This is a genomic window from Paenibacillus urinalis (genome assembly GCF_028747985.1).
Lineage (GTDB): Bacteria > Bacillota > Bacilli > Paenibacillales > Paenibacillaceae > Paenibacillus > Paenibacillus urinalis.
Genome location: NZ_CP118108.1, coordinates 4,983,014 through 5,040,684, shown reverse-complemented (window position 1 = coordinate 5,040,684; position 57,671 = coordinate 4,983,014). Strand labels below are relative to the sequence as shown.

The following is a 57,671-nucleotide window of genomic DNA, read 5'->3' as shown; positions in this document are numbered from 1 at the left end:
GGGCGGCAATGACGTCGGGCCGCTGGCGTTCAAGCCGCTTAAGCTGATCGGGCAGCGGATCGAGCAGGTCGTAAAATGCGAACGACAGCCGCCTGCCGCGCACCGATTCGTACAGATTGCTGTTCGCCCTCAGGAAGAAGGCGATCGAACAGCGGGAGAGGAGGGAGCCGGGCAGCATTTTGCCAAGCACCGCGCCCGCCCAGCCGGCCCGCTCCCGTCTGTCGACGAGAAACAGTCCGCGATTGCCGGACGTGCCGGAAGACAGGCCGATCGTCACGTTCCCGATGGCGGGCTTGAAGTCGCGCGACGCTTCGGCCGCCTCGGCCACCGCGAAGGCTTGCGCTTTTGCGATGCCTGCCGTATTGAGGCTGTCGAAGTGGGCCATCATCACCGACTTGTCGATCGTCGGGAAGGAGCGCCACTGCTCCGACGGGATAGAGCCCCACCATTCCCGGTAAAAGGCAGAACGCTCGCGGACTTGCGAGACGTGCCGGACGACGAGCCGTTCCAGTTTCTTTTCGAACGCTTGGCGATTCGTAGTTCCGCCTCGTTTTCTTCCGCTTCTGTAGTGCTTGATAAAAGCAAGGGCGTCCCGAATCATAAGCGTCTTACCTCCCGGCTGTCGATATCGTAGAACTCCCTGCAATGGCTCGGCACGACGATCAGATCAGGATCGGACGCTTGCCAGCTTCGCAGCCTGCGGAACGAGTCGCGGTACGCCGCGCGGTCGTGCATGACCAGCCCTGCCGCCGGATGGGGCGGTCGGTTGTCGCGAAGCGCCTGGCTCGACCACGAGGCGTCGGCGCAGAGCAGCACGCGCGAGCGGGATGTGGACAGCAGCAGGCCGATCTGGCCAGCCGCGTGTCCCGGCATGGCGATCGCGATCAGGCTGCCGTCGCCGAGCAGATCGTAGCCTCCGTCGAACGGAATGCTGTCCGGCAGGGAGACTCGCTTGGCCAGCGTTTCGATCGGCTGCGCGGTTTCGGCGAAGCGATCGGGCAGCAGTCCGGCGACGAAGCCCGCACGGGTGGCCCGGAAAGGGCCGAGGCGTCGAACGGCGTCGTAGGCTGCCTGCGGGTACAGGAAGCGCGAGGACGGGAAGTCCCGCGCGCCTCCGATATGGTCGGCGTGGAAGTGCGAGAGAATGACACTGCGGACGTCCTCCGCGGCAATGCCGAGCCGGGCGAGCTGCCGGACGGCGGTGTTATCCTCATGCAAAATGACGGGCGTGAGTCGGCGGTACAGCGAATAGGGAAAAGAACCGGTCAGCTCGCGAAATCGCGGAGAGTAGCCGGTATCGAACAAAATCCAGCCCTGCGAAGGGTGGCGAATGCAGGCGAAGCCGGCCGGATAGGCGGCCGAACGCAGCGAGCCGCCCCGCAGCGTCACGAATTCGGGATGCAGGCAATAACCGGCGGACAGGAGCAAAAGCTCGACCTGGACGGGATGCTCTCGGTTCATGACGGGTTGCTCCTCCACCAGTCCGCGAATCGGCGCAAGCCCTCGTCGAGCGGGATTCGCGGTTCGTAGTTCAGCGCTTGGCGCGCTTGGGCCAGATCGAGCGTCTGGCTGTAGGCCAGCAGGCCGACCGTATACCGAGTAAAAGGCGGCTCCGCGCCAATCGCCGGGAACGCTCTGTACAGCCACTCCATTGCGCGTCCCGCGGCAAGCGCGGCAGGCCGGGAGACGCGCCGGGTGCGCAGCGGCAGCTCCAGCAGGGCGAACAGCCGCCGCAGCAGGTCGATCAGCTTGACGGGCTCACCGTTCGACAGATTGTAGATCGCGCCCGCGGCGCTTTCCGGCGCGTTGCATGCCTGAACGAGCCCGTCGACCGCGTTGTCGACATAGGTCAGATCGAGCAGCGCCTCGCCTCCGCCGATAAGCGGAATGCCGCGCGAATCGTTCACCCGCAGCAGCCGAGGGAACAACGACGTATCTCCAGGGCCGAATACGGCTCTTGGCCGCACGATGATCGAAGACAATCCGTTGCCGGCCGCATCCGCGACGACCCGTTCCGCCATCAGTTTGGTGGCGGCGTAGGCGTTCACAGGCTTGCGAGGCAGCTCCTCTTGCTCGGAAACGAGCAGCCGATCTCTGTAATTGAAGTAAACGCTTGGCGTGGACACATGGACCAGTCTGCGCGCTCCGTGACGAAAGCAGCCGGAGACGACATGCTCCGTGCCGCCGACGTTGGTCTCATAGAAGTCTCGGTAGGCTCCCCACGGAGAAGACAGCGCCGCGCAGTGAATGACGTAGTCGCGTCCGGCGCAGGCGTCTTCAATCTGCTGCCGGTTGCGCAAATCCGCCTGAAGGAAGGGGATACCCTGAGCGGCCAGCTGGCGGCCGATTTTCTCGTCGCGTCCTAGCCCCGTCACGTCCCATCCCAGATCGCGCAAGCGAACGGCCGTCGCTCGGCCCAGAAATCCCGTTGCTCCCGTTACCAATACTTTTGTCATCGTTCACCATTCCATTCGATATCCGAGGTAGACGCTTCTTGAAGCGTCAGGCGTTGCCGGGCGGCCGTTCGGCGCGTCCAGGCGAGCAGCCGAAACTGTTCCGCAAAAGGCTTCGGGTCTTCCCGGCGATACACGACGTCACGGCTGCCTCGCCAAGCGCGCAGCCATTCGCCGAGCGTTCGTTCGCGGACGGCCTGGACGAGCCCGTAGCTCAGCATCGCGGCCGAGAGCATCGCGCCTTGTCTTGATTGTGCGGCAGGAGAGGCGATTCGCCCGGCCGCCAGAAGAGCGGCAGGACACAGCAGCGCCTCCGCCAGCCGGCCGTCCGATCCGAACAGATGCACTCCGCTCGTCGCCCTCGGATTGCATTCCATCGGCAGGACGGCGCCTTCCGGCGAGATCATGAAATCGAAGGCGATCTGCCCGGTAAAGCCGATTCCCGCGACGAAGCGCCGGACCCAATCGAACAGCTGCGGCTGGCTGGCCGGCTCGTAATGGATGCTGGCGCCCCGGCCGGCGCGAAAACGGCTGCGGTATGCGGCGTGAGCCGCGATCCGGCCCTCGTGCGCTACGCTGTAGGTGCACCATTCTTCGCCGCGCAGCAGCTCCTGGACGATCCAGGGCCGACGGTCAGACACGCCGGCCTCGGCCAGCTTGCGCGCGATTTCCTTACGGCGGGAGTCCGGCAAGGGAGTGCGGCGCAAATCGAGCAGCAGCGTGCGCGAAGCGAATCGCGAATAGGCCGGCTTGAGCGCGATGCCTTCGGCGAAGCGGGGGCTGTCCAGCAGCAGCAGCTGCCAGCCGTCCGGCGTGTCCAGCGTCACCGTGTCCGGGACGGGAAGTCCGAGGCGCGCCGCGGTTTCTATAAATTTGCCTTTGTGGTGGAGAGAGTCCAGTTCCGCCAGAGGCGCCGCCAGTACGCGGCAAACGCCCTCGAATCGGTCGAGCTCCTTGGAAATGTGGAAAATCTCCTCGCAAGTTGGAATCAGCGCGTCGATGCGGTGTTGTTCGGCAATCGCGCACAGTGCCGCGGCGTATTTCTCCGAATTTTCGGAGGGCGGGGGGACATGGAAGCTTCGTTCGACGGAACGGGATACCCGGCACAGGTGATAGGGCGCGGATTCGGCCGCGTAAACCCGATGGCCGGCGGCGCGGAACAGGCGGGCCAGCTCCAACGCTGCCGGAGAGCGGCCTCCTGTAAGGAGAACGCGCTGCGGCTCCGTTTCCGGCTCAATAGTCAAGGATCAGCCCTCCCAGCGTCAGTCCCGCCGCCGTTCCGATCAGCAGCACGCGGTCCCCCCGCTCGATCCGTCCCGTCCGGATCGCTTCATGAAGGCCCATCGGGAGGGAGGCGGCGATCGTATTGCCGTGGTTCGGCGTAATATAGACAAGCTGGCGCTCGGCTATGCCCAGCTTCTTGCGCATGAGGCGAACGGCCATCGCGCTGCCTTGGTGGGGGATGACCGCTTTAAGGTCCGACATGACCGTTCCCGCCGATTGCAGCAGCTCCTCTGTGAAGTCGGGCAGCAGGCGAGAAGCCATCTTGTAGATGGCCGGACCGTCCATCGAGAACAGATAGTCGTCCGCGGCGGCGGGACGATAGCCGTTCGGGTGACGCCTGGTGCCGCCCGCGCGAATCTCGGAGAAGGCGGCTCCGGCGCTGTAGGTGCGCATGGAGGCGCCGACGATGGCGGACGGCTCGCCGTCCTCCGCCGGACCGAGGACAACGGCGGCTGCTCCGTCCCCGAACAGCGCGGCGCTTTCCTTGTGCCGCCAATCGAGGCCGACGGAAGCGATCTCGGACGTGACGATCAGCACGTAGCGGTATCTTCCGGCCGCGATCATGCAGGACATGGCGTCAAGCGCCGCCAGGAAGCTGAGACAGGTGGAATCAATATCAAAGGCGGGGACGCCGGACTGCTCCATCCCCAACTCGCGTTGAATGAATACGGCGGAGCAGGGGAGAGCTTGCTCCTTGGTGCCGCTTGCGCCGACGAGGCAATCCATGTCGGTGAACTTCAGGTTGGCGGCTTGAAGGGCGGCTTGGGCGGCTTTCGCGCCCATGGCGGATGCGGTGTCGTCTTCTCCGGCGTAGTGCCGGGAGACGATGTCCGTCACCCTGCGCGTCCAGCCCCGGGAAACGCCGAGGCGATCGTCCATCTCCAGATCGGAGATCGGGCGGCCGGGCAAGTATTTGCCCGTTCCGTATATTTTGACTTTGCGAATGTTCATAGAGAGATCTCCTTCCCGCGCATCGTTCCCGCAAGTTCATTGTGCCGGAAAGAGGACGGACCGAATAGTACCAATTTCGCCTGGTACCTCCGTTATTCGACTGCAAACATACATGTTCGACAGAAGTCGCGCAGGTTCCTGTCGCCGGATCGGGACACGCCAAATAACCCGAACCGATTGCGGTCCGGGCTAGGCACGCCCTAATGGATGCGACCTTATTGCTCCGCTTTGACGATGCTTTTGCCGAACAGATACAGAACGCCGACCCCTCCGAACATAAGAGCAAGCAGGAAATAGAAGTAAAACACGCGCGCCACCTCCCGGAATTGGATTAGGAAATCGAACACCCCAACTGTAAGCCAGACTGGAGGAGCTGTGACCACCCAATTGCGAGAAAATGCGGCCAGCCAAAAAGCTTGGTAACGACTGGCGTTGGGGAACAGGGAAAGAGACAGAGGCAGGGCGGCGTAATGACAGGGGCACAGGCGAGCCTTGTGCGACGGGTCAGGAGGGCGGATGATAAGCTCGCGTGGCGGTACTGTTGGGGGAGGCGGGTCAGGCGGTCGGACAATAAGCTCGCGTGGCGGTACTGTTGGGGGAGGCGGGTCAGGCGGGCGGATGATAAGCTCGCGAGGCGGTACTGTGGAGGGCGACGGGACAGGCGGTCGGACAATAAGCTCGCGTGGCGGTACTGTTGGGGGAGGCGGGTCAGGCGGGCGGATGATAAGCACGCGTGGCGGTACTGTTGGGGGCGGCAGGTCAGGCAGTCAGACGATAAGCTCGCGTGGAGGTACTGTTGGGGGCGGCGGTTTGTGTTGTGCAGGATGCTCCGTGTGGAGCATCCTGCAGTGGAGTTGGAGCCATTAGTTGAGTGTCGGGAACGATCCGACGTTGCCGTCCAATGGGTTTCGGGGAGCGAATCAGCCGCGGACGAACCGTTCGAAGAGGGAGCCGGCGGCCAGCACTAGTTCGTCGTCGCCGCGACGCCCTGTGAGCTGCAGGCCGATCGGCAGTCCTTCCGAGGAGAGGCCGGCAGGCAGCGACAGCGCCGGGAGCCCCCACAGGTTGGCAAGCGGAGTGAACTCGCCGTTGGCGGGTCCGCCCGGCTTGCCTGCCGGGATCGGGCCGGCGGTGACCGGACAGGTGGGGGAGACGAGTACGTCGATCTCTTCGAACAAACTGTCAACCAACGAGCGATGGGAATCCCTCCAGCTCAGGCAGACGTCATAGTCGCTCGTCGTAATGGCGCGTCCCGCCTCCAAGCTGTTCCGCATCCGTTCGCTGTAACCTTTCGCCCAATCCGTCAGCTTTTCTGTATGTGTCCGATATGCCTCGTAATGCAAAATCGTCCACGTTTTTTCCTTCACCTCGGAGATTGGAAGCTCTGTGTTCAACCGCTTGACGCGGAAGCCGGCCTTCTCCATCGTCTGGACTACGCCAAGGATCGCATCGCGAATTTCGGGCTCTGCCTCCGCATCCAAATAGTCGGTCGCTACGCCGATTGTCAGCGGCTTCTCAGTCGCGCGAGCCCTGATGCCGGGTTGCTCCACTTCCACGTTCAGTCGCATCCGATTCTCCGCAGATTCCTCCATAAGACGCGTTCCTTTTTCATCCGAACGCTCCGCAAGAACGTTAAACAGCAAGGAGACGTCTTCGCAAGTGCGTGCCAACACGCCTGCATGATCCAGCGACGGCGCCAGCGGCGTAATGCCGTCCAGGCTGAGGCGCCCCGCGGACGGCTTGAATCCGGCGACACCGCAGAAGCTGGCCGGCACCCGGACGGAGCCGGCTGAGTCGGTGCCGATCGAGCCGAGGGCGAAACCGGCGGCGATCCCCGCGGCGGAGCCGGAGCTGGAGCCGCCGGGCAGTCGGCCGGGCCGCAGCGGATTAAGCGTCCAGCCGAAGGCCGGGTGAGGCCGGCCGTAAGCGAACTCGTACAAATGCGCCTTGCCGATGATGACTGAGCCGGCCTCCAACAGCTTGGCGACGACGCGTGCATGCGCTTCTGGAACCGGCACGGGAGATCGGCCCGAGCCGTTCGTCAGCGGCACTCCCGCATAAGCGATCATATCTTTGACGGATACCGGGATGCCGTGCAGCGGTCCGCGGTCGCGGCCGTCCCGCAGCTCGCGCTCGGCCTGCGCGGCCTGTGCCCGAGCTTCGTCCTCCATCAGATGAAGGAAGGAGCGATACCGGTCGTCTTCGTTTCGTATTCGCTGCAGAAGCGATTCCAGCAGTTGGACGGGAGAGAGCTCTCCGCTGCGGAAGGCCCGTCCTGCCGCCGCGATCGTCCATTGGTCGTTTCGGGGCATGTCTCATTCCTCCATGTGTTAAGCATATACGAAATCAGAGTTGCGAGGTTGGGATAAAATTGGAGCAGATTGCGAAAACGGCGTGTGCATTGGCGACGACTGACCGAAAGGGATGACGACCAACGGCATTGACAGCGGCCGACATACGGAAGGGCGACAGACCAAGGTGTTCGAGGCGGCGGACGTAAGCAACTGCCGGCGATTGCGGTGAAAAAGATAACGGCTTGCGAAGGTATATAACGAGATTGCGACGAACGTTTATCCGACTTTACAACTTGGATAACTCATACTATGATAGCGTCAAGCGCCGGTTAGGTGCAAGGTTATCGCGTCTTCGCGCTTAGTCTTGAACAAGAGGAGCGAGACTTCAGAATCCCGATATAACAAAATGAAGCGCAATTCAATACAAATCCCGATTCGGAGGCGGTCATATGGCGGCACACGGAACTGCAAACGAATTTATCGCCCGGCTGTACGAAGCGAAGCTGGCCCGGGCTGCGAAGCTCCCCGACCCGGCGGCGGATGGGGAGGAGCTGCTGCGCAGAAGGGAGCGGTTGGCCAGTCTGCTTCGCATCCCCCTTGCACAGGAAAATGCCGTCCCGCCGGATGCTGAGCTGCTGGAACGTACGGACCAAGGGGCTTACATTCGCGAACGGGTGGAGATCGGCACGAGGGACGGCCTGCGCATGCCGATGTACGTGCTGCTCCCCAAGACGGCGTCCGCCAGCAGCCCCGCACCTGCCGTACTGGCGCTGCACGGCCACGGCTACGGCAGCCGCGAGCTGGTCGGACTGACGCCGGACGGACGCGACGAGCCGGAGGGAACGGGCATTCACAAGCATTTCGCGCTGTCTCTCGTCAAGCGCGGTCTGGCCGTCATTGTACCCGAACTGCTCGGCTTCGGCGAGCGCCGGCTGGAGGAGGATAGCCGGCTGGACGAAAATCCGGCGGATATGCGCAACTCCTCCTGCTACAAACTGTCCTCCTTTTTGACTCATCTGGGAGAGACGCTGGCGGGCATTCGCGCGCAGGAGGTGCGAATCGCCGCGGACTACGCGCTGTCCCGTCCCGAGATCGTGAAGGCGGGAGTCGGCGCGATGGGACTGTCTGGCGGAGCGTTCGTCGCGTATTTGGCGGCAGCGCTGGATGAACGCTTCCGTGCCGTCGTATTAAGCGGGTATACGAATACTTATGAGGACAGTTACTTTTTCTCCCGGCAGCACTGTCTGTGCGACTATATTCCCGGAATCGTCGAGTTGGGCGACATGCCCGATCTCGTCGGATTGATCGCTCCCCGTTCCCTGTACTTGGAGGTCGGGAAGAGCGACCATCTGTTTCCGGTGGAAGGGGCGGTCAGAGCAGCTGAGCGGATCGGAATGTATTACGAGCGCTTGGGCGCGGCGGACCGGCTTGTGTTGGATATTTTTGACGGGGGACACGAAATCGGGGGAATCGGCTCGTTCGATTGGTTGAGGAAGGAGCTGGATGCGCTATGAGCCGAACGATCAATCCGGTTCCGCAGCTGGTCGAGCGCAGCTTCCTGTTCTTCCACCGCCTCGAAACCCGGGAAGGCCATCTGGAAATCGTCAACGCCCACCAAGGCATCGAAATCGTGCTCGTGAGGGAAGGACGCGGTCAGCTGATTCTCGACCGGACGGTGCACCCGATCGGGCCGGGAACGTTTGTCGTAATCCAGCCGTACCAGCTGCATCATTTTAAGATGGAGCCTCCTTACGTGCGCACGCCGCTCGTATTCGATCCTTATTTGTTCGACCGCTATGCCGCGTTGTTTCCGGCGCTGCAAGCCTTTTTTCATCGGCTGTGGAAAGGAAAGCACGGAGGGCGGCTGTTCGCGCTCAGCGAGGAGGAGTTGGAGCGGTTGGACGGGTTGGCCGGACAGTTCGAGCGCAGGCTCGGCGAGGTGCCGGAATACGGGAGACAGGAGGAATTGTTGCTGTTTCTGCTCGACTGGATGCGGGAGCTGCGCGTAATCTGCGAGCGGGACGACCGGCGCGAGCCGGATGCGGCCGGCAAGCGGGAAGGCAGACATATCGAGCAGATGATGAGCTGGATCGAGGAGCATTACCACGAAAGCTTCTCATTGGAAAAGCTGGCCGAAGCGCTTCATCTGTCGCCGTTCTACGCCTCGCATCTGTTCAGCGAAGAGACCGGCTGCACGCTCAGTCAGTACATTATAGCCCGCAGATTGCGCGAGTCGTGTCTGCTGCTGACGATGACCGACCGGCCCGTAGCGCAGATCGGCAAGCAGATCGGTTTTAACAGCAGCGCCTACTTCTGCAAGACGTTCAAGAAAAAGATGGGCTTATCGCCGCAAGCTTTCCGCAAGCGCTCCGGACAGGCGTAACGACGGGAGAAGGCGAACCAGCCGGAGCGCAGGAGGAGAACCGCCCCGCGCCGGTTGATTCGTCATGCCCGAAAACGGCCGTACGTCGCGTCCTGGAGGGGCGCTGTGCCATCCGGCAAACGGATCAGACGCCGGGCTATCGGTCAGACGGAATGAACGACAGGAGGCTGCGCGATCCGGAGGAAAAGTCCGAAACGGCGGCAAGTCAGGCCTCATACCCGCTCTACAAGGAGGAATAAGTCAGATGAAATACGCGTTCAATACGGCATCGGCCCCGACGCTGACGCTGCCGGAGCTGCTGGAAGCGGCTCGTCGCTACGGCTACGGTGGTCTGGAAGTACGAGCCGGAGTCGGACATCGTCACGGCATCGAAATCGACGCCGGCACGGAAGCGCGCCAAAGCTTGAGACGGCTGGCGGAGAAGGCAAAAGTCGCCCTGACGGCGCTCGGCGTATCCAGCCGGTTCTCGGCGGCGGAGGAGGAGGGCGAGGCGCAGATAGACGCTGCCGAGAAAGCCATTGAGTTGGCGGCGGATATGGGGATTCCGTATGTTCGGCTGTTTTGCGGCCGGATTGCGGCGGGAGACAGCCGGGACAAAGCGCGGGAACGCATCGTGGAGGCGCTGCGCCGACTCGCGCCAAGCGGGACGGAGCATGGAGTCGTTCTGCTGCTGGAGACGCACGACGACTGGTCTGCCCCTGGCGAGCTGGCAGAGGTGCTGCGGCGGGTTGGTCATCCAAGCGTTGCGGCTCTCTGGGACGTGCTTCATACGCAGCACGAAGGAGAGGCATCGCCCGCGGAAACCGTCGCCGCGCTGGGGCCGTGGATCCGCCACGTCCATGTGCACGACGGCGTCCGCAAACCGCCCGGGAGCACCGGGCATCCGCATTACCGCGCCATCGGCAGCGGCGATGTCGATCATGCCGAGGTCATCCGGGCGCTGAACGGCATCGGCTATACGGGCTGGCTGAGCGGGGAGTGGTACGAATGGGAGCCGCGCGAGACGCATCTGCCGCGCGAGCTGGAGGCGCTGCGGCGGGCCGAGCAAGCGGCCGGGAAAGGAGCGTCCGAAGATGGCCTTTAAAATATGCGTGATCGGATGCGGCGGCATCGCCTGGAGAGGGCATGGTCCGGCGTACCGGCGTTACCGGGAGGAACGGCCGGATACGGAGCTGGCTGCCTGCGTGGACGCCGATCCGGACAGGGCGGCCAAATTCGCCGAGGAGTTCGGCTTTCGCCGGGCGTACACGAGGGTGGAGGAAGCGCTGGAGACGGAGCGTCCAGACGCCGTCTGCCTGCTCGTGCCCGCTCCGTACATCGCGGAGCTGGCCGCATCGATTCTAGGCCAAGGCTACCCGCTGCTGCTGGAGAAACCTCCCGGCACGACGCGGGAAGAAGCGCTGCGCATCGCAGCAGCCGCGATTCGGCCGAACGGCGGCGAGATTCCGACACGGGTGGCGTTCAACCGCCGATATATGCCGCTGATCGGGCAGGCGGTCGACGCGCTGAAGGAGTGGCGTGAAGCCGGACGGCTGCATCATATCGCTTACGACATCAGCCGGGTTGGCCGAACCGACGACGAGGACGCGTCCGTCACCGCGATTCACGGCATCGACGCGCTAAGAACGCTGGCAGGTTCGGATTACCGCGACATTCGCCTGAGCTATCGCCCGCTCCCGCATCTGGGTTCGCGCGTGACGAATGTCTCGCTGGAAGGCGAGTTTCAGTCCGGGGCGACGTTCCGGCTGAATTATTTTCCGGCGGCGGGGGCGGTATACGAGAGGGCGGCGATCAACTGTGAAGACGCCACGCTGCTGCTTCGGCTTCCGTTCTGGACGTCGAACGATTCGCCCGGAGGCGTTCTGCTGCAAGGCAACCGCGAGCTGAAGCATTGGGCGTCGGAAGCCGAGCCGTTCGTAACCAACGGCTTCTACGAGGAGAATGCCGGCTTCTTCGACGCCGTCCGCGCGGGCATGCAGCCGACTGGAGGAATCCGCACGGCGATTCAGTCGGTAGAGGTGGCGGAGGCGGTGCTGCGGAGAGAGACGCGTTATGCGTCGGACAACAGATAAGGAGGACAACGATGAACAGCAAATCAGCGAGCTACGACGTCGTGGTCGCCGGAGGCGGACTGGCCGGCTTCAGCGCGGCGGTGGCAGCGGCCCGGGAAGGCGCGCGCACCGCGCTCGTGCAGGATCGACCCGTGCTGGGCGGCAACAGCTCGTCGGAAATTCGCGTGACGCCGCACGGCGCCGGACGGTTTCATGCCTACGCCAGAGAGACGGGAATCATTACCGAGGTGACGTGCGAGGATCGGGCGAACAACCATGAGCAGTTTCACAACAACGGCTGGACGAACAGCGTGTGGGATATGACGTTGTACGATCTGGCGATGAGAACGCCGAACTTGACGGTGTACCTGAACACCTCCGTGCAGCAGGTCGAAAAGGATGGAGACCGGCGCATCGCCGCCGTTACCGCGAGAGTCGCGGGGGCGGAGACGGAGCTGCGGCTGCAAGGCCGCGTCTTCATCGATTGCACCGGGGACGGCACGGTCGCGGCGCTGGCGGGCAACGAGTGGCGGATGGGCAGCGAGAGCCGCGACGAATTCGGCGAGCCCCACGCTCCGGAGCGCGCAAGCGGCGACACGATGGGCAGCTCGATCCATTTCCGCGCCCGCGATACGGGGCGGCCGGCTCCGTTTCGCGCCCCCGAATGGGCCGTCGCGTATGACGATCCCGCCTTTTTCTACGCGCACAATCGCAGACCGTACGACATTCGCGCCGGTTACTGGTGGTTCGAGCTGGGTTCGCCTTGGGATACGATACACGACGCGGAGACGATCCGCCATGAGCTGACGCGCCATGTGCTGGGCGTATGGGACTGGATCAAGAACAAGGACCCGCTGACCCGGGACAAGGCGGTGAATTACGCGCTCGACTGGATCGGCCAGGTGCCGGGCAAAAGGGAAAGTCGGCGCATAATGGGCCGTTATCTGCTGACCGAGCATGACGTGCTGGAAGGCAGAAAGTTTGCCGACGAGGTCGCCTATGGCGGGTGGTATTTGGACCTGCACATCCCCGGAGGGCTGCTCGCGCCGACAAGCGAGCTGCCGGGAGCGGCCGAGCTGGTCAGCCCCTACGGCATTCCGCTGCGCATTCTGATCGCCAAGGATATCGACAACCTGCTGATGGCGGGGCGCAACGTCAGCGTCACGCACGCGGCGCTCGGCACCGTCCGCGTCATGTCGACGACTGCCATTATGGGCCAGGCGGCAGGAACCGCCGCTGCCGTCGCGCTTAGGCGCGGCATTCCCGTCCCGGACGTGCCGGGGACGGACGCCATTGCGGAGGTGCAGCAGACGCTGCTGCGGGCCGGCTGTTTCCTGCCGGGCGCAGCGAACGTCGATCCGCTCGACCTCGCCCGGCAGGCGGAGGTGACGGCCAGCAGCGAGGCGGAGCTTGCCGAGACGGAGCCGGGAGACGAGGGAGAGGCGCTGGACATCCGTCGCAGCCAGTGGGTGGCCGTCGCGGCGGGCGAACTGGAGCATCTGGACGTCTGGGTGGCGAATCGCGGCGACCATCCGCTCTCGTTCGAAGCCGAATTGCATCGCACCGGGCATATTTGGGATTACGACGTGCGGCAGCAAAACCGGCTGGCCGCAGCCATACTGGAAGTTCCGCCGGCCTGCGAAGGCTGGATTCGATGGCTGCCGCGGCTGGACGCGCGAAGCGGCCTTCCGGAAGAAGGCTATGTCCGGCTCGATCTGCTGAACGGCCGCGGGCTGATCTGGCGCCGCGCCAATGCCGTGCACCCCGGGCTTCCGTCGGCCAGCGAACTGGAGCCCGGCCGCCTGCGCAGCCACGACGACGGACGGACGATGAGCTTCCGCGTCAGTCCGCCCCAGCCGATCTATTCGGCCGCGCAGACGGTCAGCGGCGTCACCCGGCCGCATCGGACCGTCAACCTGTGGCGTTCGGCGCCAGGCCTGCCGCTTCCGCAGACGCTGGAGCTGCGATGGCGCGAGACGCGGGAGATCGGGACGGTCGAGCTGACTTTTCCGGGACATCTGCTTCAGGATCACAACCGTTATCCCGCCTACTATCGCGAACCCGACTGTCCGCGCGACTACAGAATTGAGGCTTGGACCGCCGGGGGCTGGGAGAGCGTCCACGAGACGTTCGGCAATTATCAGCGCCGCGTGTCTCATCGACTCTCCCGACCGGTACGGACGGAGCGCATCCGCATCGTCTTCCTGGCATCCAACGGAGGCGCGGAAGCGGCGGTCTACGAGATTCGCTGCTACGGGATATAACGGGATTGCCTTTTCATAACACAAGCTTGGCATTCTCCAATAACCTACTTTACACCTCGGAAAACACTGTATTATGATGAGGCCATGCGAGAGGCCGCGCACAACGCAAGTCGAATCCATATTCAAGGAGGGGTACCGCCAACATTTTAACGATAATATACGCTAAGCCTTCGGATGTACCTGGCTTAGCGTTTTTTCTTACTCTAAGCCCAATAGTCCGGGCTACACCGCCCGGACTACCGATCACTCACCTTCCTGTTGTTTCAGCGGTCGTAATGAGTTAGCGGACATCAAGTGTATGCTTTGAAAACACCAAATGACCGCTAATCTTAATTAGCGGTCATTTAATATTAGGAGATCATTCCTTCATGATGGTTCGTAGAGACGATTTGCGCAACCGAGGAAACACTCGTGCAGCAAATGAATCGGCAACGAATCGCGCTATAGGAATCGTTTCTGCGCGATACTTCACGAAGCATATTTTTTATTTTAATATCAATTCGATGATGTTGCTTGTTTTGCCACCGGATGACGAACTTTTTTGACGCATTGTCATCCTCCCTGCACCTGCCATTTCCACGAGAATTTGCCCGATGGCGTTTGTGGTATCAATCACCATGTTTTTGATTGCTTTAGGTTCCAGCGTCACCCCGTTGTCGATGGCTGTGCCATCGATCACACTTGGCAATACATTGCCGTTTGCACTGTCTTTGACGACCATGTTAATATTTTTTTCTTCGTCGCTGCCATTGTTGATCGCCACCGAAAGTGTGGTTTCTCCGTTTTTGCGAGACATCGTGAACGTGGTTTTTGAACTGTTTTCAAGCATGGGTAAACGCCTCCTTAAGCGATTGAATTATTTTGGTTTAACATATCAAAAATGCGCTGTTGTTTATTTTTTTCATCATCGAGCAGTTTGGAAATAATCCCTTCCAAATTCGTCGTCCCCGACGTGCCGCAGGTACAGCCGCTTGTTGATCCGCTAGAAGGCTGACAGTTACAGCAGGTACGGCATTTGCAAAACAAAAGCAATAAGGCTAAAAGCACGGAATTGTCGCTAATTTGAATTTGATTGCCAACGGTGAAGTTGTTGCCATTGGAGACGGTGTTTGCCGAGTTGTTTGCCGAGCTCGCTAACCCGTTTGCCGTGCTCACTAAGGCGCTGTTGTAGTCAAAGGTGTTGTTGGATTCACTGGTATTCGTGGATTCGTTGGTGGCGCAGCTGGTGGAGTTTAACGTGCTGTTGGCGGTGCTTGCGTTGTCGTTCGTTGAAGAGTTGTCAGCATTGGAGGTATTGGTGGTAGTATTATCGCCTGTCGACGCTGTTGCTGTAGGCGTAGAGGTGTTATCACCTGTGGTGGCAGTGGCACTGGTTGTGGATGAATTATCGCCAGTGGTTGAGGAACTGTCATTGCACTCGATGTAGCATCTGTATCCGATGAGTTTGTTGCAGGACCACTTGTTGTGGTTGACGTATTATCACCATTCGTTGATGTGCTATCACCTGAGCTGCTGGTGGCGTCCGTATCCGATGAGTTGGCCGCAGGACCACTACTTGTGGTGGAGGTATTATCTCCATTGGTGGAGGTACTATCACCCGATGACGAAGTGCTGGTGGCGTCTGATGCGTTGTTCGAGCCGCTAGTTGAGGTTAATGTATCGGTCACGGTAGCCGAACTATCATTATCACTGTTGTTGGTTGCACCACTGGTGGAATTAACCGTTTCGTTAATGGTAGAGTCACTATCGGTATTAGAGGTATTGTTCGAGCCGCTTGTGCTTGTTAATGTGTCATTGACAGTAGCCGAACTATCATTATCACTGTTGTTGGTTGCACCACTGGTGGAATTAACCGTTTCGTTAATGGTAGAGTCACTATCGGTATTAGAGGTATTGTTCGAGCCGCTTGTGCTTGTTAATGTGTCATTGACAGTAGCCGAACTATCATTATCACTGGTGTTGGTTGCACCACTGGTGGAATTAACCGTTTCGTTAATGGTAGAGTCACTATCGGTATTAGAGGTATTGTTCGAGCCGCTTGTGCTTGTTAATGTGTCATTGACAGTAGCCGAACTATCGTTATCACTGGTGTTGGTTGCACCACTGGTGGAATTAACCGTTTCGTTAATGGTAGAGTCACTATCGGTATTAGTGGCGTTCGTTGCCGTACTTTGGTTATCGACTTTTTCGAAAATTTTCGAGTCGCTGTCGCTTTCCGAATGATTTTTAGCGCCACTTTCGCTTGTAAGTTGATCGTTAATGGTGGATCCGCTGTCGTTATCATTTGTGCTTGTGGCATTACTAATGGCATGAGCTTGGTTTTTAGCAAGGTTTTTAGCAAGGTTTTTAGCAAGGCTTTTGGCAATCGCCTTGTCGATCGCCTTGGCTAAGGAAATCGTCACTTTGACAGGCGGCTTGCGGTGTTTGTGTTTTTTACGATGACAGCTACACGCTGTTTGCTGGGAAGATTTTTTTTTGCAGGTTGTTTTTCTTTTTCTAAATTCCTTTGTCATTACTTCTATCCTCTCCTTTGATGGGGGTAGTTGACTACCCTTTAGTATATTTGCCTGCTATTAACTCGGAAACGGCGAATCTACCTATAAATTTTTGTCCATCTATCAAATACACAGAAAATGGGCAAAAAAAGACCTTGTCTCGCTCTCGGCAAGACAAGGTAAGGTCCATGACAAAGGAGGTGTAGCTACCCTATGTTTGATATATGCAGGAGGACGGGTTTTCGCTCCCCTTGCCCTGGACAGTCAACCGGGGTATTGCCAACAAAACGCGGAAAGCGTACGCTAAGAAACCTTGAAATTTATTAGCCTCAATCTATCCAAATGATTCCATCCAAAAGAAGCAAACCCTCCCTACTTTGCAAGGGCTAGGGGGATTACCAAGAATATAAAAGAGAAAAGAATCGGAAATAAGATCAACCTCAAATAGTCGGTGATTCCTTAAGTATAAGAAACGTTGGCTTTTTTATATAGAAAAATCCTTAGAGTATATTTTCGTCAAAATGTTGGATGGACCCCTAAAGGGAAAAAAAGGGGAGCCGTGGGGGCTCCCGCAAAGAATCCCGTTTCTATTGGTTTGCTCTAGCAAGCATTTTTTGCATTTCCGTCATGAATTCTTCCGAAGCGGAATCGATGGAGGCTGCGCCGAAGGCGATTTTCTCGCTCGTCAATTTCAGAAGCTTGATGAATTCGTTGTCATAAGGGAAGTGCTCGTATCCGTTGCCCGTCGAAATCTTCGTCGCGAGCGAGATGTAGTCGTACAGAATTTTGTCGATCGGAGTCGATTCCGCGGACAGCGCGTCGCGGATTTTCGCCGAAGGCGGAACGCCGCGGGTGCTGCCCAGGATAGCGGCCGCTTCCGGATCGTTGACCATGAAGTCCATGAACTTGGCGACTTCCTCCGGATATTTCGTTCCTTCATAGGAAGTAATGAATTGTCCGGACACCGGAGGGCTCATGCCGTTGCCGGCAGGACCGGCAGGGTTCGGCAGCAGGCCGAGCTGGTCTTCCGTCAAAGCTTGATAACCGAAAATTTGCGAAGCGGATGCGCCCTGGATGGCGACTTGCCCTTTCACGATCAACGATTTGTCGACGGCATCCGGCGGATTGGCGACTTGAACTTCCGCAGGTACGATCGCTCCGGCTTGGCGAAGCTCGTCCCACATCGAGAACCAGTTGACCACGTCCTGCTTGTCGAACTTGAGCTCGCCGCTGCGATATAGCTCTTTGCCGTGGGCGGCCAGGTAAGTGGTGAAGGACGCGTTGTCGCTGGACAGATCGTAAGAGCCGTAGAAGCCTTTGCCAAGCTTCTCGCTGATTTGCAGCGCGCTGTTCTTGAAGTCGTCGAACGTCCAGCTTTCGCCGTTCGGGACCGGAACGCCGGCTTTGTTGAACATCGTCGCGTTGAACAGCAAGGCTGTCTGGCTGACGCCCAGCGTGACGCCGTACAATTTGCCGTCCGCGGTCGCTTCGTTGATCAAGCTTTGATCGAAGTCTTCCAGGCGGATGGCATTGCCGACATACGGCTGCAAGTCGAGCAGCGCGTTGCGTCCGACGTACTCCATGATGTTGCCGCCCATCTGGATCAGATCCGGAGCGTTGCCCGCGGCGATCTGCGTGTTCAGCTTGTCGAAGTAGCCGTCCATGCCGGAATATTCGGCCGTGATTTTGATGTTCGGATTCTGTTTCTCGAACAGCTCGATGGCGGCAAGCGTTTTATCGTGTCTCTCTTGCGACCCCCACCATGCCATTCTGAGTTCAACGTTGCTCGGTTTCTCCGAAGCTTTGGCCGAAGCGCTGGGACTGGCTGCGCCAGAGCCCGACTTGGAGTCGTTCGCGTTGCCGCAAGCGGACAGCAGAAGCGCGCATGTCGCTAGCGCGGCGAACAAAGGTTTTTTGCGTAACATGGAATCGGACCTCCTTTTTTTAACCTGCATGTTCATCATAAGAACTATTCGGTCCCGCGAACATAAAGAAAAGTAAGGGGAACGTATAAAAATGTTAGGTGTTGCCGAAGACGCAGAAAGAAAAGGCGTCCCTTGGTCCGTTTCGGACGACGGAAGGGACGCCTCTGTTACTCCAATGTACTTTCTTATAGTGCGTGTTCAAAAAGTCGGCTTTTCAGGACCGAGAAGGTTGGATGAAGCTTAGGGATTGAGGAGCGGAGCGTAGGAAAACCTACGTGAGCACCGGAAAGCCCGGCTGAATTCAAGATTCGATGTCGAATTCCCTTCCTGCTCTACTTCGTCATCAAAAGCTGACTTTTTGAACATCCTCTTATAGATAAGAATGCTTGGCGTAGGTCCGCTTGTAGCGCTGCTCAAGTCCGTTGGAAACGAGCTGGAAGCCCATGATCAGCAGGACGTAGGAAGCCAGGGGAATGAACAGAATCCATTGATTCACGTACAGGAAGCCCCGGGCTTGTCCGATCAAACCGGCCCATTCGTTGGTGCGGCTATGATACTCGGGAGGGTCCATGTACATCGTCGTGCCGCCTACGAACAGGTTAAAGATCGCCAGCTGCCCGAACAGCGTCAGCACGAGCACGATTTCCTGCACGAGCAAAATGAGGAAGCTTTCCTTCAGGAACGGGAACAGATGAGAACGAACGATCGTCCAATGCCCGGCCCCGAGCGATTCGCTGGCAAGCACGTAAGGCCGGTCGCGCAGGACGAGCGTCTTATCCTTGATCGTCGACAGGACGGAAGGGACCCCGACCGCCGTCAGCACGATTCCGAGCAGCACGGAAAGCTGCAGCGGAGACAGGGAGGAATTGATCGAGATGCCGATCAGCAGCAGCCACGTGATCAGGAAGATCGGAATGCCGTTGAGCGCCTTCCAGGAGTCCCCCGCGGACCGCTTGTCCGCTTTGTTCCCTCCGAAATAGCCGAGCAGCATGCCGAGCAGACCGCCTGCGAATACGCGCGCCAAGGCGATGCCGAAGGACAGGAACAGCGTATATTTCGCGCCGTCCAGCAGCTTGGCCAGCAGGTCGTAGCCGTATTTGTCCGTGCCGAGCGGATATTCGCTGCCCGGAGCGGCAGGAGGAGCGACGACTGTTCCCTTGCCTTGATCGTCCACGATATATTCGACTTTTAATTGGTCTTGCAGATCGTGGGGCGACAAATATCCGCCGAACAGGGCGCCGAGCGTAATCAGGACGGTAATCGCCAGTCCGGCCAGCAAGCTCTTGTTCATCGGGCGATCACCTTCTCCCATCCCCATAGATACAGTCTGATCAGCGCGTATACGACGGCGTACAGAACAATTAATGTCATTAATCCATTAACGACCAGCGCGTATTGGTACCCGCCGAAGCCGAAAGCGTCGGAGAACAGGAACATTGTCACTCCATTGAGGTTGTACAAATATTCCACGACGAAAATGTTGCCCATGAGAATGCCGAGCAGCTTGTGCAGATCCGCCTTGAAGAAGGGAAGCACGTTGGGCAGGGCATGATGGAAGACGATGCGCATTCTGCTTAATCCGCTCGCTTTGGCGAAGCCGATGTAATCCTCGCTCAGCGTAAGCTTCATCTGCATCGCCACGTTCCGGATCATGTAGTTGGCCGGAATGATCGTGGCAGAGAGCAGCGGCAGCGCGATCGCGGGATCGTCCGTGGACAAGCTGGCGACCTGGAACACGACGGCTCCGGTTTTCGATGCGATGAAGACGACGGCGAATTGCAGCAGCATAATCATTACGAAGTCAGGCAGCGCGCCCAGCAGCTCGACGATCCGTTTCAGCCATTCGGCCTTGGAGAGGGCGAAGTAAACGCCGATTATCAGGCCAAGCGTCATGCCGAGCAGGCTTCCGGCGGAAATATAGAAGAACGACACTTTGAAGGAAGCGCCGATCCGCTCCCAGAAGGAGTATTCGTTTTTGCCGGAGACGAAGCGGAAGGAATCCCCCGATCCGAGTCCGCCTAAGTAGTCGCTTAAGGCGGCAAAGCTTTGCGACCAGTGCAGCCGAAGCGAGCCGCCGTCCCCGTCCAGCTGAAGCAGCAGCGGAAGAAGGGAGACGGAGAGTATGAACGCCAGCGCGATTGGAACGATCATCGAGGCTTTGACGAGCCTGAGCATGCTGAATTTCGCTTCCTTTCCATCATTCTGATCCATCTAGTATAGCTTCGGACAGAAAAGATGAGAAGCGGATTCCGCAAAATCCAGGCGCCGTTAACATGATACAAACGAGGCATTTCTTACATTAATCAACGGACTATTCCTCGATGCGCTGAATTTTCCGCACACTTGTAATAAAATGGCATCATTGCGCAGCTAAAACCGGGGGTGGATACCGTTGAGTAAGAGGCACGTGATGCTGATCGCCGCAACCGCTCTAGCGCTAATAGCCGGGGGATGCGCTTCGAAGCCGGACGGCGGAGGGGAATGGAAAACGTTCGAGCAGGACGAACAGGCGTCGTTAAAGGTGATGTACTGGGACGAGCAGTCGTTCCATGAGGATTACGGGAATCTGTTTAAAAGTTATTACCCGAACGTCGAATTCGAAGTGATCGGGCTTCCGGTCGGCTCGGATCCGTCGCTTACGGTTACCGAATTATACAACCGGCATATCGAAGAGAACCGCCCGGATATTCTATTTGTCGACAAGCACCGGTGGCTCGAGAGTCATACTTGCGGGCTGCAGGCCACTTCGGGGAAGATGAGACTGCATATTGCGCACGCTTTTCGCCAGCTGCTTGAGCATTATAAATCGATTGGACTTGGCGGCCGCGTCGTATTTACCTGCTATGAATGGCATGTGGAGGATCGGCGCAACACCGAGTATCTGATGGAGATCGTTCAAGAAATGGGCTATGATGCCTGCTATGTTCCACTATCTGAGCTGGAAATCGTCCGAGGTGAGGGGCTGTATTCCGAGGGTGAACGCATACCGGTGTTATATCGGCTGTATCCATTAGAGTATCTGGTCAATGACGAATCTGAGGATACAGAGGACAGAATTGGAGAATGGATGCTTGAGCTGGTAGAAGAGGGGAAGCTAGGTCTTATTAACCCGGCCCAAAGCATACTCACGCAGAGCAAAGGCTTCATGGCTCTAATCTGGTCACTATATGAACGGCACGAAGAGGCAAGTGACCTGCTGGGTGAACCTCTCTATACGGATCAGCAGCTGGAGGCCATACAGCAGTATCTGCTCCCAACCTATTACAATCCTGCATTATTTATTCAACAGGGCCAGGCTTATGTTGCTAAGGGATATTGGGGCAGAGAAGGCAAGGGCACTTCCCTGTTTGATGAGGCAGGCCAATTGACGGAAGCGGAATGGGGTCAGAGCGAGGAAGACAGCCGGGAGGACATTCAGAACTATTACGGAAATCAGCCGCTCATTTATCAGCTGCGCTGTCAGATGGAAAATGTGCAGGTACATACGGAAGACGGTCCTTTTTCCGGATACTTATTGACCGGAGTTTATGTTATTGGGGGTCAATATTCAGGGCTGCTCCCACGTGTAGGCGGTAGAATTACAGGGGATATGGCTTATTATTGTCCGGCTGCATTTCCTATATATATGAAGGAGGAACATTAGAAAATGGAGAATTTCGGAGTTGATTTGCTGAATGTGGCTATCGGGATCGTCCTGATCCTGGTTATCCTGTTCGTCGGATACACCCTGTTCAGTAAGGTTACCCGGTTTGATGACGGGAAGGAAATTAGAGGTGGGAATGAAGCGGCCGGGGTATACATGGGCAGCAAGCTGCTTGGACTGTGTATTATCGTGGCGATGGTCTCCTTCAGCTCGCATTCATGGGTAGATATGCTTATCTGGTCTGTAGTGGGTATTGTTGTACTTATTCTTGTATATCTTGTATTTGATTTTATAACGCCGAAGTTCAAAGTGTGTGAAGAGATTGAGAAAGGGAATATGGCGGTGGCTCAATTGCTTCGCTCCATTATTATCGGGGTCTCTCTCGTCATAGGAACGTTTTTGTTGTAGGTGATGCATAATCCGCTATCCGGTACGCTTGTTGTACCGGATTTTTTGTTTTTTATTTTGGCTTATAGGAATTGTCGCTTTCCTTTTCATTTCAAAGCCGAAGGTTTATATTAAAAAGGAAACAGATACATATTTTTCAAGGGAGGAATGGCACGCATGAAGTACCGGAGATTAGGTGGCAGCGGTGTGAAGGTCAGCGAGATCAGTCTTGGAAGCTGGCTCACGTATGGAGGATACGTTGAGCAGGAGAACGCGGTTCGTTCCATTGAAACTGCATACGATGCGGGGATCAACTTCTTTGATACAGCCAATGTATATGAACGCGGAGCAGCCGAAGAGCTGCTGGGGAAGACACTGAAGAATTACGCAAGGGAGTCCTTTGTGCTGGCTACCAAGGTGTTCGGCAAGATGGGCGAGGGCCCGAATGATCAAGGCCTCTCCCGGAAGCACATTATGGAGCAGTGCGAAGCAAGCCTTAGAAGGCTCGGCACCGATTATGTAGATATCTATTATTGCCACCGGTTCCATCCAGAAACGCCACTGCTTGAGACACTGAGAGCACTGGATGATCTGGTTCGCCAAGGCAAAGTGCTGTATGTCGGAGTCAGCCAGTGGACAGCAGCTCAGATGGAGGCCGCGCTGGGTCTTGCAGACCGTTATTTGCTTGATCGGATCGTCGTGAACCAGCCGATTTATAATATGTTTGAGCGTTACATTGAAGATGAGATTATTCCGCTTGGTGAGGAGAAGGGGATCGGACAAGTCGTCTATTCTCCACTGGCACAAGGGCTGCTGACTGGTAAATATAACGATACAGACAGCATTCCAGAAGACAGCCGTGCTGCAAGGCTCGGATGGGATGACAAGAAAATGAGCCCTGAACGGATTGAGAAGGTACGGCAGTTAATCGACATTGCCGGCGAGCTGGATATTAAGGTGGGTCAGCTGGCCCTTGCCTGGATTCTGCGTCAGCCGAATGTATCCAGTGCACTTGTGGGTGCAAGCCGTCCAGAGCAGGTCAAAGAAAATATCGGTGCTTCTGGAATTGAATTAGAGACGGAAGTTCTGGAACGGATCGAAGGAATTCTCTCCGGAGCATAAGTAGGATATCGATCGAATTCAGCAGAATTCTGAATCAATAAATAGTAAAGCGAATATATCGCGCGATAGGGGATATCGCACTCCTGTTCAATGGAATCTATTTTAATAAAATATAAACAGCTGCTTCCTGAATATTCAGGAAGCTTTTTTTATCGTTTTATAAATCCATACATAAAGTAAATACTGGATGGTAAGAATCAGTATATACGTTTTTTGGAAGTGAGGGGAGCAGCTTGAAACGTCATCGTCGCAGTGAATACTTAAAAAAGCTCAAGCCAAAATCGTCCAGTGACCAATCTGCACAAGATACGAGCGAGGACTCAGTCCAAAATACAGAGCGAAGTACTGCTCAGTATATGAATAGCAACAACAGTCATGATCAAGCTCCTGAGTCATCGGATCAGCAGCAGTCGGAACAAGCTTCTGCAGGGAGTGAGTATGTCTCCAATGGCAGTGACCCATCAGATCAGAGCTCTGATGCCTCTAATAGCGAGACTTCTTCTGAATCTCCAGCTTCTCAATCGTCTCAAGCATCTCAATCTTCTCAAGCACCTCAGGCCAAGCTTGATGAGCTCAGCGGGAATCTTCAGCAGATGCTCGATGGAATTCTAATCCAAAATGGGAATAGTAGTGATATCACGATACGAAAACTGGAAATAGGAACGAGTCCCAGTATATCTATTGCCATCGTATATATCAGCAGTTTGGTAAAGGAAGAAACGATTAATGACTTTATTATTCGTTCCTTGCTGAATTCCGAATTCAAGCTGGATGAAATCACGGACGGTAAAGACAGCAAGAATATTCTAAAGGAAGGGCTGACGAAGAAAGTATTCAGTCTTGGTACCGTGGAGTACTGCAAAGACTGGGAAGATATGATGGACAAGCTGCTGCTCGGAAATACACTCGTATTGACCGAGGACAGCACAGACGTGCTTCATATCGTGACAGCCGGCGGAGAATTCCGGGCGATTACAGAATCGCAGACGGAGTCTGTCGTCCGTGGACCCAAGGAAGGATTCGTTGAAACGCTGTCCATTAATGTGTCCCTTCTGCGGAGAAGAATTCATAGTCCTGATTTGCGAGTTACCTACCAAACGATTGGCTATAAGTCCAACACTCGTGTTGCCATCGTTTATATGGACGGAATTGCCGATGAAGACGTCGTAGCCGAGGTATTTCGGAGACTGGATGAAATCCAGATTGACGGGGTCTTTGACTCGACTAATATAGAAGAGCTTATTCAGGATAAGGCAATAACCCCGTTCCCGACCGTGTACAGCACAGAGCGGCCCGACACAACCGCAGTCCGTTTGCTTGAAGGAAGGGTCGTCCTTGTTGTCGATGGAAGTCCATTTGTGCTGATCGTCCCTACGGTGTTCATCCATTTTTTTCATAGCGCGGCAGATTATTCGGATCGGAACGATATTGCGACACTGCTTCGTCTGCTCAGAATCATCAGCTTTATCATTTTGCTGTTGGGACCGTCCTTATATATTGCCATGACGACCTTCCATTATCAGCTGATTCCAAGCTCGCTTCTGTACAGTCTTATATCACAGCGGGAAGCGATACCCTTCCCCTCCTTCGTGGAGGCTATTATTCTGGAGACGATATTCGAGCTTCTGCGAGAAGCGGGGGTTCGAATGCCGCGCGTGGTAGGCCAGGCAGCGAATATCGTCGGCGGTCTTGTACTGGGGCAAGCGGCAGTAGAAGCTGGCATTGTGAGTCCCCTGCTCACGATTGTTATCGCCATGACAGGTATCGCGAGCTTTGCGATTCCAACCTATACAATGGCGATCGCAGGACGTATATTTCGGTTTGGATTTATCGTACTTGCTGCGACCTTTGGCTTGTACGGCATCATGCTGGGGCTGATCGCGCTGCTCGCTCACATGAATAGTCTGAGATCCTTTGGTGTTCCGTACATGACCCCGTTTAGTCCCTTCGTACTGAAGCAGCAGAAGGATGCCGTTCTCAGGCTTCCCGTTTCCTTGATGAAGCAGAGACCCGGCAGCCGGAGCGGTGAGTATAACGTCGTAACGGAGGATGGGCCTGTTACCGCGGATAAAACGGATGATAAGAATGAAAGTGCAAGGAAAAACAAACAGAAAGGATCTTGATATGAAGCGGAAGCTGCTGCTTATCACTGTACTTACCTTGGTGTCGATGATCCTCACGAGCTGCTGGGATGCTGTAGAGCTGAAGGATCGCTTAATTCTTTCCGGCTTTGCAATGGACCGTGGCAATGCTAAGGGAGTATATGAATTCTCATTTCAGGGTGTTGTATCCAATGAGGTATCGGGTAGCCGGAAAATTGGTTCCACACCTTCATTTGTATTCTCGGATCAGGGAAGAACCTTACAGGAAGTCGTCAGCAAAATGTCTCAGAAGATTCCGAGGCGATCGTCGTGCTCTCATGCAGAAGTCGTGATTATCAGCGAGGATCTGGCCAGGGATGTAGGCATTGGCCGATTTATAGATCTCATTGAGCGAGATCCCGAGACGAGAATTACCATGCAGATTCTTATTGCTAGAGGCTCAAAGGCAAGAGATGTGCTCGCCATTACAAGTCCGGTAAGCCCAATTACAGCCAACAATATAGCGGAAAAGGTCAGATTCGCCTCCAAGCAATATTCGCATAACTTCTCGTCAGAGGTGGATGAAACGATCCGGGGTATGATTGTTCCGGGGGGTGGCCCCACAATCAGTGGTGTGGTAATTAAAGGGGACAAAAGTGCAGGTAAAGAGAGAGAAAATACGGAAAGCTCTTATGTGTCTGCTTACACGAAATTAGATGGCATGGCCATGTTCAAGGGAGACAAGCTGGTAGGGTGGATGGAAGGTGATGAGCCGCTGGGTCTTGCGATTATCAAGAATAGATCGATGAAGTCAATGGTTAATCTGTCCTGTCACATCGATCCCGCGGAAGTTGTCGGGATTGAAGCCTATTTCTATAAGTCCAGTATTAAAGCGTCTGTCGTCGATGGGGTACCTCATTTTCATATTGATGTGAAGCAGGAAGGTACGATTAATGAGGTGACTTGTCCGCTGAAGCTGGATGAAGGGGAGGTCGTTGAAATCTATGAGAGAACCTGGAGTGAGAAGACCAAGGAGATTGTTATGTCAGCTGTAACTGCAGCACAGAAGGCAGGTACAGATGTACTTGGTTTTGGCTATGTGCTGGAGAAGAACCGCTCTCCTGAATATAAGCAATGGGAAGACAGTGATGACTGGTCTGAGAAATTCTCGCAAAGTAAAGTTGAAGTGGATGTAAAAACGGTCATTATGAACACATTAACACGTACGAATCCATATAGCAGCGGAGGGGAGGACTAGGGAATGAATAGAAACCAGATCAGTACGGGACAAATGATCTCCTTAATGCTTTTATTTGAAATAGGTGTTGCTGCGGTCATCAATCTAGGTTTCTCGGCAGGCAGGGATGCATGGATGGCCTCACTGATCGGTATGATTCTGGGGGCTGTATTGTTCTGGTTCTACGCCTCTATTTCCAGACATTTCCCTACACTTCCTCTGACGGCAATCAGCCGGAAATTACTCGGTAAATATGCAGGGACTGCGGTGGGCTTAATGTATGTTATCTATTTTATGTACATTGGCTCCCGTAATTTGCGGGAAGGCTCCAATCTCGTGAACATCGTTTTGCTGAATAGTACGCCCCTTCTCGTCATTACTACACTCATGATTTGTTGTGTGGCTTATGTGACCTATTTAGGCTTTGAGGTATTGGCACGCACTGCTGTATTACTCATGGTTTTTATTTTCTCCATTGTATTCATTATTAATGTCTTGCTGTTTGCCTCGGGTTCAGTCCATGTTGATTATGTTCTTCCCATACTTGGTGATGGGATCGGACCCCTGTGGGAGGCAATAACGACGGATACCCTTATCGTTCCTTTTGGTGAAATGATCCTCTTCCTCATGCTGCTGCCATATATGCGCAGACCTGAGAAAGGCGGTTATATTGGCATCATTGCAATTATCATTGGAGGCCTGCTCCTTACTCAGACCATGTTTCTAAATATTGCTTCTCTGGGGCTCAATATAGCGAAGGGATCACCTTTTCCCGTACTATCCACCATTAGTACCATTCAGATCTCTGACTTTATCCAGCGGGTAGACATTTTGGTCGTAATGACGATGATTATTACTAATTTCTATAGAGTCGCATTGTATTTCACAGCGGTGTTGATTGGTGCATCCGATATTTTCAATATCCCTTACCGAAAACTAGTTATTCCTGTTGCCTTTATATTCCTGGTATGGTCTTACAGTATGGCGAGAAATTATATATTTCAAATTGAGTTTGGTGTTCTTGCTTTCTACTATGTGCACCCCTTATTTTTGTTCTTTTTTCCCAGTCTGCTGCTTGTAGCCGCTTGGATTCATAAGCGAAGACAGCGGAGGAGCGCCGGAGCGTAAGGGTTTGTTGATGAGGTTAAACAGTTTGTACAGGCCTTTACCTACCGGTTTGCCGCAGAAATGTAGAAATACGACGATCCCAACGAGCTTCAGCGTGTTTTTCTCCGCCGGGCGTAGAATATAATTATCAATATTAAAGGCAGAGTCAATCTTGCCGTGGCCAAAGAAGATGTCGGTTGCAATATCAAATGCGATGGTAAGCAAGGACAAGACGATAAAAGCGCCTGCAGCTTTGAGCATGTATACCTCTCCTCTTCTCATTTTGGGTAAAACGATCTGTGAACTGAACCTATTCGTTTCGTGATTGTCACCCTATTTTGAGTCCCTGAATTGGAATTTATGCAGGGATTGACTACCTATGACTTTAGATTTATACTTAATCTAAAAATAAGTTCTTTTCATATAGAAGGAGATCTGATGATCTTATGGCTAAAACATTAAATTTAACGACGCAGCGTCAAGCTGTTTATGATGTCGTACGTAAATCACATAATCACCCTACTGCAGCAGAAGTAATGACCATGCTGTCCCAAGAAGGATATAACCTGGCGTATGGTACGGTGTACAATTCCCTTCGGTATCTGGTAGAGAAGGAATTGATTCAAGAGCTCAAGCTGGGCGAAACCGCCAGCAGATACGATGCGAGAACAGATGACCATCAGCATATTATCTGTGAAGTATGCGGTAAGGTCGACGAAGTGATGACAGATGTTCCTGAGAGCTGGACCGAATTGGTAGCGCAAGAGACAGGGTATGAAATTGATCATGCACATGTTGTATTTGGAGGTGTATGTCCGGAATGCAAAAGCAAGCAGAAATAGCGAACATTAATCAGTATCCTTACGCTTCGATCCGTATATCGCAAGATAAGGCGGCTCAAATGTTTAATCGAGCTGAGGAGCCTGTGGTGCCGTTCTGTGCAGTAACGAAGCGGATCCTGCTCGTAAGTCCAGTGCTCAATCAAGTTCATGATCTGGTGAAGCTGCTGACCGATCGCTGTTTTGACGTGATGATGTTCCACCGGCTTGAGCCAGAATTATACGGAAGCATTCCTCATGATCTTCTGATCTATGATGTAACGTCATATGATGAGATGGATGCACTGGATCTGCAGCTGAAGCTGAAGAACTCAACCGCGGGGCAAACCTTGTTCCTGGTGAGTGAGAACTTCATTCGAGGGGCAGCACCGGAGCTGCTTCAGGAAGAGCTGCTTGTATGGCCTGGACGTCCTCATGAGGCACTGTATCATGTTCAGCGGATTATTAGCCGCGGGACACCTCGGAGTCACCACACATCCAAGACGAACAATAGTGATTGCCTGGCCTTCAAGGACCTCAGAGTGGACACGGAACGCATGCTTGTGTATAAGCAGGACAACCAGATTCATCTGACTAAGACGGAATATGATCTGCTGCTTATTCTCATGAACGCGAAGGGCTCTGTCATTTCCCGCGAGGAGATGCTCTCCCGAGTATGGGAGACGGACTTTACCGGAGGCAGCAATGTTGTCGATGTTCATATCAAGAGCCTGCGCAAGAAGCTTGGGGATCAAGCGGCGGCACCTAAATATATCATTACCGTGAGAGGAGTCGGCTACCGGCTTGCGGACTAGAAGGAAGTCTTTAAATGACAGTTCATTTGACTGCATTTAAAGACTTCTTTTTATTTTTTAATCGAATCGGTTTCTAAATACCTTTAGCTGTTCATGAAATTTCCATAATCTTCACACTTCTTCATCTGATGCAAATAAGGTTCATGTGCCGCGCTCAAAAGTTCATTTGTTCCTCATGCAAGCCAATCGGCAGCCATGCTACAATCTATACATAAATTTAGATCAGATCTAAATACACATATAAATAGACTAAAAATTAGAGAGGTGCAGCAAAATGACGAACCAACGTTTAACGACGAGCTGGGGTGCTCCAGTAGGAGACAACCAAAATTCAATGACTGCAGGCCATCGCGGGCCAACTTTGATTCAGGATGTACATCTGCTTGAAAAATTGGCTCATTTCAACCGTGAGCGTATTCCGGAGCGTGTCGTGCATGCCAAGGGCGGCGGCGCATTCGGTACATTTAAAGTAACAAATGATATGTCCAAATATACAAAGGCGAAATTGTTCAACGGGGTAGGTAAAGAAACAGATATGTTCATTCGTTTCTCCACTGTAGCCGGTGAGCTTGGTGCAGCCGATACTCAGCGCGATCCGCGTGGATTTGCGGTCAAATTCTATACAGAAGAAGGCAACTACGATCTGGTAGGTAACAATACTCCTGTATTCTTCATCCGTGATGCGATCAAGTTCCCTGATTTCATTCATACACAGAAGAGAGATCCGCGTACCCACTTGAAAAATCCAAATTCGGTTTGGGATTTCTGGTCTCTGTCTCCGGAAGCTTTGCATCAAGTAACGATCCTGATGTCTGACCGCGGTATCCCTGCAACCTGGAGACATATGCATGGATTCGGAAGCCATACCTTCAAATGGGTGAATGCTGAAGGTCAAGCCGTATGGGTTAAATATCACTTCAAAACAAACCAAGGGATCAAAAACCTGGATAACGCTACAGCAGAGCAAATTGCAGGCGTGAATCCTGATTATCATACAGAAGATTTGTTCAACGCTATTGAGAATGGGGACTTCCCTTCTTGGACGCTGTATGTTCAAATCATGCCGATTGAAGATGCAAATACGTATCGCTATGATGCATTTGATGTGACCAAAGTCTGGTCCCAAAAAGACTATCCATTGATTGAAGTAGGAACGATGACGCTGAACCGCAATCCAGAGAATTATTTTGCTGAAGTGGAGCAGGCTACCTTCACTCCAGGTTCATTCGTACCTGGTATCGAAGCTTCTCCTGACAAATTGCTTCAAGGACGTCTGTTTGCTTACGGTGATGCACACCGCTACCGTGTAGGTGCGAACCATAACCAGCTGCCGGTGAACAGTCCGAAATGCCCGGTTCATCATCATCAGCGTGACGGCTTCATGGCGACAGGAGATAACGGCGGCCGTTCCATGTACTACGAGCCTAACAGCTTCGGCGGGCCCTTCGAGGATCCGAGCGCGAAGCAAACTCCGTTTGAAGTAACAGGAGAAGCCGCGCAAGTATCCTATGACAGTGAGGATCATTACTCCCAGGCCGGAGATCTCTACCGTCTGTTAAGCGAAGATGAGCGTACTCGCTTGGTCGCAAATATTGTAGGTTCAATGATGCCGGTACAATATGAGGAGATCAAACGCCGTCAAATCGAGCACTTCTACAAAGCCGATCCAGAATACGGAACACGTATCGCTGAAGGTCTGGGCCTGTCGGTTGAATTGAAAGTAACGGAAGAAGTTTAATTGAATATAATTTGAATCTATTTCTAGTATCTGTTGGTGAAAGCCCAGTGTAATTATGAAAATGGACTCATTGCTAATCATAGCCATGCGGAATTCCGATTCCTGCATGGCTATTATTGCTTCTCACCTATGGTTGACAACAAACCATATGACATTACAATTGGTAGTGTGGAAGGGGTGTGCCATGAAGATAAGTCACTTCAAAGTAGGAGAGCAGGGACTGAACCGTTTTTTTGGACCACTGGAAGCGAAGATTATGGATGTCTTGTGGAGTCAGGGACCGCTCAGCATCAAGGAAGTACAAATGAAGCTGGGTGAGAATAAGGTGATGAACTTCAATACGGTGATGACGGTCATGAATCGGCTTGTCGATAAAGGTGTGCTTCTGAAGGAAATGCAGGGAAGAACATCGATATATGCGCCTGTCGAGACCAGAGAAGAGTTCATGAACACACAGTCCAAGGAGCTCACACAGGAACTTATGGATCAGTTTGGTTCGATTGCTGTAGCCCATATGCTGGATGCTGTCGAGGAGGCCGACCCGGAACTTATCTCACAGCTGGAGCAGAAGATTGAACAATGGAAGAAGGAGAGACAGTGATGTGGTCCTATCGTTCCCTCACGTTGTTCTCTGTCGGCATGGCGATCACGGCGGCTATTTTCATACAGATGGGGCTGTACGGTCTGCATATGATCTGGGATGTTCCGATGACATTTAATTTGTTGACCTGGTGTACACACTGGATGAAAGAGCTTGGGCTATGGTCGCTGATACACTTGTTGAATGTATTGGTATTAAGCACGTTCCTGCTCATGCTGCTCTATATCATCAAGCATGCGGTCAGAACAATGAATGTGCATAAGTACATACGGTGGCTTAAGGATGATACGATGTCCAAGGAGCTGGCTTCACGGTATAAGCATCTTCACCTGGAGCAGCAGATGATCGTCATATCGGCTGCCGAGCCAGTTGCGCTTGCTTTTGGCATGTTTCGCAGAAGAATTGTGTTATCTACCGGGCTTATTGATATGCTGGATGAGCAGGAATTAACCGCAGTACTCTATCATGAGTACTATCATCTGCGTCATTATGACCCGCTCAAGACTTTTTTGCTAACGCTCAGTGTATCCATCCTTGGATATGTACCTATACTAAAAAACATACTAGCCAATTATAAGATGGTCAGAGAGATTCTGGCCGACAATTATGCGATCAAGCAGTCAGGCTCTGCCGTGGGAATCGGAGGCGCATTAATCAAGCTGATTAGATCAGGTCGCCGGGATCACCGCCTGTTTACTGGAGCTGTTGTTTCACCATTCGCCGCAGATGTATCCATTAATGACCGAATCTCCAGAATATTGGAGCCGGACAAGGAGCTGCTGCTTCCTTATTCCAAATGGAATATTGCCGTATCCTTTATTGTCATGACTGCTTTATTCTTATTATTCAATTACGCACATTATTAAATCGCAAGCAGAAGGAGGAAGTGAAATCAAATGTATAATAACAACAATTACAGTCAGACCCGCAACATGGAGATTGGTTTGTTGATCACCCGTCTCGTGCTGGGATTAATCTTCATGGCACACGGAGTTGTCAAATTTCAAGGAATGGAAGGGACGGAGAGCTTCTTTGTGAGTCTTGGCCTTCCTGGGTTTATGGCAACTTTGGTCGCTCTAGCTGAATTTTTCGGCGGGCTGCTGCTGATCATTGGTCTGTTTACGAGATGGATCAGCATCATTTTTGTCATCATACTGGTTGCCGCGATCTTTACCGCAAAGACGGGTGCTCCGTTTGTAGGCGGGTATGAGCTGGATATCGCTCTAATCGGGATGGCGTTGACACTCGCGGTAGCGGGCAGCAGATATGTGGCAGTGGACAGCCTGTTTAGAAGACGAAGCCGCAGATAAGCAACATGAATATGAAGTAAGTGGGAGACTCTGCATAGGCAGAGTCTTTTTTTGATGTTGAATCATTCGATTTGGGAATGCTGCAAAATCCTTTTTTGCATAATTTGGTGCCAATGGTTGCATGCTATCTTTCAGAAAATGGATGGAAGTTAATCTTCGCCGGAACAAGAGAGGTGAGCAGTCATGAGCAGTGAGAAGGACGAGATGAAGCAAGGCTCCGAGGATCAGGCATTAGACAACGAAGAGCTTGAGAAAAAGCAAGGGTCTGACGATCAACAGACGGAGAAGGAAAAGTCTTCCGAAGAACAAGAGGGGAAGTCGTCATCTGAGAAGCAAGATTCAGGTGAATCAGGAGATTCAGAAGATTCAGGCTCCGACGGAGACGAACAGGAGGACTCGAAGCAATCCGCGGACTCCTCCAATGAGGATAATGCCGTTCCTGAGCTTCCACAGTTGAAATTACCTATCGCAGAGGATTTGAAGTCAAACCTTGGGGTTCTTCAAGAGGTGTTCAAGGATTGCTCTGACTTCGTGTTCCGCGAGATTAAGCATGAAGGATACCCGGACGTATGCCTGTCCTACTTGGAAGGAATCGTTATCTCTCTTGAAGTGCAGGATCATATCATACTGCCTCTCGTAAGAGGTGTTGATCTGGCAAATGTTCAGGGAGCATCAGAGGATATTGAGCTTGAGAAGGTTCCGATTTCGCTGTCTCATGTGAAGAAGGCCAAGACCTGGCGTGAAGCTGCAGATGGTGTAACCGATGGCTGTGTACTCGTGCTGGTTGAAGACAATGACGAAGCACTGCTCTTCGATCTTAAGGGCGGGCTTCGACGTTCTGTGCAAGAGCCGCAGACAGAGGGGGTTGTCAGGGGACCGCGCGAAGGATTTACCGAAATGATTCGAGCGAACACAGGGCTGATCCGCTTCAAGCTGAAGACGCCTATGCTCAAGATGGAGAATTTTACACTCGGGACAGAAACGAAGACAAGTGTTGTGCTTGCTTATATTAAAGGGATCGCCCGTGATGCGCTGATCGATGATGTGCGGCAGCGCATTAAGAAGATCAATATCGATGGAGTGCTCGAATCCGGCTATATCGAGGAATTGATTGAGGATCATCCCTATTCTCCGTTCCCTCAGCTCCATTACACGGAAAGACCGGATACCGTGGTTGCCAACCTGCTGGAAGGACGATTTTGCATTTTGGTGGATGGAACTCCCTTCGCCTTGCTTGGACCTGTAACGATGTGGCAGATGCTTCAGGCGAGTGAGGATTATTATGAACGATTCTTTATCAGTAACTTCTTACGGTGGATCCGTTTGTTCTTTATGATGGTGGCATTATTTCTTCCTGCCTTATATATTGCGATAACTACCTTTCATCAGGATATGCTGCCGACCACGCTCATCATCAGTATAGCAGCTGCCCGTGAAGCCATTCCTTTTCCGGCCCTGGTCGAAGCAATGCTGATGGAAATTTCATTCGAAGCCTTGCGGGAGGCAGGGGTTCGCTTGCCTAAGGCAGTCGGTCAGGCGGTAAGTATTCTCGGGGCGCTTGTTATCGGACAGGCGGCTGTGACCGCGGGTATCGTGTCGGCTCCGATGGTTATCATCGTATCCATGACAGGGATCGCTTCTTTCACCATTCCAAGGTTTAACTTTGCCATTACGCTTCGGCTGCTGCGGTTTCCGATCATGATCCTCGCTGGAACTTTGGGTCTGTTCGGGATTGTCATTGGTACAGTCCTGATCTCGGCACATCTGACACAGCTCACTTCATTTGGACAGCCCTATCTGCTTGGTGTGAGTCCGTATCGTAAAGGCGAATCGAAAGACATCATCATGCGGGTGCCTTGGTGGAAGATGATATTCAAGCCATCATCAACCCCCAATCATGAGCGTAAGCGGATGGACAAAGGAATGAACGGGTCTCCTAACTCGGATGAAGGGTGGTAATGGATCTGATGAACAGAGTATCCAAAACCGTAACAATCCTGCTGCTGTGCCTCTTGCTGACAGGCTGCTGGGATCGCAGAGAGATTAACGATATTGCTTTTGTGGTCGGCACTGCGCTTGATAAAGAGGAGGATAAGTATAGAGTTACCCTTCAAATTACCATTCCTGGTATGCTCGCGGGATCAAATGGCGGGGGTGGAGGTGGAGATAAGAACCCCTGGTTTCTAAAGTCAAGTGTCGGTGAAACCGTAAGAGGAGTCACCTTAAAAGAACAAACGAGCACATCCCGTAAGCTGTATTTCTCCCACCGCAGGGCGCTGCTCATTGGAGAGGCGATGGCCCGTGAGGGCATCGCGGAAGCGCTTGATTCCATCGGACGGCTTCCGGAGAACCGGCTGTCTGCTCTGCCTGTCGTAACCGAAGGTCATGCCTATGAAGTACTTAACGGAGAACCAACCATTGAGCAATATCCCGGTGAAGTGGTTCGTGAGCTTGTCTTCTTGTATCTCAGCAAGCCATGGACGCTCAAGACTGTAGTCAATCTGATGCTTGAAGACGGGATCGATCCGATTATGCCGCTAGTGGAAACGGTAGATAGTGTGCCCGAGAAGATCGACAAGCCTAATAAAAATATCGGGGTTGGTGGACTTGCTGTATTCCGCGGCGATAAATTGACCGGAATTATTAAGAAGCAGGATACACATGGCATTCTTGTGGCAATGGATCAAGCAAGAACACTGGAGCTCCCGATTACAGTTCCCCGTGGAGAAGGGAAGATTTTTTTCTTAATCAGATCAAATCATACGAAGATCAAGCCGATTGTGAACGGAGAAGATGTTCGGTTTCATATGTACACGGGTGGCAGGATGTCCATTACGACGAACGAGTCCAACTTCGATACCAATAATGAGAACAATATTATAGCGCTTGAACAGAAGATGAATGAATACATGAAAGCAAAGATCACTCAGGATCTCAAGCTGCTTCAGAAATATAATTCGGATGCACTTGGCTTCGGTAGAATTATTAAGACAGAAAAGCCGCAGCTGTGGTCACAATTACGAGATCGCTGGTACGAAATATATCCGAATATCACTTTCGAGGTAGAAGCCGATTATCGGCTTGAGAATAATGGAGCGGCTACAAGTCCATTCGCAGTGGAAGAGGAGGATATTGCGGAATGAATCTCATGGCCTTGTCGGCAGTACTTGTGTTTAGTCTGATTATCGTGCTGAAGGATCACAAAAATTTAAAAAACTACAAGCCGATTAATCGCATCTTATCTTACGTGATTATAGGACTCGGCATCGGGATATGGATCTACACACTATCGCCGATTCCTGTAATCCATCCGACATATCTAATCTCGCAGTGGATGTATCCCTACATTCCTGTTCCGTCTGAGTAAGAAGAAAGGCAGGTGCATAATTATATGAGTGGAACAACCAAACAGGTTAAGAAACATGATGCTAGACCATTGACAGAGCGGCAGCTTGTTCTCATGATTATCATGATTACGCTGCCGATGACCTTGGTTCATTCTCCGTCCGATATTGTGCAATTTGGCCAGCAGCATGCCTACTTGTGCATTATTCTGGTGTATCTTGTACTCCTGATCTGCATCTGGCTGCTGTCCCGAACACAGCGCCGCTTCGGCAGCCAGAATTTGTTCCAGGCGATGATTGGTCGCCGGCCTTTTGTCGGAAGAGTGATTGTTGGGATGTATGTCCTGTACTATTTTTATATTCTGGCAAGAGATGCAAGGCTGCTGACGGAGTATGTGGATACCACGTTACTCCCGCTTACTCCCGTCATGATCATTCTGCTGTGTATCTTTGTCATGTCGGGATTCATTATTCGGGGAGGCATGAAATCAGTCGTCAGCATGACTGAGATTTTTATGCCGATTCTGATTCTCACCATTTTTATGATCCCGCTGTTTGTATCCGGCGCGCTGGACTTTCACTACTTAACGCCGTTTTTCCCTGTGGATCTGATCGGTGTCGGGAATGGAACATGGTACTTCTTCTCCTACGCAGGAGAGATTATTATATTGCCGTTCATTTTCGGAAAAGAGACCTTCAAGCTGAAATCCGCTGTCAAAGGCTTATCCTTCGCTTTTTTTCTTCTCGTTATCGATATCATTATGATGATTCTGATTATTGGGCTGCCGATTATTCCAAGAATATCCTATCCGTCCCATGAGCTTGTCCGCCAAGTGCAGATTAGTGACATTCTGGACCGGTTCGATATGTTTCTGGCCGCTGCGATTCTCCCTATACATATGACAAAGGTTGCATTTAACACTTATGTGGTGTGCTACGGTATGGGCTGTTTAGACAAAAACATATCCGGACGCATGATGCAGGGGCCGATCATATTGCTCGGATATGTGTGTGCCTTCTGGTTCTTCAAGGATTCTATTCAGCTATTCAAGTTCGATCGGGAATGGTCAGCAATCGTGCTCTTATTCACGTTAGTTATGCCGGTGCTGATCTACCTGATCTTCAGGCCGTCCAAGAAAAAAAAGAAGGATGGGGCGACTCAGAACAAGCAGTCTGCACAGAACGAGGAATCCCAGAACGGGCCATCTTCTCAAGAGGGAGAATCTACCGAAACGGAGAAATCCACTCAAAAAGCGCAGTCTGCTCAGAATGAGTCTTCTCAGCGTCGGAGCTCCACCAAAAAAAGTGGAAACTCTCAGAATGGGAACGCAGGCTCGGCAGAAGGTTCCTGACGCAGTAACGAATCCATATAGAAATTGGGGGATTACTTTCTTCTGGGCCAAGCTCCTTATATACTAGATACAATATCTCGTATAGTGGAGAGGAGTTAGGCATATGGCTCAGAATTTGCTAGGTAAAAAAGTAGCGCTGGCAGGTCCTCGAAAGTCAGAGGAAATGTCTATGATTATTGAGAAGCTGGGCGGAACCCCGGTGCTGCGGCCGGCGCAAGGCACAGTGTTTCTCGATGACGAACATCTGGAGAGCAGTATAGAGGCCTGGGTGAAGCATCCGCCCGATTGGACTCTGCTGACGACGGGGATGGGCCTGGATGCGATCTTCAGTAAGGCAGAACAGATGGGTGTAGAGGAAGCTCTGACTTCGGCGCTGTCACAGTCCCAAATCGCTGCAAGAGGATACAAGACCGTGAATGCACTGCGCAAAAGAGGGCTAAAGCCGGTAGTAAGGGATGATGATGGAAGCACTTCAGGCCTTATCCGTGAGCTTGAAGCCTATTCGCTTGAAGGCAGCAGGGTCCTTGTTCAGCTGCATGGCGAATCCGCGCCGCGCCTTATGGCATGGCTCTCAGATCAAGGTGTACAGGAGATTACGCAGGTGTTGCCTTACCGGCATGTGCCGCCTGAGGAGAGTGACCTTGCTCTATTGTTGTCTGACATCCTGAATCAGCAGATTGATGCGATCACCTTTACCAGTGCACCACAAATCCGTTTTTTGGTGGAGTATGCTGAACAGCACGGGAAGCTTGAGCAGATGAAGCAGCGGCTTGAACAAGACATCGTGGCAGCAGCTGTGGGCAAGGTGACAGCGCAAGCGATGATCGAAGAAGGGGTTGAACCCAAGGTCGTTCCTGCCGAGGAGCGTATGGGCAGCATGATGGTCGCGCTTGGCAAGTATTTTGCAGAGCAGAAGTCAGTATAAGGAAGCACGCTTTGTCACATGCTATTCCTTAAGACACCTTACCTGATGCATGACGAGGTGAGGTGTTTTCTCTTTGATTTTTCGTTTAAAGATGCCGTATTTGTGTTTAGAAAAGAGTAAGTCTAAGAATTAATTTCATATATAGTTAGAAAAAAATTACATATTTTGACGGATGACCTGATCTGTTCGATATCGTCACTGTCAGATTTATTGATATCTCTTGGGAGGTGCAACCCTTGTTATTTGACATCATCGTCATCCTCGTGCTGCTTGTGGTCAATGCTTTTTTTGCTGCATCTGAAATGGCACTGATCTCCATTAATGATAATCGCATTCGGGTTCTGTCCCTGGAAGGGAATAAGCGAGCTCAGAAGCTGGAGAAATTAGTTGAGGAGCCGACAGGCTTCTTGTCCACGATCCAGATCGGGATTACGCTGGCGGGGTTCTTGAACAGTGCCTTTGCGGCCGATAAATTTGCGTCCCTGCTGGTTAATTACTTGATCTCGATCGGAGTGGACGTTGCTCCTTCTGTTCTGTCTTCGATCTCTGTCATTGTCATTACCCTTATTCTGTCTTACTTCACGCTCGTATTCGGTGAGCTTGTACCGAAACGCATTGCGATGAAAAAGGCCGAAGCCATCGCGCTTGCCGTCGTCGGACCACTCAGCGCGCTGTCAAAGATCGTAGCCCCATTCGTCAAGCTGCTCACTGCATCTACGAATGTAACCGTGCGCTTGTTCGGCATTGATCCGAATTCGGAGGAGGAGGAAGCCTCTGAGGAAGAAATCCGGATGCTGGTGGATACCGGTCTTGAGCGAGGCACAATTCAGCAAAGTGAGAAAATGATTATTCACAATATTTTTGATTTTGATAACAAAACGGTGTCCGATATGATGACACATCGTACAGACATGGTCTCTATCTCTGTGGATAAGCCATTTGATGATGTGCTGGAGATGGTTCAGTCTGAACAATATACACGCTTCCCGGTATTTGAGGAACGAATTGATAATGTCATCGGGATCCTGCATGTGAAGGACCTGATTATGCAGTTTAAGAAGGACAATACGAATCCAAGGCAGCTTAAGGATATCATCCGGCCCGCTTACTTTGTATCAGAAACCAAGAAGGGTGATGATCTGCTTGAAGAGCTGCAGCAGAATCATGTGCACATGGCCATCGTAGTTGACGAATACGGAGGAACTGCCGGTATTATCACGATTGAGGACCTCATCGAAGAAATTGTAGGCTTAATATACGATGAGTATGATGAGGATGAATCGATATATGAGGTTATCGATGAAGTAACCTACTCATTTAACGGAACTGCCCGGCTGGATGAAGTAGCTGATATCGTTAGAGCCAGCCTGCCTGAGGATGAGTATGAGACCCTTAGCGGCTTCATGATTGGAACGCTCGGACGAATTCCAACCAAGCAGGAGCATCCGGAATTTGATTATCGCGGATTCCGTTATAAGGTCGAGGAAGTGGGCAAGCAGCGTATCCGCAAAATTCTAGTCAAGAAGCTTCCCGATGGTGATGTGGAGAATGAACTCGTAGAAGCTTGAGTCGTGAATTCAATTCATAGAGATTAAAGGAATAAAGGCTTGCTTCGCGAACTTAGATATACGAACCGGCTCAGGCAGTAAGCCCGGCCTGGTTCGTATTTTTATGTAATTATTCAGTAACAGCCGGCTGATTCTATCGGATAGAATGTGTGGATTTAGCTCATCAATTGAGGCTATACTAGGCTCTATGAGCTAAACGGCTAAGAAAGAGCAAGGAGGAAAGAAGAATGGAACGAAAGAAAGCATTGCTGTTAGGAGATTACACGCATCCGATGTATCATCCATTGCAAGGTGTGGATGAGGAGATTAGTCATATTTTGCAGGAAGTGATGACGGTTCAGTGCAGCGAGAATCGAAACTTATTGCTCGCCGAGCACTTATCCGGCTACGATCTGCTCATTTCCTATGTGGATGATTGGAAGGGAGCCATTGCACCCCAGCAGACGGCGGGTCTGCTCAGCTATGTAAGCGGAGGAGGAGCGCTGCTGGTGCTGCATAATGGGATCTCAATGCACAATCGATATGAGATCGCTCAGCTGCTCGGGGGAAGATTTACAGGACACCCGGCACCACGGAAGCTTGAATTTAATGTGGCCGCAGAGGGTCACGCCATCGTTGAGGGGGTAAATCATTTTACAATGGAGGAAGAACCGTACCGATTCGAATTCGATTCTTTTTCGGAGAAGACGGTCTTGCTGGAATATACAGATGGTGAAGGCACGTGGCCCTGTGCTTGGGCCCACTCTTACGGAATGGGGAGAGTCGTATACCTTATGCCGGGACATGATGTTCCTTCCTTCTCCGCAGAGCCCTTCCGCAAGCTGATCGTTCAGTCTGCAATGTGGGCGACGCGTACAAAGATGAGAGTATAAGAGGGCAAAAGCAGATATAATAGAATTAATTTCATAATAAATTGGTTCAATAAAGGAAAATAAAGGAGGTCATCGCAATCATGAGCGACTTGTTCAAGAAGGCAGTATCCCTTGGTGTAGGATTTACTCTGTACAGTAAGGAGAAGATTGAAGGTGCTGTGAATGAGCTTGTTAAACGCGGAGAGCTTGCTCCGTCTCAATCCAAGGCAGTCATTGATAAGCTGATGGAACGTGGAGCCGAGGAATCGGCTGGGATCAAGAAGGCGATCACGGATCAGGTGGAGAAGGTGCTTGTAGATCTTGGAGTGCCGACAAGAGCCGATGTAGCGAGACTGGAAAAGCGTATCGCTGAGCTGGAAGCTCAGGCTGCACAGCAGAAGCCGGCTGCAGATCCGGAATTGCCGAATAAGCCCCTGCCGGATACGCCGATGCTAGAAGAAACAACGCCTGATATGCAGCCTCCTACCAAAGAGATCGAATAATGGCTGTTCGCGTGCAAAATGCAGGACGGTACAGAGATATTGCCATGGCGCTGATGCGTCATGGCTTCGGCTATATGGTGGAGGAAATGGGCTTTTTTCAAGCGTTATCGCTGCCTAGACGATGGATTATGCGCGAGGGCATTCCTGAATCCAAATCGCTGGGCGAGCGAATACGGCATGTGCTGGAGGATCTGGGTCCAACCTTCGTGAAGCTGGGCCAGCTTGCAAGTACGCGTTCTGATCTGCTTCCTGCAGGTATCGTACAAGAGCTGACCAAACTACAGGATCAGGTCCCTCCTTTCTCGTCTGAAACGGCAAAGGGCATTCTGGAGCAGGAGCTGGGAGTACCGCTGGAGCAGGTGCTGATTCATTTTGATGATGCCCCGCTAGCAGCAGCCAGTATAGGACAAGTTCATATTGGCAGGCTGGTGACAGGAGAGAAGGTAGCCATCAAGATACAGAGACCGGGCATCGCTCCGGTTATAAGACGGGACCTTGATATACTCAGAGATTTTGTGGCGCTTGCTGAGCGCAGGTGGGAGTGGGTGATTAGGTATCAGCTTCGAGAGATGGTCGAAGAGTTCGCGGATTCTCTGCTCGCCGAGCTTGATTACAGCCATGAAGGAAGAAATACAGAAAAAGTAGGACAACAATTTACGGATCATCCGGATATACATATCCCGAAAATATATTGGGACTACACAAGTGCCAAGGTGCTGACGATGGAATATATGGATGGAATTATGCTGAATCAGCGCGAGGTGCTGCTTAACCGGGGGTACGAGCTGAAAGGGATTGCCCAGAAGCTGGTTGACTCCATGCTGAACCAGATCTTTATTGAGGGCTTCTTCCATGCCGATCCGCATCCCGGAAATCTCATGATTATGAAGGATGAGACGCTGGCATATCTCGATTTTGGCATGGTAGGCCGTCTTCATGGGGATATGAAGGAGCACCTGGCGTCGCTGATCATAGCGCTGATGCGTAAGAACACAGACAGCATGGTGCGAGCCATAGATAAGCTTGGCATGATTCCGGAAGGGATCAACATGAGTGTTCTGCACGGTGATCTGGATCGGCTGCGGGATGAATACTACGACATTCCATTCTCCAGAATCAGCATTGGCAAGGCGCTGAGCGATCTGTTTGGCGTGGCACAGCGCCATCAAATTACTCTTCCTCCGGATATTATCCTGCTGGGCAAGGCGCTCGTCACATTGGAAGGGGTTATCGAGCATTTGGACCCGAACATCAGCATTATTGATATGGCCGAACCCTTTGGCCGTAAGCTGGTCCGTGAGAAGTTCAATACAAGGCGGCTTCGCGGCAAAGTATTCAGCGGTGTGAGCGACCTCGTCGAATCGATCATTGAATTGCCGGGCCAAGCCCGGCTCTTAACCTCGATTATTAGTAAAGGCAAATTAAAACTCGAGGTGAGCGTCCCAGAGGTTGAGCAGGTGATGAAGAAGCTTGACCAGATCAGCAATCGGCTGTCCTTCAGCATTGTACTGCTTGCGATCAGTATATTGATGGTTGGACTTATCGTCGGGGCTGCTTTAAGTGAACAGAAGTGGAATATTCCGATTGTCGAGATCGGACTCGTGGTGGCGGGTCTTATGGTGGTATGGTTCATTATCCATATTATCCGCTCAGGTAGATTTTAAAGTAAGGGTGGTTGTCACAAATGAACGGAATCCATGAGATTGTACAGCGACAAAAGGATTATTACAGCAGCGGCGCGACGCGCAGACTGGAATTCAGGCTGGAGCAGCTAAGACTGCTGAGAGAAGGTATTGTACGGCGCAAGCCCGAGATTCTGGAGGCCGTTAGAATCGATCTGAACAAGAGTGAGCAGGAAGCGATTATGACCGAATATGGCATATTGCTGGAGGAGATCGATTTTATCAAGAAAAGGCTTAAGGGCTGGATGAAACGGAAGAGAGTAAAAACGAGCCTGAAGACGCACATTGGAAGTAGAGGATATATTGTGGCCGAGCCCTACGGCACATCTCTCATTATCGCTCCGTGGAATTATCCCTTCCAATTGGCCTTGTCTCCGCTGCTAGGAGCTATTGCTGCCGGTAACACAGCGGTCATCAAGCCGTCAGAGCTGACACCGCATGTCTCCGCTGTCCTTAACTCCTTGATCGGGGAGCTGTATGACCCAGCATATATTACCGTGGTTGAAGGCGCGGTGGAGACGAGTCAGGAGCTGCTGCGTCAGCCTTTTGACAAGATCTTCTTCACCGGCAGTGTCGCGGTGGGCAAGGTCGTGATGAAGGCTGCAGCCGAGCAGCTGACTCCACTTACGCTGGAGCTGGGCGGCAAGAGTCCCTGCATCATTCATCAGGACGCCCATGTGAAGCTCGCGGCCAAGCGGGTTGCCTTCGGCAAGGTAACGAATGCGGGTCAGACCTGTATTGCTCCCGATTACCTGCTTGTGCACGAGAGTGTGAGGGATGCCTTTGTGGAAGAGTATGCGAAGGCGATCAAGTCTTTTTACGGCAAAGAGCCGGTGGAGCATCCCGATTACGGAAGAATCGTATCTCCTAAGCATTTTGAGCGGCTGCAAGCATTTCTACAGACAGGCTCTATTGTGCTGGGCGGCGAAGTGAACGAGGAAACACTAAAGATTGCACCTACCATCCTGGAGGAGATCAGCTGGGAGGACCCGGTCATGCAGGAGGAGATCTTCGGACCCATTCTTCCTATGATGACCTATCAGCACCTAGATGAGGTGGTGCATATGGTCAATGCGCGCCCTAAACCGCTCGCCTTGTATCTATTTACAGAGAATAAAATGGTGCAGGAGCGCATTATTGAACAAATTTCTTTTGGCGGAGGGTGTATTAATGATACACTGATGCATGTTGCCACACCGCATCTTCCTTTTGGCGGAGTCGGAGAGAGCGGAATGGGCAGCTATCATGGAGAATCGAGCTTTGCTGCTTTTTCTCACATGAAGAGTGTGCTTAAGCAGACCAATAAATTTGACATCAAGATGAAATATCCGTCAAAAAACAATTTGAAAATCATACGCAAAGTGATGAAATAAGTCTTTTTAGCGAATGGATATTATGAGGTGACTATTTTGAGTTTTGAACAATTAGGTATTAAGCCGGAATGGAGCGAGGTTCTGCGTCAACAGGGAATCGCCACTCCAACACCGGTGCAGGAGAAGTCGATTCCGCTTGCTCTTGCGGGCTCGGATGTGATTGCAGAGGCACAGACAGGAACAGGCAAGACGTTTGCATTTATGCTGCCTATTCTGCAGCGTATCCATGCGGAGGATCGCTCCCCACAGGCACTCATTATTGCACCGACCCGAGAGCTTGCGCTGCAGATTACGACTGAAGCGAAGAAGCTGACGGAAGCGAATGAGGCAATCCGAGTGCTTGCCGTGTATGGCGGCCAGGACGTGGAGAAGCAGCTGCACAAGCTGAAGGGCGGAGCCCAAATTATTATCGGTACGCCAGGACGGCTCATTGATCATCTGGGCAGAGGAACGCTCGCGCTGGACAAAGTGAAGATTCTCGTTCTGGACGAGGCAGATCAAATGCTCCACATGGGATTCTTGAACGAGGTAGAGACGCTCATCAAGGCATTGCCTTACAAGCGTCAGACAATGCTCTTCTCTGCAACCATGCCGACAGGCATCCGCCGACTGGGCCGTACCTACATGAAGGAGCCGATTGATGTTAAAGTCAAATCCGACTCTGTGATTCCTATTAAGCAGATTCGTCAGCTGGTCGTAGAATGTACGGATCGTACGAAGCAGGAGGCGCTCATTGGTGCGATTGAGCAGTATCGTCCATACCTGGGCATCATCTTCTGCCGCACCAAACGCCGTGCGTCTGCGCTGAATTCAGCGCTTCAGGACTTGGGGTATGCGAGCGATGAGCTTCATGGCGATCTGTCCCAAGCGAAGCGCGAGACGGTGATGAAGGCGTTCCGAAATGCCAAGCTGCAATTGCTTGTTGCGACAGATGTAGCAGCCAGAGGACTGGATGTGGAAGGGGTAACCCATGTGTTTAACTATGACATTCCACATGATCCGGAGAGCTACATTCACCGGATCGGCAGAACAGGGCGAGCAGGCGGTAAGGGACTAGCGCTTACCTTTGCCGCACCGAAGGACAAGCCGGAGCTGGCACGTATTGAGCAGGGAACAGATCAGCGTCTGGACCGCATCGGCTGGCAGAGCGGCTATGCCGGCGAGCCGGGCTCACTCCAGAAGTTCAGTGGTGGAGGAAGCACAATTGATACGCGGAAGGTTCGTTCGGATGCGAAGCGTGACGGCGGCCGCTCCGGCGGGCAGGGCAGCGCTCGCAAATCAAGAGATGATGGCGGAGAACGCCCTCGCAAGGGCACAGGCGGGCGTTCAGGTGAACGTCAGGACCCTTCGCGCGGATCACGCAGTGATGGCGGATCCGGCGGTCGTGGAGGTCAGAAGCGAGCGGATAAGGATCGCCCATGGCGTGCAGACAGCAAGCCGAGCTCTGGCCGAGGCAGTGGCAGCAGAGATGGACGAGGCGGTCCATCCTCATCGGGACGTTCCGGCAAGCAGACCGGAGGCCGTCCGGCGGGTCCGAGCTCTAACCGAGGAGGCTCTGCTGCAGGGCGTGACAGCAAGGGCGGAGGACGCAGAGGCAGGTAACGCTTTGTTAAATGAAATAAACATTTAATGTGACACACCTTCTAATTCCAGGCTTAAGATGAACTCTTTAGCTTACACTAGAAGGTGTGTTTTTTGTGTGAGCGCCGATCACAGTACTTGACAAATGATAATGATTATCAGTATCTTTAAATAGAGTTTTAATTTAAACGGTTATTTTCATTGATCACTCACCTGATCTTCATACGAAATTCATTTTATTTACATACATCCAAGATTTACGCTTCTGATGTGACAACCATTCTAAGGAGATGATCGCTCATGTTTCGTTTAGAAACGACCGGACTGTCTATAGCCTATGAGGATAGACTTATTGTTGAGGATTTGAATATCCAAATACCACAGGGGAAAATCACAGCCCTTGTTGGAGCTAACGGATCGGGGAAATCGACAATTCTCAAAACGATGGCACGTTTAATGCAGCCGAAGGCGGGTCAAGTATTATTGGACGGCAAATCCATCCATAAGCAATCGACGCGTGAAGTGGCAAAGCAGCTGGCTATTTTGCCGCAGAATCCTACAGCTCCGGAAGGTCTGACGGTAACTGAGCTTGTATCCTATGGTCGTTTTCCATATCAGAAGGGCTTTGGTTCACTCAAGGAAGAAGATAAGAAGATGGTCGAATGGGCAATTGATGCGACAGGCTTGAATGAATTTCATGATCGTCCCATTGATCAGCTGTCCGGTGGTCAGCGCCAGCGTGCATGGATTGCGATGGCACTTGCTCAGGATACCGACATCTTGTTCCTGGATGAGCCGACAACCTTCCTCGACATGGCGCATCAGCTGGAGGTGCTTCAGCTGCTAGAGGAGCTCAATATCAGCTCACAGCGCACGATTGTCATGGTTGTGCATGATCTTAATCATGCTACTCGCTATGCGCATCATATGATTGCGATCAAACAGGGTAAGGCAGCGGCGATCGGATCTCCACAGGAGGTCATGACGACAGAAGTGATGCGTGAAGTGTTCGGAATAGAGGCGGATATTATTACAGATCCGCGTACAGGCGTTCCACTCTGTCTGCCATATGCACTCGCTGGCAAAGACAATGCGGGTCTTGTCGGCGCAACGAACTCAATTCGTACACAGATTCGTCAAGTGGCAGGTGTATAAGCTCCAGGCATCGTGGCTTGAGGGTTAAACCATTCATTAAGGCTTCCTTTCGGGGGCCTTTTTTGTTTCACGTCTGGATTTGGTATGATTAGAGCTGTAAGACGAACGGGTAAATTTTAGAAGAGATAAAGAAGGAGGAATAAGAACATGTCAGTATATGGTTACACTGCAGTGACAACTGCCAATCAGGAGGTCCCTCTTGATATGTACACGGGGAAAGTGCTGGTTATTGCGAATACAGCGAGCAAATGCGGGCTGACACCGCAATATGGCGAGCTGCAGAAGTTGTATGACCGCTACAAGGATCAGGGACTTGTTGTATTAGCATTTCCCTGCAATCAGTTTGGCGGGCAGGAGCCGGGAACGAGCGGAGAAGCTGAAGAGTTCTGTCAGATCAATTACGGTGTGAATTTTCCGGTCTTTGCCAAAGTAGAGGTGAACGGAGAGAACACCCATCCCTTGTTCCAGTATCTCAAAGAGCAAGAGCCTGGTGCTGGCGAGACCAGTGACATCCAGTGGAATTTCACGAAGTTTGTCATTGATCGGGATGGACAAGTGGTTCAGCGCTTTGAGCCGAAGCAATCTCCAGAAGAAATGACCGAGCTGATCGAGAAGCTGTTGTAGGTAAATTTTATATTATTTTAAAAAAACGAAGCTTGTAACCCATTGATGGAATCAAAAGATTCTATGGGATGACAAGCTTTTTATATTGAGATCATGCTTTCCATATATCGTGCTGAATTGAAACGGCTGATTTGTAAATGCTAATACCGATCCACCTGTTTAAGTACAGGTGAAGATTTGGTTAGGGCATAATTGCTGCTTCGCCTGCTGCGAATGATCATCCAGGCAGCGATAAGAAGCACGAGTCCATTAAGGACGAAGATCCAGCGGATCGGCATCAAGCTTCCAAGCAGACCGCCGATGATAGGCCCTGCCATGGTCGCGAGCTGTGAAGCGGATTGATTGAGGCTGAAGGCTCTTCCTCTAAATGCGGAATCCGTTGTTTCCACGATGAGTGCATTAATGGTTGGATATACGGCAGCAAAAAACAATCCGTATCCGAACCGAAGCAGGCCGAAGCCAATATAATCGCTTACAAGAATCTGAAGCATGTTGCCAAGTCCGCCGCCGACAAGTCCAATAATGAGAATTTTGGAGTAGCCGATTCGCTGTCCAATCTTGGCCCACCTTGGAGCCATGATGATGGTTGCGATGCCGACGGAAGAGAAGATAATTCCAGAGGTTAGGGAGGCTTCGTCTACCGATACACCCATCTCCATGACGTATACGGTAAGAAGCGGCTCCAGAATCATGACAGAAAAAGTCGTCACGGCCATAATGGCAAGCAGTGCCATAAATGGTTTATTGGCAGATGCCTGCTTAATATCGTCCCGTACTCTTGAACGGGCGGCAGAACGATTAAAATTATGCTCTTTGACAAAGAAGGTAGCAATGAGTGCGGACACCAGCACAATCAGGGCAGAGAATAGAAAAGCATTGCGGTTACCGTAGTAATGGCTGACAACTCCGCCAATCAAGGGACCGATGATGCTGCCGGTAGCGCCTGCGGTTGACATAATCCCGAGAGCATATCCGGTTTTGGCCTCCGGCGTGTTCGTGGCTACGAGCGCAATGGAAGCAGGCACAAAGCCCGCAAGCAGCCCCTGGAAGATGCGGACCGCAATAAAGACATAAGGATCGTGCACAAAGTAGCTGATTAAATACAGGAAGGCAAGCGCAAATCCTGAGCGAATGAGCATCGGCTTTCGCCCGTATTTGTCAGCAAGAGAGCCCCAGTAAGGGGATATCAGTGCACTGGCGAGAAAAGTAATCCCAAAAGCAACCCCGGCCCACAGCTCGATATAGTCTTCTCCGACATTCAGCTCGGTATTCATAAATATGGGCAAGAAGGGGATGGAGATGGAATAAGCTGTGCTGCAAAAAAAGACACCGACCCATAGCACAAACAAATTCCGTTTCCAAGAGAACTTCATAACGTGCAGCTCCTTTCCTAATAAAATAAACCGTATTTCGCGGCTAATCCGCTAACAGGTCTCATTCTACTCCTAAAATATGGAATCGCCAATGGCAGCAGGGAGGTCCAGCTGTCTTTTGGGGAACGAAGGAGGACGGTCCAAATGTATCGAATCCCTTTGTAATCAAGGCTTTATGAGTTCATTTGTTTTCTTTAGCGGCCTTATAAACAAAATTTTTTGTAAAAAGTTAAACTTGGGCTTGAATTGTGAAATGTGTCACATTATAATAAAGACATAGACATAGTGAAATAAATCACAATTCACAAAGGCAGGATGCTTCAGGGCAGAGTTTCGATGGATGGTTATTACCTTAGCTTAACGAAATAAAGCCCTGGCATCGTTAACTCTATAGTAGTGAAATATTTCACATCACAACCATAAAGCTCTTTTTTAACCTTAAGGAGGTATTTTAGAATGAAAGTAGCCGTTATTGGATGTACACACGCTGGGACAGCAGCCATTATTAATACAGCAAAGCTTTATCCAGATGCCGAAATTACCGTTTATGAACGCAATGACAATGTATCCTTCTTATCCTGCGGGATTGCACTATATGTTGGCGGGGTCGTTAAAGATCCTCACGGATTGTTCTATTCCTCACCTGCACAGCTGCAGGAGCTGGGCGTCAAAATGCGTATGCTTCATGAAGTAATTGAAGTGGATACGAAGGCTAAATCGCTTAAAGCACGCAGCTTGAACACAGGCGAGGAGCTTGTAGACACTTATGACAAGCTGATTGTGACTACTGGATCATGGCCGATTATTCCGAATCTTGAAGGGATTGATCTGAACAACGTGCTTCTGTGCAAGAACTATGAGCACTCCAATACGATTATTGCCAAATCTCAAGATGCACGCCACGTAACCGTTGTAGGTGCAGGTTATATTGGTATTGAGCTGGTCGAAGCATTCCAGATGAATGGCAAAGAAGTAACGCTGATTGATGCAGAAGACCGCATTCTAAGCAAATATTTGGATGAAGAATTTACCGACCGTATTCAGTCCGACCTCACGGACAAGGGCATTCAGCTTGTGCTTGGCGAGAAAGTGAGCCGCTTCGAAGGAGAAGAGGGCAGCGTACGCAAAGTTGTTACCGACAAAGGCACTTACGAAACCGATCTGGTCATTCTGTGCATTGGCTTCCGTCCTAACACCGAGCTCTTAAAGGGTCAGGTTGACATGATGCCGAACGGGGCGATTCTGGTGGACCGCTACATGCGCACAAGCAATCCTGATGTCTTTGCAGCCGGAGACAGCAGTGCGATCTATTACAATCCAACTCGACAAGCATCCTATATTCCGCTCGCAACCAATGCGGTGCGCATGGGTACGCTGGTTGCCCGTAACCTCAAGGCTCCTGTGACACGCTACATGGGAACCCAAGGTACATCAGGGATCAAGATTTATGAGCAGAATATTGCGGGAACAGGCCTGACAGAAGCTGGTGCAGTAGCAGCAGGGCTTCAAGTCGAGAGTGTAACCCTCGAGGACAGCTATCGCCCAGAATTCATGCCTACGGCAGAGAAGGTTCTGATTAAAGTGATATTTGAGCAGGAATCCCGCCGGATCGTTGGGGCACAGCTGATGAGTGAAGCCGAGCTTACACAGTCGATTAATACCTTGTCCGTATGTATCCAGAATGAGATGACTGTAGATGAACTGGCGTTTATCGACTTCTTCTTCCAGCCGCACTACAACAAGCCTTGGAACTTCCTGAACAGTGTCGGTCAGAAAGCACTGAAACCTGTGGATGCCACAGCTCAAGAGAAGAAGGAAGAGGTTCTCGTTTAAAAATCCTATATTTGATTGGACTTACAACCGTCAGTGCATTATGCTCTGGCGGTTTTTTTTATACGCTAAGAATTGCAGTTTATTCTGAATCGTCTTATCTGCAAGTGAAGACTACGAAGAATACCGATTCAGTATTTATATTTGTGAATTTATTAACAATCTACTGCCTGAAAAGGCTATACAATGGAGGTATGGGTTAATGTAAAAGAATAAGGAGGATGGCTCATGGCAGCTCAGAAACCTAAAGACATTGCTGAACTTACAGCGGATACCGGCTTTGCCAAAGCCCACAATCCACTATCTATCGTCTTGATCCTCGGCTTTTTGGCGGGCGTATATATATCCCTTGGATTTCTGCTCCATATCCGGGTCACTGCAGGGGCTCCCGAAGCTTGGGGCAGTATTACGAATCTGATCGGGGCGCTTGTATTCCCCATCGGTCTGGTGCTGGTATTGATCGCCGGAGGAGAGCTCCTGACGGGCAATATGATGGCGGTATCTTTGGCAAGATTGCGAGGGCGGATCTCTACACTTCTGCTCATCCGAAACATGGCGCTTGTCACGTTGGCAAATTTCGCGGGGGCCATTTTTGTTGCCTACTTTTTCGGTCATGTGCTGGGGCTGACAGGTGAAGGCGTCTATCTGGATAAAGTGGTAGATATGGCGGGACATAAGCTGGAAGACAGCTTCCTGCAGGCTTTTATTTCGGGTATAGGCTGTAACTGGCTAGTGGCACTTGCGGTATGGCTGTCTTATGCAGCAGATACGATGAGTGGGAAGGTGCTCGGGATCTGGATTCCGACAGCGGCGTTTGTAGCGATTGGCTTCCAGCACGTTGTCGCGAACATGTTTCTCATTCCCGCTGCCATATTTGAAGGAAATTATTCCTGGAGCATGTATTTGGCAAATTTCATTCCGGTATGGCTGGGCAATTTTGCAGGTGGGGCCGTGTTTGTGGCAGGGGCCTACTATTTGGCATATCTTCATGAACAGCCGCATGGTAAGCCCCTTGCACAGGGTGCCAAGGACAATACTAAAATTCGCCATGTCTAGGTTCGGGGGAACGAAACCTTTACATGACGAATTTTCGGGAGTGGTCTATGATACGGCACTTGGAGGAGGGGTCTTCCTAACTCCTAACTGCCTTGATTTTTATTACCCTTGCATGGAAATGATGAAACAAGCGAAAAAAATATTTTTGAATAGATCAGCTCATGTGAAAAGCGGTTACTGCCAGTGGCGGGAGCTGCTTTTATTTTTTGTCACACTTTGACGATTATGGAATCCGGAATTATGATAAAAGAACTGGTTTGAGCGACTTTGAAACTTAAGAAGTACTATGAGAAAGGAGAGGCAAGCTGTGATTAATGAACAGAATGGAATATTTCCTGCCGTATGTCCACTTGATTGCCCCGACACCTGCGGACTACTGTTGCATAAGAAGGAAGGCAAAATTGTGAAGGTGACCGGCAACCCGGATCACCCGATTACCAAGGGCGCCATTTGCAACAAGGTCCGAAACATGACAGAACGTATATATGATGAGAAACGTCTGAAGTATCCTTTGCGGAGAACGGGTCTCAAGGGCGAGGGTGAATTTGAACGGATAACCTGGGGGGAAGCGATCAGCGAGATTACGGGACGTTTCAAGGCTATATCGCAGGAATACGGAGCAGAGGCTATTTTGCCTTACTCTTTCTATGGCAATATGGGGATTCTCGGCGTGGACGGAATGGATCGGCGCTTCTTCAATGCGCTTGGTGCAAGTCAGCTGGAGCAGACCATATGTAATGCAGCCGGCACTACCGGATGGAAATATACGATGGGTGCGAACCGGGGGACCGTGCCGGAAGAAACAGAGCATGCCGATGTTATTATCGTATGGGGCGGAAATATCATCAGCACGAACATGCATCAAGTAGTCCTTGCAGAGAAAGCGCGTAAAGCAGGCGCCAAGGTCATTGTCATTGATGTTCATCGCAACCGCACGGCACAGTGGGCGGACTGGTTCGTACCGCTGTATCCCGGAACCGATGCTGCACTCGCACTCGGGATGATGAACGTGCTGTTCGAGAAGAGTCTCGTAGATGAGGCATTTTTGCAGCAATACACAGTAGGTCACGAGGAGCTTCGCGAGCATGTTAAGGACTATACACCAGAGCGGGTATCTCTCATTACCGGTGTTTCTGTGGAGGATATTGTGAAGCTGGCAGAGACTTATGGTCAGGCCAAGGCAGGCTATATCCATATTGGGAATGGCCTTCAGCATCATGATAACGGGGGGATGAATGTACGGGCTGTTGCGTGTCTCCCCGCGCTGACAGGAGCTTGGGCGAAGCTGGGGGGTGGAGCCTCTCGATCCAACGGAGGCTACGCGAGCTTGAACAGCGATGCGCTGGAGCGTCCGGATCTCAGAGAGAATCCGGATGCACGAAGCATTAACATGAACCAGATCGGCGCCGCCCTTCATGATGAAGAGCAGCCAATTAAAGGGATGTTTGTATATTGCTCGAATCCGCTCGTGGTCGCTCCGGATGCGAAGCGGGTAGAGCAGGGCTTTGCGAGAGAAGATTTATTTACGGTGGTTCATGATCTCTTCATGACAGACACAGCCAAATATGCGGATATCGTGCTTCCGGCAACCTCTAATTTTGAGAACACGGATTTGTACAGCTCACCGTGGCACCAATATGTGCATATCCAGGAGCCGGTTATTGCGCCGCTTGGCGAAGCCAAGAGCAATGTGGAGCTATTCTCGCTGCTTGGACAAGCTATGGGGTTTGATGAAGCAGCCTTCCGTGAGACGGAGCTGTCCATGATCGAGGGAGCACTGGATTACCCGGACAATCCATACTTGAACGGGGTGACGCTGAATAAGCTTAAGGAGCAGCGATTCGTGAAGCTGGATATGTCTGATTATGAACAGCTTCTTGATCATCTGCCTACTCCTTCCGGCAAGATTGAGCTGTATTCCAAGGTGATGCTTGAAGCAGGTCTGTCGCCCTTGCCTGTCTATGCACCGCTTCATGAAGGATATGACGGCGAGCATCCGGCAGGAAGGGAAGACAAGTATCCGCTCATGTTTCTCTCGCCGCCGAATCATAACTTCTTGAACTCGACGTTTGCAAACGTAGAGAAGCATCAGAAGATGGAGAAGCAGCCTATGCTGCATATCCATCTACGGGATGCTGAGCAGAGAGGCATTGAGGAGGGAGATCAGGTCGTTGTATATAATGACCGGGGAACCTATCAATTAACAGCCAAGGTAGGTGAAGCCATGCTGCCCGGGACGGTGATCAGCCAGGGTCTCTGGTGGGAGGGAGCGGGCGGCAGACAGCGTGCAAATATGCTGACTCCGGACCGATTATCCGACATGGGCAGAGGGGCCACCTTCTTCTCGACAACGGTTCAAGTCATCAAGCAAGAAGTGTAATCATACAAAGTTAAAGACAACTCGGGAGAACAGAACATGAAATGGCTTGAACAATATCCGAAGGAAGTCAAAGTATTCTTAATCGCCAGCCTTGTCAATGCAACCGGCAGTTCATTAATGTGGCCGCTCACCACGATGTATGTATTTGATGAGCTGGGGCGGAGCATGTCTCAGGCAGGCTTTGTCATATTGATTCAATCCCTGGGCGGCATATTCGGGCAGCTTCTCGGCGGAGGCTTATACCATAGAATAGGTGTGAAGAAGCTGATTGTCGGGTCGCTGCTGCTGAACGCCATGGGGCTCTTTACACTGCCATGGATCAATGAAGTATGGTGGCTGTTTGTAGTCATGATGGGCCTCATCGGGCTGTTTAACTCCTTGTCTCTGCCGGCCATTCAAGCCTTTGTCGGCTTTCGCTTTGCTGATCGCAGAGGCGAGCTGTTCAATGTCATCTATGTCGCTCAAAATATCGGGGTTGCGCTCGGGACAGCGCTCAGTGGATTCCTGGCCGATATATCCTTCCATTTGAGTTTTATCATGAACGGTGTCACTTCAGCTATATTTGGCGGGTACTTCTTTATGTATTTGAGCAAGGTGGATCGGGAGCAGGGGACGACCTATGTACCGGCACAGCATAAGAAGGTGAAGCTTCCGGAAGAAAATACCTGGTATTTGCTTCGCAACGTCCGCCTTTACCTATTTATTAGTGTGGGTTCCTTGTTCATTCTGCTGGGCAACTCCATCTGGAATACAGGGGTGTCGCCCTTCATCATTGAGGAAGGGATGGAGAAGAAAGCGTACAGTCTGCTGTGGACAATGAACGGAATCCTTATTTTTGTGGCTCAGCCGGTCACCTCTCTGATCAAAAGATGGTTTGCTCAGACTTCGTCTGCCCAGCTGATCGTAAGTGTGATATTCTACACGGCAGGCTTTGCTGTTATTGCACTGTTCCAGCATTATCCTGGTATGATTCTGGCAATGATTCTCATTACGCTTGGCGAGATGCTGATCTCTCCGGCTACACCGGCGTTTATATCTGAGTATGGAGGAAAGGCGGCACCCTTCTACTTAGGTGTATCTGGGGGCATTGCTGCGATCGGACGGGTTGCAGGTCCCTATGCGATGGGTATCATGTATGATGCAGGGGGACTATCGCCCGTTGCCTGGTTTGCTGCCATTACAGCGGGAGTCAGCATTATCGCTTTTATGGTTCATGCCAAAGTGAACGCATCAAGGAGACATGCTCTACAAGAGGAATCAGCCGTTGTATAAGACTCCTGGGCTCTGAGTTGATTTTGAAATCTTATTAAAATATATATTCCTATCAAAAAGCATCCATAGTATCAGACTGTTTCTGACAAGTCCGCCGGACTTTCGGGAACAGTCTTTTTTTGTGCGGAAAATCACACATTTTTCACCCTCTATAACAATAATTTATCCCTTATCTTCCCTATCGTTTGCTGTTTAAATACTAGGTGAGGATTTGTAAATTCCCTGTTAAATTTGGATGAAGGACCGTCTATGAATGAACGTCCAAGGGAAGGGTCCGACCCTATTGTGAAAGGAGTGGTGTAATTTACCTAATATCAAAGTTCGTTCAGGCTCTTCATTGAATACGATGTAAGCCCACATGGAGCACCAGGAAATCCTTGTTATGCTCGAAAGATTAATAGAATAAGTACAGGAGGGATTTTACTTGAATCAGGCTGTTCAATTCCGCCGTGTAATGACAATTACTTTGGTCATTCTTCTCATTCTTCCGTGGCTTACACCAAGAGCTGACGCTGCTGCCCAGTGGCAGGCAGGGACCGCATACAAGAAAGGAGATATTGTCACATATCAGAACAAGAATTATGAATGTATTCAGGCTCATACTGCCCTAACCGGATGGGAGCCGCCGAATGTGCCGGCATTGTGGAAGGATGTCGGAGATGGTACAGGAGGAGAGAACCCAGCCCCGGCTCCGGATACGATACCGCCTTCCGTTCCAACGGGACTCGCTTCAACACTCGTAACGGAGACGTCCGTTCAGCTGATCTGGAACGCCTCCACAGATAATGTAGCCGTAACCGGATACGAAGTGTACCGAAATGGCAGCCTTGCAGCCAGCACTTCCTCGACATCGGCTGTTATAAGTGGACTTACTGCCGGTACTACCTACGCTTTCACCGTTAAATCCAAAGACGCAGCAGGCAATCTCTCCGCTGCAAGCAGTCCTTTCAGTGTAACTACCTCTACTGGCTCTACGAATCCCGGTCCTGCACCGACCGGCAGCAAATGGCTGATCGGATACTGGCATAACTTCGACAATGGATCCACCAATATTAGACTTCGCAACGTTTCACCAGCCTACGACATTGTCAACGTCTCCTTTGCCGAACCTGTCTCACATGGCAGCGGTACTCTCGCTTTTACACCTTACAACTCCACCGTAGAGCAATTCAAATCGGATGTCGCCTATCTCCAAAGTCAGGGCAAAAAGGTCCTTCTCTCCATGGGAGGCGCAAACGGGACAATCGAGCTCACCGATGCGACTAAGCGCCAGCAATTTGAAGAATCACTCAAATCGATTATTTCCACCTATGGCTTTAACGGGCTTGATATTGATCTCGAAGGAAGCTCGTTATCTCTTAACGCGGGAGATACGGATTTTCGCAATCCGACAACCCCTAAGATCGTGAATCTCATTAATGGAGTCAAGGCAGTCAAAGCCCATTTTGGTGCTGATTTTATCCTGACTGCTGCACCTGAAACCGCTTATGTACAAGGCGGATATTTGAGTTATGGCGGTCCATGGGGTGCATACCTGCCGGTCATTCACGCCTTGCGTAATGATCTGACGCTCCTGCATGTACAGCATTACAACAGCGGCTCGATGGTGGGCTTGGACGGACGTTCTTACTCTCAGGGGACAGCTGATTTCCACGTTGCCATGGCTGAAATGCTGCTGCAAGGATTTTATGTCGGCGGAAGCGGAGGGCCTTTCTTTAGTCCACTAAGACCAGATCAGATCGCCATTGGTGTGCCTGCTTCCCAGCAAGCGGCAGGAGGTGGCTACACCGCGCCAGCCGAGCTGCAGAAGGCGCTGAATTACTTTATTAAGGGTGTTTCATAC

Annotated in this window: 49 protein-coding genes (2 of these 49 running past the window's edge); 36 read left to right on the top strand and 13 right to left on the bottom strand. The window is 52.1% G+C overall.

Going from position 1 to position 57,671, the window contains the following annotated elements; genetic code table 11:
* The 5 genes in view from PUW25_RS23365 to PUW25_RS23345 are tightly spaced (each overlapping or abutting the next) and all read right to left on the bottom strand, a layout consistent with a single transcriptional unit that may run on beyond the window.
* On the bottom strand, positions 1-601 hold the 5' portion of the coding sequence (locus PUW25_RS23365; RefSeq protein ID WP_274337655.1) for a F390 synthetase-related protein. The gene continues 728 nt to the left of window position 1, outside the view; 601 of the gene's 1,329 nt are visible here — the first part of the coding sequence; it begins with the start codon at positions 599-601; its stop codon lies off the left edge, out of view.
* Entirely contained in the window at positions 598-1,461 is an 864-nt protein-coding gene (locus PUW25_RS23360; RefSeq protein ID WP_274337654.1) for an MBL fold metallo-hydrolase, read from the bottom strand. Before PUW25_RS23360 ends, PUW25_RS23365 begins: the two co-directional genes overlap by 4 nt.
* Positions 1,458-2,456, bottom strand: a complete 999-nt coding sequence (locus PUW25_RS23355) for an NAD-dependent epimerase/dehydratase family protein (protein ID WP_274337653.1) — start codon at positions 2,454-2,456, stop codon at positions 1,458-1,460. The genes PUW25_RS23360 and PUW25_RS23355 overlap by 4 nt, the downstream gene beginning before the upstream one ends.
* The gene (locus tag PUW25_RS23350) at positions 2,453-3,697 is read right to left on the bottom strand and encodes an ATP-grasp domain-containing protein (RefSeq protein ID WP_274337652.1); all 1,245 of its coding nucleotides are present in this window, start codon (positions 3,695-3,697) and stop codon (positions 2,453-2,455) included. The genes PUW25_RS23355 and PUW25_RS23350 overlap by 4 nt, the downstream gene beginning before the upstream one ends.
* Positions 3,687-4,688 carry a beta-ketoacyl-ACP synthase III gene (locus tag PUW25_RS23345; protein ID WP_274338476.1) on the bottom strand — a complete coding sequence of 334 codons (1,002 nt, stop codon included), beginning with the start codon at positions 4,686-4,688 and terminating at the stop codon, positions 3,687-3,689. Before PUW25_RS23345 ends, PUW25_RS23350 begins: the two co-directional genes overlap by 11 nt.
* A 516-nt stretch (positions 4,689-5,204) precedes the next feature.
* Here PUW25_RS23345 and PUW25_RS23340 point away from each other — a divergent pair.
* Positions 5,205-5,555 carry a hypothetical protein gene (locus PUW25_RS23340; RefSeq protein WP_274338475.1) on the top strand — a complete coding sequence of 117 codons (351 nt, stop codon included), beginning with the start codon at positions 5,205-5,207 and terminating at the stop codon, positions 5,553-5,555.
* A gap of 53 nt (positions 5,556-5,608) precedes the next feature.
* On the opposite strand, the gene PUW25_RS23335 is transcribed toward PUW25_RS23340, so the two are convergent.
* Positions 5,609-7,000, bottom strand: a complete 1,392-nt coding sequence (locus PUW25_RS23335; RefSeq protein WP_274337648.1) for an amidase — start codon at positions 6,998-7,000, stop codon at positions 5,609-5,611.
* 431 nt (positions 7,001-7,431) lie between these two features.
* On the opposite strand from PUW25_RS23335, the gene PUW25_RS23330 reads away from it, so the two are divergent.
* The 5 genes from PUW25_RS23330 to PUW25_RS23310 all read left to right on the top strand — a co-directional run bounded on the left by PUW25_RS23330 (position 7,432) and on the right by PUW25_RS23310 (position 13,680).
* A complete protein-coding gene (locus PUW25_RS23330; protein ID WP_094046632.1) occupies positions 7,432-8,496 on the top strand; it encodes a dienelactone hydrolase family protein in 1,065 nt (354 codons plus the stop codon).
* A complete protein-coding gene (locus PUW25_RS23325) occupies positions 8,493-9,365 on the top strand; it encodes an AraC family transcriptional regulator (protein ID WP_094046634.1) in 873 nt (290 codons plus the stop codon). The genes PUW25_RS23330 and PUW25_RS23325 overlap by 4 nt, the downstream gene beginning before the upstream one ends.
* Positions 9,366-9,609: 244 nt before the next feature.
* A complete protein-coding gene (locus PUW25_RS23320; RefSeq protein ID WP_158223754.1) occupies positions 9,610-10,449 on the top strand; it encodes a sugar phosphate isomerase/epimerase family protein in 840 nt (279 codons plus the stop codon).
* Positions 10,439-11,437, top strand: coding sequence for a Gfo/Idh/MocA family protein (locus PUW25_RS23315; RefSeq protein ID WP_274337647.1), 999 nt, complete (start codon positions 10,439-10,441; stop codon positions 11,435-11,437). Before PUW25_RS23320 ends, PUW25_RS23315 begins: the two co-directional genes overlap by 11 nt.
* A gap of 11 nt (positions 11,438-11,448) precedes the next feature.
* On the top strand, positions 11,449-13,680 hold the full coding sequence (locus PUW25_RS23310; protein WP_274337646.1) for an FAD-dependent oxidoreductase: 2,232 nt from the start codon (positions 11,449-11,451) through the stop codon (positions 13,678-13,680).
* A 484-nt stretch (positions 13,681-14,164) separates the two neighbouring features.
* Here PUW25_RS23310 and PUW25_RS23305 read toward each other — a convergent pair whose 3' ends face one another.
* The 5 genes from PUW25_RS23305 to PUW25_RS23285 all read right to left on the bottom strand — a co-directional run bounded on the left by PUW25_RS23305 (position 14,165) and on the right by PUW25_RS23285 (position 20,311).
* Complete coding sequence (locus PUW25_RS23305) at positions 14,165-14,509, bottom strand: hypothetical protein (protein ID WP_006211803.1); 345 nt, start codon at positions 14,507-14,509, stop codon at positions 14,165-14,167.
* A 403-nt stretch (positions 14,510-14,912) separates the two neighbouring features.
* Positions 14,913-16,193, bottom strand: a complete 1,281-nt coding sequence (locus PUW25_RS23300; RefSeq protein WP_274337644.1) for a serine-rich family protein — start codon at positions 16,191-16,193, stop codon at positions 14,913-14,915.
* Positions 16,194-16,762: 569 nt separating this feature from the next.
* Positions 16,763-18,100 (bottom strand): ABC transporter substrate-binding protein, encoded by a 1,338-nt coding sequence (locus PUW25_RS23295; protein ID WP_274337643.1) that lies wholly within the window; start codon positions 18,098-18,100, stop codon positions 16,763-16,765.
* Positions 18,101-18,470: 370 nt separating this feature from the next.
* Entirely contained in the window at positions 18,471-19,391 is a 921-nt protein-coding gene (locus PUW25_RS23290; protein ID WP_158223753.1) for an ABC transporter permease, read from the bottom strand.
* The gene (locus PUW25_RS23285) at positions 19,388-20,311 is read right to left on the bottom strand and encodes an ABC transporter permease subunit (protein ID WP_274337642.1); all 924 of its coding nucleotides are present in this window, start codon (positions 20,309-20,311) and stop codon (positions 19,388-19,390) included. Before PUW25_RS23285 ends, PUW25_RS23290 begins: the two co-directional genes overlap by 4 nt.
* 181 nt (positions 20,312-20,492) lie before the next feature.
* On the opposite strand from PUW25_RS23285, the gene PUW25_RS23280 reads away from it, so the two are divergent.
* The 6 genes from PUW25_RS23280 to PUW25_RS23255 all read left to right on the top strand — a co-directional run bounded on the left by PUW25_RS23280 (position 20,493) and on the right by PUW25_RS23255 (position 27,698).
* Positions 20,493-21,743: a glutathionylspermidine synthase family protein gene (locus tag PUW25_RS23280; protein WP_274337641.1), complete on the top strand. Its 1,251-nt coding sequence runs from the start codon at positions 20,493-20,495 to the stop codon at positions 21,741-21,743.
* Positions 21,744-21,746: 3 nt separating this feature from the next.
* Positions 21,747-22,151 carry a DUF350 domain-containing protein gene (locus tag PUW25_RS23275; RefSeq protein WP_274338474.1) on the top strand — a complete coding sequence of 135 codons (405 nt, stop codon included), beginning with the start codon at positions 21,747-21,749 and terminating at the stop codon, positions 22,149-22,151.
* Between the two features lie 156 nt (positions 22,152-22,307).
* Positions 22,308-23,252, top strand: coding sequence for an aldo/keto reductase family protein (locus PUW25_RS23270; protein WP_274338473.1), 945 nt, complete (start codon positions 22,308-22,310; stop codon positions 23,250-23,252).
* 233 nt (positions 23,253-23,485) lie between these two features.
* Positions 23,486-25,375 carry a spore germination protein gene (locus tag PUW25_RS23265; RefSeq protein WP_274338472.1) on the top strand — a complete coding sequence of 630 codons (1,890 nt, stop codon included), beginning with the start codon at positions 23,486-23,488 and terminating at the stop codon, positions 25,373-25,375.
* Positions 25,338-26,591: a Ger(x)C family spore germination protein gene (locus PUW25_RS23260; RefSeq protein WP_047912461.1), complete on the top strand. Its 1,254-nt coding sequence runs from the start codon at positions 25,338-25,340 to the stop codon at positions 26,589-26,591. The genes PUW25_RS23265 and PUW25_RS23260 overlap by 38 nt, the downstream gene beginning before the upstream one ends.
* A 3-nt stretch (positions 26,592-26,594) precedes the next feature.
* Complete coding sequence (locus tag PUW25_RS23255; RefSeq protein WP_047912460.1) at positions 26,595-27,698, top strand: GerAB/ArcD/ProY family transporter; 1,104 nt, start codon at positions 26,595-26,597, stop codon at positions 27,696-27,698.
* On the opposite strand, the gene PUW25_RS23250 is transcribed toward PUW25_RS23255, so the two are convergent.
* Positions 27,615-27,938: a hypothetical protein gene (locus PUW25_RS23250; RefSeq protein WP_047912459.1), complete on the bottom strand. Its 324-nt coding sequence runs from the start codon at positions 27,936-27,938 to the stop codon at positions 27,615-27,617. The genes PUW25_RS23255 and PUW25_RS23250 overlap by 84 nt on opposite strands.
* A gap of 185 nt (positions 27,939-28,123) precedes the next feature.
* Here PUW25_RS23250 and PUW25_RS23245 point away from each other — a divergent pair, with 185 nt between their 5' ends.
* From PUW25_RS23245 to PUW25_RS23155, 19 genes are all read left to right on the top strand, one after another.
* A complete protein-coding gene (locus tag PUW25_RS23245) occupies positions 28,124-28,519 on the top strand; it encodes a Fur family transcriptional regulator (RefSeq protein WP_047912458.1) in 396 nt (131 codons plus the stop codon).
* Entirely contained in the window at positions 28,498-29,310 is an 813-nt protein-coding gene (locus PUW25_RS23240; protein WP_274338471.1) for a response regulator transcription factor, read from the top strand. The genes PUW25_RS23245 and PUW25_RS23240 overlap by 22 nt, the downstream gene beginning before the upstream one ends.
* A gap of 274 nt (positions 29,311-29,584) precedes the next feature.
* Entirely contained in the window at positions 29,585-31,048 is a 1,464-nt protein-coding gene (locus PUW25_RS23235) for a catalase (RefSeq protein WP_047912457.1), read from the top strand.
* A gap of 184 nt (positions 31,049-31,232) precedes the next feature.
* Positions 31,233-31,649 carry a BlaI/MecI/CopY family transcriptional regulator gene (locus tag PUW25_RS23230; protein ID WP_047912456.1) on the top strand — a complete coding sequence of 139 codons (417 nt, stop codon included), beginning with the start codon at positions 31,233-31,235 and terminating at the stop codon, positions 31,647-31,649.
* A complete protein-coding gene (locus tag PUW25_RS23225) occupies positions 31,628-32,515 on the top strand; it encodes a M56 family metallopeptidase (protein WP_274338470.1) in 888 nt (295 codons plus the stop codon). Before PUW25_RS23230 ends, PUW25_RS23225 begins: the two co-directional genes overlap by 22 nt.
* Positions 32,516-32,545: 30 nt before the next feature.
* Complete coding sequence (locus PUW25_RS23220) at positions 32,546-32,959, top strand: DoxX family protein (protein ID WP_047912454.1); 414 nt, start codon at positions 32,546-32,548, stop codon at positions 32,957-32,959.
* Between the two features lie 183 nt (positions 32,960-33,142).
* Positions 33,143-34,918 carry a spore germination protein gene (locus PUW25_RS23215; protein WP_274338469.1) on the top strand — a complete coding sequence of 592 codons (1,776 nt, stop codon included), beginning with the start codon at positions 33,143-33,145 and terminating at the stop codon, positions 34,916-34,918.
* A gap of 8 nt (positions 34,919-34,926) precedes the next feature.
* The gene (locus PUW25_RS23210; RefSeq protein ID WP_274337632.1) at positions 34,927-36,102 is read left to right on the top strand and encodes a Ger(x)C family spore germination protein; all 1,176 of its coding nucleotides are present in this window, start codon (positions 34,927-34,929) and stop codon (positions 36,100-36,102) included.
* A complete protein-coding gene (locus tag PUW25_RS23205; protein WP_047912452.1) occupies positions 36,099-36,326 on the top strand; it encodes a hypothetical protein in 228 nt (75 codons plus the stop codon). Before PUW25_RS23210 ends, PUW25_RS23205 begins: the two co-directional genes overlap by 4 nt.
* 24 nt (positions 36,327-36,350) lie before the next feature.
* The gene (locus PUW25_RS23200; RefSeq protein WP_274337631.1) at positions 36,351-37,655 is read left to right on the top strand and encodes a GerAB/ArcD/ProY family transporter; all 1,305 of its coding nucleotides are present in this window, start codon (positions 36,351-36,353) and stop codon (positions 37,653-37,655) included.
* A 103-nt stretch (positions 37,656-37,758) separates the two neighbouring features.
* Positions 37,759-38,580 carry a uroporphyrinogen-III synthase gene (locus PUW25_RS23195; protein WP_047912450.1) on the top strand — a complete coding sequence of 274 codons (822 nt, stop codon included), beginning with the start codon at positions 37,759-37,761 and terminating at the stop codon, positions 38,578-38,580.
* A gap of 236 nt (positions 38,581-38,816) precedes the next feature.
* Positions 38,817-40,148 carry a hemolysin family protein gene (locus PUW25_RS23190; protein WP_081872530.1) on the top strand — a complete coding sequence of 444 codons (1,332 nt, stop codon included), beginning with the start codon at positions 38,817-38,819 and terminating at the stop codon, positions 40,146-40,148.
* Between the two features lie 227 nt (positions 40,149-40,375).
* Entirely contained in the window at positions 40,376-41,020 is a 645-nt protein-coding gene (locus PUW25_RS23185) for a ThuA domain-containing protein (RefSeq protein WP_274337630.1), read from the top strand.
* A gap of 80 nt (positions 41,021-41,100) precedes the next feature.
* The gene (locus PUW25_RS23180) at positions 41,101-41,502 is read left to right on the top strand and encodes a phasin family protein (protein ID WP_274337629.1); all 402 of its coding nucleotides are present in this window, start codon (positions 41,101-41,103) and stop codon (positions 41,500-41,502) included.
* Positions 41,502-43,166 carry an ABC1 kinase family protein gene (locus PUW25_RS23175; protein ID WP_274337628.1) on the top strand — a complete coding sequence of 555 codons (1,665 nt, stop codon included), beginning with the start codon at positions 41,502-41,504 and terminating at the stop codon, positions 43,164-43,166. The genes PUW25_RS23180 and PUW25_RS23175 overlap by 1 nt, the downstream gene beginning before the upstream one ends.
* Positions 43,167-43,186: 20 nt before the next feature.
* Positions 43,187-44,557 (top strand): aldehyde dehydrogenase, encoded by a 1,371-nt coding sequence (locus PUW25_RS23170; RefSeq protein WP_205054581.1) that lies wholly within the window; start codon positions 43,187-43,189, stop codon positions 44,555-44,557.
* A 33-nt stretch (positions 44,558-44,590) separates the two neighbouring features.
* The gene (locus PUW25_RS23165) at positions 44,591-46,159 is read left to right on the top strand and encodes a DEAD/DEAH box helicase (protein ID WP_274338247.1); all 1,569 of its coding nucleotides are present in this window, start codon (positions 44,591-44,593) and stop codon (positions 46,157-46,159) included.
* Positions 46,160-46,438: 279 nt separating this feature from the next.
* A complete protein-coding gene (locus PUW25_RS23160; protein ID WP_274338468.1) occupies positions 46,439-47,293 on the top strand; it encodes an ABC transporter ATP-binding protein in 855 nt (284 codons plus the stop codon).
* A gap of 147 nt (positions 47,294-47,440) precedes the next feature.
* Positions 47,441-47,917: a glutathione peroxidase gene (locus tag PUW25_RS23155; protein ID WP_047912444.1), complete on the top strand. Its 477-nt coding sequence runs from the start codon at positions 47,441-47,443 to the stop codon at positions 47,915-47,917.
* 140 nt (positions 47,918-48,057) lie between these two features.
* On the opposite strand, the gene PUW25_RS23150 is transcribed toward PUW25_RS23155, so the two are convergent.
* Positions 48,058-49,290 (bottom strand): MFS transporter, encoded by a 1,233-nt coding sequence (locus PUW25_RS23150; protein ID WP_047912443.1) that lies wholly within the window; start codon positions 49,288-49,290, stop codon positions 48,058-48,060.
* A 456-nt stretch (positions 49,291-49,746) separates the two neighbouring features.
* Here PUW25_RS23150 and PUW25_RS23145 point away from each other — a divergent pair, with 456 nt between their 5' ends.
* The 5 genes from PUW25_RS23145 to PUW25_RS23125 all read left to right on the top strand — a co-directional run.
* Positions 49,747-51,123: an FAD-dependent oxidoreductase gene (locus PUW25_RS23145; RefSeq protein ID WP_274337627.1), complete on the top strand. Its 1,377-nt coding sequence runs from the start codon at positions 49,747-49,749 to the stop codon at positions 51,121-51,123.
* 225 nt (positions 51,124-51,348) lie between these two features.
* Complete coding sequence (locus PUW25_RS23140) at positions 51,349-52,176, top strand: formate/nitrite transporter family protein (protein WP_047912441.1); 828 nt, start codon at positions 51,349-51,351, stop codon at positions 52,174-52,176.
* A 286-nt stretch (positions 52,177-52,462) separates the two neighbouring features.
* Positions 52,463-54,556 carry a molybdopterin-containing oxidoreductase family protein gene (locus PUW25_RS23135; protein ID WP_274337625.1) on the top strand — a complete coding sequence of 698 codons (2,094 nt, stop codon included), beginning with the start codon at positions 52,463-52,465 and terminating at the stop codon, positions 54,554-54,556.
* A gap of 36 nt (positions 54,557-54,592) precedes the next feature.
* Positions 54,593-55,828: an MFS transporter gene (locus PUW25_RS23130; protein WP_274337624.1), complete on the top strand. Its 1,236-nt coding sequence runs from the start codon at positions 54,593-54,595 to the stop codon at positions 55,826-55,828.
* Between the two features lie 454 nt (positions 55,829-56,282).
* On the top strand, positions 56,283-57,671 hold the 5' portion of the coding sequence (locus tag PUW25_RS23125; protein WP_274338246.1) for a chitinase. The gene runs 165 nt beyond the window's last position; only the first 1,389 of its 1,554 coding nucleotides appear in the window; it begins with the start codon at positions 56,283-56,285; its stop codon lies off the right edge, out of view.

Excerpts from the sequence above, each read along its gene's own strand:
- PUW25_RS23360 (WP_274337654.1), bottom strand. The coding sequence starts at position 1,461 with ATGAACCGAGAGCATCCCGTCCAGGTCGAGCTTTTGCTCCTGTCCGCC.
- PUW25_RS23355 (WP_274337653.1), bottom strand. The coding sequence starts at position 2,456 with ATGACAAAAGTATTGGTAACGGGAGCAACGGGATTTCTGGGCCGAGCG.
- PUW25_RS23345 (WP_274338476.1), bottom strand. The coding sequence starts at position 4,688 with ATGAACATTCGCAAAGTCAAAATATACGGAACGGGCAAATACTTGCCC.
- PUW25_RS23340 (WP_274338475.1), top strand. The coding sequence starts at position 5,205 with ATGATAAGCTCGCGTGGCGGTACTGTTGGGGGAGGCGGGTCAGGCGGT.
- PUW25_RS23335 (WP_274337648.1), bottom strand. The coding sequence starts at position 7,000 with ATGCCCCGAAACGACCAATGGACGATCGCGGCGGCAGGACGGGCCTTC.
- PUW25_RS23330 (WP_094046632.1), top strand. The coding sequence starts at position 7,432 with ATGGCGGCACACGGAACTGCAAACGAATTTATCGCCCGGCTGTACGAA.
- PUW25_RS23325 (WP_094046634.1), top strand. The coding sequence starts at position 8,493 with ATGAGCCGAACGATCAATCCGGTTCCGCAGCTGGTCGAGCGCAGCTTC.
- PUW25_RS23320 (WP_158223754.1), top strand. The coding sequence starts at position 9,610 with ATGAAATACGCGTTCAATACGGCATCGGCCCCGACGCTGACGCTGCCG.
- PUW25_RS23315 (WP_274337647.1), top strand. The coding sequence starts at position 10,439 with ATGGCCTTTAAAATATGCGTGATCGGATGCGGCGGCATCGCCTGGAGA.
- PUW25_RS23310 (WP_274337646.1), top strand. The coding sequence starts at position 11,449 with ATGAACAGCAAATCAGCGAGCTACGACGTCGTGGTCGCCGGAGGCGGA.
- PUW25_RS23305 (WP_006211803.1), bottom strand. The coding sequence starts at position 14,509 with ATGCTTGAAAACAGTTCAAAAACCACGTTCACGATGTCTCGCAAAAAC.
- PUW25_RS23300 (WP_274337644.1), bottom strand. The coding sequence starts at position 16,193 with ATGACAAAGGAATTTAGAAAAAGAAAAACAACCTGCAAAAAAAAATCT.
- PUW25_RS23295 (WP_274337643.1), bottom strand. The coding sequence starts at position 18,100 with ATGTTACGCAAAAAACCTTTGTTCGCCGCGCTAGCGACATGCGCGCTT.
- PUW25_RS23290 (WP_158223753.1), bottom strand. The coding sequence starts at position 19,391 with ATGAACAAGAGCTTGCTGGCCGGACTGGCGATTACCGTCCTGATTACG.
- PUW25_RS23285 (WP_274337642.1), bottom strand. The coding sequence starts at position 20,311 with ATGGATCAGAATGATGGAAAGGAAGCGAAATTCAGCATGCTCAGGCTC.
- PUW25_RS23275 (WP_274338474.1), top strand. The coding sequence starts at position 21,747 with ATGGAGAATTTCGGAGTTGATTTGCTGAATGTGGCTATCGGGATCGTC.
- PUW25_RS23270 (WP_274338473.1), top strand. The coding sequence starts at position 22,308 with ATGAAGTACCGGAGATTAGGTGGCAGCGGTGTGAAGGTCAGCGAGATC.
- PUW25_RS23260 (WP_047912461.1), top strand. The coding sequence starts at position 25,338 with ATGAAAGTGCAAGGAAAAACAAACAGAAAGGATCTTGATATGAAGCGG.
- PUW25_RS23255 (WP_047912460.1), top strand. The coding sequence starts at position 26,595 with ATGAATAGAAACCAGATCAGTACGGGACAAATGATCTCCTTAATGCTT.
- PUW25_RS23250 (WP_047912459.1), bottom strand. The coding sequence starts at position 27,938 with ATGCTCAAAGCTGCAGGCGCTTTTATCGTCTTGTCCTTGCTTACCATC.
- PUW25_RS23245 (WP_047912458.1), top strand. The coding sequence starts at position 28,124 with ATGGCTAAAACATTAAATTTAACGACGCAGCGTCAAGCTGTTTATGAT.
- PUW25_RS23240 (WP_274338471.1), top strand. The coding sequence starts at position 28,498 with ATGCAAAAGCAAGCAGAAATAGCGAACATTAATCAGTATCCTTACGCT.
- PUW25_RS23235 (WP_047912457.1), top strand. The coding sequence starts at position 29,585 with ATGACGAACCAACGTTTAACGACGAGCTGGGGTGCTCCAGTAGGAGAC.
- PUW25_RS23230 (WP_047912456.1), top strand. The coding sequence starts at position 31,233 with ATGAAGATAAGTCACTTCAAAGTAGGAGAGCAGGGACTGAACCGTTTT.
- PUW25_RS23225 (WP_274338470.1), top strand. The coding sequence starts at position 31,628 with ATGGAAGAAGGAGAGACAGTGATGTGGTCCTATCGTTCCCTCACGTTG.
- PUW25_RS23220 (WP_047912454.1), top strand. The coding sequence starts at position 32,546 with ATGTATAATAACAACAATTACAGTCAGACCCGCAACATGGAGATTGGT.
- PUW25_RS23215 (WP_274338469.1), top strand. The coding sequence starts at position 33,143 with ATGAGCAGTGAGAAGGACGAGATGAAGCAAGGCTCCGAGGATCAGGCA.
- PUW25_RS23210 (WP_274337632.1), top strand. The coding sequence starts at position 34,927 with ATGAACAGAGTATCCAAAACCGTAACAATCCTGCTGCTGTGCCTCTTG.
- PUW25_RS23205 (WP_047912452.1), top strand. The coding sequence starts at position 36,099 with ATGAATCTCATGGCCTTGTCGGCAGTACTTGTGTTTAGTCTGATTATC.
- PUW25_RS23200 (WP_274337631.1), top strand. The coding sequence starts at position 36,351 with ATGAGTGGAACAACCAAACAGGTTAAGAAACATGATGCTAGACCATTG.
- PUW25_RS23195 (WP_047912450.1), top strand. The coding sequence starts at position 37,759 with ATGGCTCAGAATTTGCTAGGTAAAAAAGTAGCGCTGGCAGGTCCTCGA.
- PUW25_RS23185 (WP_274337630.1), top strand. The coding sequence starts at position 40,376 with ATGGAACGAAAGAAAGCATTGCTGTTAGGAGATTACACGCATCCGATG.
- PUW25_RS23180 (WP_274337629.1), top strand. The coding sequence starts at position 41,101 with ATGAGCGACTTGTTCAAGAAGGCAGTATCCCTTGGTGTAGGATTTACT.
- PUW25_RS23175 (WP_274337628.1), top strand. The coding sequence starts at position 41,502 with ATGGCTGTTCGCGTGCAAAATGCAGGACGGTACAGAGATATTGCCATG.
- PUW25_RS23170 (WP_205054581.1), top strand. The coding sequence starts at position 43,187 with ATGAACGGAATCCATGAGATTGTACAGCGACAAAAGGATTATTACAGC.
- PUW25_RS23160 (WP_274338468.1), top strand. The coding sequence starts at position 46,439 with ATGTTTCGTTTAGAAACGACCGGACTGTCTATAGCCTATGAGGATAGA.
- PUW25_RS23155 (WP_047912444.1), top strand. The coding sequence starts at position 47,441 with ATGTCAGTATATGGTTACACTGCAGTGACAACTGCCAATCAGGAGGTC.
- PUW25_RS23150 (WP_047912443.1), bottom strand. The coding sequence starts at position 49,290 with ATGAAGTTCTCTTGGAAACGGAATTTGTTTGTGCTATGGGTCGGTGTC.
- PUW25_RS23145 (WP_274337627.1), top strand. The coding sequence starts at position 49,747 with ATGAAAGTAGCCGTTATTGGATGTACACACGCTGGGACAGCAGCCATT.
- PUW25_RS23140 (WP_047912441.1), top strand. The coding sequence starts at position 51,349 with ATGGCAGCTCAGAAACCTAAAGACATTGCTGAACTTACAGCGGATACC.
- PUW25_RS23135 (WP_274337625.1), top strand. The coding sequence starts at position 52,463 with ATGAGAAAGGAGAGGCAAGCTGTGATTAATGAACAGAATGGAATATTT.
- PUW25_RS23130 (WP_274337624.1), top strand. The coding sequence starts at position 54,593 with ATGAAATGGCTTGAACAATATCCGAAGGAAGTCAAAGTATTCTTAATC.